Raw genomic sequence first — 57,671 nt, forward strand, 5'->3', positions numbered from 1 at the left:
CTGAATATCTTCTATACTCTGCATATATAAATCAATTTCCTCATCTTCACCATCTTCATTCGTAATAACGACGTTTGCCTGGTCCTGCTCTTTTTCTTCAGATGAGGAATTCTCCTTCTCATTTTCGCTGCTCGGCTCTTCCTGTTCTTCTTCCTCAGGAAGCTCTTCGTCGCTTTCTTCTTGCTCGTCCTGATTTTCTTCGTTTTCTTCGTCCTCCGACCCCTGGTCTTCTCCGCTGTCTTCACTTTCCACTTCTTCCATGATTTCGTTAATCATATCCTCTTTTTTGGTGGAAGATAATTCGAGGCCGCTTTCTTCAGCAAGAGCTTTGATATCTTTTACGCTCATCATGTAAAGATCTACTTCTTCATCTTCTCCGTTTTCGTTCGTAATAACCACATTTGCCTGTTCTTCTGATGATTGTCCGTTTTTAGCCAATGCAATCCCTCTTTTCATTTCTCTCGCCCGAGAATATATTATTGGATTTTGTTTACACAAAATGGATGATAATCTGCCGGATTTCTTTTTGAAATTCTTCAGGAATGCGCTTTTCATATCTTGTCGAAATTACGCAGTGATCATGCCGCTGAATTTCTGTAATCGGATATTGAAACATCAACTGATCGTCTTCATCTTTTACATAAAAAATCATACGCGCCCGTTTTTTTACGCCGTTAGCATAACGTACTTTACCCTGTCGTTGCGGAAATTGAAACCCAAAGGTGTATTTGCCGTCTTTTTTCTCTCCCGAAGCCTTATCATCTAATGGAATACGCATATTTACTATTCGTCCAGGAAGAACTAACACGATTAACATCTCCTTATAGATGAGTTTTGTTTCACCGTGACGGATTTTCCCTTTTTAGATTTTGGCTTTAATTATATCATTACCTTTCCGATAGATTTTTAATCTTCTACTAAGGAACTAATTTTACGCTTCAGCATTTCACAGGCGCTCGGCTGGTGCTGTTTATACAATAAAGCCCCCTTCAGGTGTCAGGTGGCTTCGAACTGTCAGACGGTATTTTTATTGTTTTCGATCATCTTCTGAATCCTGTGGGCATACTGTCGTTCATTATAGGTGAACAGCACATAATTTTTTGCAGTTGTTTCAATAAAAAGCTGACGCATAGTCCCTCCCGGAATACCAATTCTCACAGCATCAACTTCTGCCCCACTATACGTGTTGTCAAAATAGAGGTTCGTAATAGTATTTTTAGGTATTTTTATTTTAGAAAACATCCACTTGATTACAACATGCTCTTTATCTTCTTTAATTCTAATTCCCCACATTACATTCCCTCCTTTTACAAAAACCTTATCATTAACAATATTAGAAATAAATGTATTTAATATTCAAAACTTATATAATAAAAACGCCCGTGTTTCTTTATTTCAAAGAAGCCGGAGCGTTTATAAAAATTCCTGCGGTCTGTTACTTCATGACTGTTTTACAAGTTTCTTTTTAAAGCATCTACATACTCTCTGACGGCCCGCTGGCTGACTTCTGCCTGCGGCGCAATGCCTTCAAAGCCATGGAAGCATCCTGGATACAGGTGAAATTCTGCCTGTACGCCGGACTGGCTTAATCGTGAAATATATTCTATTGTTTCATCCCGAAACGGATCCGCACTTCCCACCATAGTATACGTAGGTGGAAGGCCGGAAAAATCCTCTGCCTGGGCTGGAGAAGCGTATGCAGGCACATCTTCTTTAAGATCGCCGAGATAGGCTTGCCAAGCTGCCTGGTTGGAGTAATAATTCCATACTCTCGTATCCGTGATTTCCTGGCTGGAAACAGTAATATTTCTATAATCCAGCATCGGACAAAGCGGCATCTGAAAAGCTATCTCCGGGCCGCCCCTGTCTCTTGCCATTAAGGACACAGCTGCTGTCAGCCCCCCGCCGGCGCTGTGCCCCGCCACTCCGATGCGCTCTGCGTCTATGCCGAGCTCACCGGCGTGCTCTGCAACCCACTTAAGCCCTGTATAGCAGTCCTCCACACCGGCCGGAAAAGGGTGCTCCGGGGCAAGCCGGTAGGCGACAGAGATGACTACACATCCTGCTTCGAGCACAAACCTTTCGCACAACTCATCATTCATCTCCGGAGTGCCGCTCAAATACCCACCTCCGTGAATCCAATATAAGCCTGGAGAAATTGTTTTCACCGGCATGACCGGCTCATATATACGAACCCGTATGTTCTGACCTTCCTCATGGCCAGGGATGTGTTTGTCTGTAACTCTTACTTTACTGCGGCTGATGGGAGCTTCCCCTTCAAACGCCTGTTTTGTCAATACACGGCTGTTTCTAATTTCTTCACGCGTTGAAAACTTCATTTCCGGCAGCCCATCCAGTACTGTGTGCAATTCATTCTGAATTTTTTCTTTCATTTCCGGCTCTCCTGCTTTCTGTTGGTGACATAATCTGTATTATAATAAACATTAATTGTATACGCTTTCAAAAATTGCCAAAGGTACTGGCTGTGCTGATATTCTAATTATAATGGCTGCTGTATTCATCTACAATCAATAAATGAAAAACAGAAAAGATCTTTCAAAGCATGCTTTTCGCTCAGGTCATGTCATTGTTAATCAGAAGGGAGATTCAGTTGCCAGGAGACATTGAATTTATCCTGGATCCAGGCGAAGCGTTTACTAAAACCGTAATCCTTTAAAGCCATCAGCTTTTTACCACCCTCAGAAAGATGATTGTACAAGTACTCAATCTCCTGGTCGGATTCGCAGTTAACAAAAAGCGAAAAAGAGGGCGTGAATGTAAAATCGTGCTTCACGTTACTGTCCATGCATATGAATTCCTGCCCCTGAAGAGAAAGTATGGCCTGCATAACGTTTCCTTCTTCCCCGGATTCGTGCGGGCCATAACGGCTCAAGCTCACAATTTTCGCTTCATCAAGCAGGCTAGCATAATAATTGAGTGCTTCTTCTGCGTTCCCCTGAAACATAAGGAAAGGTTTAATTGCTGCCATCGGTACTCGCTCCTTTTATTTTAATTCTTTCTATTTGTGTTCCCTTGATAAGAATTTTTGAAGCAGGACTCCAGACTTAGTTTTTCTTTATTAACCAACAGGTGTTGTTATCTTTGTAAAAAATTATATATATGGTCCTATCCTCCTTTAGTGCATGCTGCCTTACAATAAAAGAAAATTCAGTGGAATGGATGGTGGCGGTGAATACGAAGATGACGATGCCATGGATTATAATGACAGCAGCAGTGGAGTTTCCGGCGCTTCTTCTGTCTGCCGGCTGCTTCTTTGCTCTTGCGGGAGTTCTGCATATTCCAGCATATATTTCCTTAATCAGTGTTTTTGTGATTCATTACTTTTACTACGAAAAAATATTCTATAAAAAATGGCGGCAGGCACTGTTCGTCGTCGTAAACACCAGTGGTATTACTGTACTTCTTTTTTTCCTCGGATCAATTTAATAATAATTTTTTAAGCAGTGCTCATGCCGGCGCTGCTTTTTTCTTAGACCTTATTTTCAAATGTAAATGGGTAAATAATATTCATGTTTTAGTTTATTCAGCTGTTTTTTGAGGAAGGAGAGGATTATTGATATTTTTCATATGGATATATTGTGATTTATTGCTTGTAGTTTCCTGCGTTTCTTAATTTTCACAGCCATTATGAAAAGACAAAATAAAAAGGGGGATATCAATGAGTGAACAGAAGGACAATCAGCAGTCAAAATTAAAGCTGATTGATTACAGTATTTTTGTACCGGCTCTTTTAATCATCATTGCCATCTGTATACCGCTTGCGTTATACGAAACACGCAGCATGGAAGTTTTAAATGGAATTTTTGATTCCATTGTAGAAGTATTTACTTGGGGGTATCTCTGGTACGGTATAATTCTTCTTGCTGCCGGACTTTATTTTTCTTTTTCCAAATATGGAAAAGTGGTGCTCGGAGACCCATTATCAAAACCCCGTTTTTCCCTGTTTGAATACGCCTCGATTCTAATTGCTATGGGGCTCGGCTCCACTATTATGCGTACCGGTATGGTGCAGTGGACCTCCGTAGCAAGCGACCCTCCAAACGGTGTGGAAGTTGGTTCCACCGAGGCCCTCATGTGGGGGAACTCCTACAGCATGTTCCTTTGGAGCTTTCAGACATTCGCTATTTTCGTTATGGCGGCGCCAGCAATGGCGTACATTCTTCATGTGCGCAAACGTCCTTTGATGCGGATTTCTGAAGCTTGCCGCGTGCTTTTTGGTGATCGGTTCACTGACGGCCTTGGCGGTAAATTTTTGGATGTTATTTTTCTGATCAGTATTCTGGCAGGTGCTGCAGTAACGCTTGGACTCGGATCTCCAATCATTACCAACAACCTTGCAGAGCTGCTTGGAATCGAAATAAGCTTTGGCCTTACGCTGATTGTTACACTTGTTTGGGTGTTCATGTTTTCCGTAAGCGCCTATCTCGGCATCGAAAAGGGAATCAAACGCCTGAGTACGTTTAATATGTACTTAGCAGGGATATTCGCTCTATTTATTATGATAGCCGGGCCGGGAATATTTATCTTAAATTATTTCACAGGCAGCCTCGGCTTTCTTATGAGCAACTATATTAACATTTCCTTTTACACTGAAGCCCTTTCTTCCGGAGAGGCCAGTTATATAAAGGGTAACACCGTATTCTGGTTCGCTTATAACGCTACTTGGGCTATGCTGCACAGCGTATTTGCCGCGAAAATCTCCCAGGGCCGCACGGTGAAAGAAATGATTTTGACGTATCTGGCGGCTCCAACGATTATCTCCTGGGCGGCTACAGGAGTTCTCGGTGGACTTGGTGTAGACAGATTTTTAAATGGAAATCTCGACGTGCTGAGCATTGTGGAGAATCAGGGTAGTATGGCAGCAATACCGCAAATTTTGACTACACTGCCATTCGCTGGATTTGCATTAGTCATCTTTATGGTTGTCGCATTGATCTTCTTAACAACGACACTTGACTCTACCACTTATACTATCTCAGCTTATGCAAGCACCGAAGATATGAGTAAAAACGAGCCTTCTAGATTCCTTCGTATTGTTGTGGCTGTCATTATCACTACGCTGGCCTTGATCTTAATGAGAATTGGAGGTCTTCCTCCGCTCGAAGTTCTTTCTGGCCTGATGGGGCTGCCGATAATCGTCATCCAGTTCCTGACGATTGCAGCAGCGAAGAAAATGATGGATCAGGACAAAGCATGGATTCACAACGTAAGAGAATAAGAAAGCTTTTGCCGGGCCTCCTTATGGAGCCCGGTTTTTTATTAAGAAGAATACCGTCAACTGGGCTAACCCCCTCTTCCGTGTTAAAGTTAGAATATTCTAACAAGGGAGTGGATAGATATGGAGGCAAAGCAAACCGTATACGTTAATACCTTTACAGATGGCATGCTTGACCCGGCTCTTGAAATGGAATATAAAGTTAAAGACGGCGGCCGGATTGTAGCCAATACCACCCCGGGATGCTGGGGGCCGATGATCACCCCTGCCCTGCGGGGCGGACATGAAGTGACAAAGCCGGTGTATGTCGAAGGCGCAGAAGTCGGCGACGCTGTTGTAATCAGGATCAAGTCTATTGAAATCACTTCTCAGGCAACAGCCTCCGGCAATGACAAAGCAGTAGACGGCCGATTTGTCGGCGATCCGTTCGTTGCCGTCCAGTGCCCGGGCTGCGGGCAGATGCATCCAAAAACAGTGATTAAAGGCATTGGTCAGGAAGCGGTCCGGTGCGCTAACTGTGACCAGGATGTCACCCCATTTGTATTTACAAACGCCTATACTATGGCTTTTAACGATAATAAATCTATTGGACTTACCCTTTCCCGGGAAGCAGCTGAAAAAATTGCCACAGACGGGAAAAATTACATGAACACTCCTGAAAATTCGATTCAAAATCCCGTAGTGACCTTTGCTCCCCATGATATTATTGGTGCAGTAGCCAGAACGAGACCTTTTTTAGGCCAGCTTGGCACTACTCCGTCACGCGCTCTGCCTGATTCTCATAACGCTGGAGACTTCGGGCAGGCATTGATCGATGCTCCCCATGAGTACGCTATTACTAAAAAACAATTGGAAGAACGAACAGACGGACACCTTGATATCAGCCGTGTCCGGGCCGGTGCTGTATTAGTCTGCCCGGTTAAAGTCCCTGGAGGCGGTGTCTATCTTGGTGACATGCATGCTATGCAGGGCGATGGAGAAATTGCCGGCCACACTACCGATGTTTCGGGGATTGTACACCTTCAGGCCGATGTTTTAAAAGAAGTAAAGTTAGACGGCCCGGTACTGCTCCCTCTTATTGAAGACCTTCCCTACACGGCAAAGCCTTTTAGCAGCCAGGAAAAGAAAGAAGCCCTTGAACTAGCTCAGCAATGGGGGGTTACTGAACTCGAAGAAGCTTACCCGGTTTCTTTTATTGGCAGTGGAGCGAGCCTGAATGCAGCGACAGAAAACGGAATGGCACGGGCGGCCAAAGCGCTGAGTGTCACCGTGCCGGAGATTATGAACAGAGCAACCATTACAGGCTCTATTGAGATTGGAAGACATCCCGGTGTAGTTACTGTTACTTTTTTAGCACCGGAGTCTCTTCTTGAAACGGCCGGGCTTCTTCCTACGGTAAAACACATCTACCAGTAACAGCATACTCTTCTGCTGACCAAAAGCGATCATTAAAAAACCCGGCTGCCGTCCAGCCGGGTTTCCTGTGCTTTAAGCCAGCTCCACTGGCAAATTAAATTCGAACAAAATTTAGATGTGTTCATTTCTGACAACGAGTACGTCGCACTCCGCTCTGCGGACGATGCTTTCCCCGACGCTTCCGAGAAGAAGCCGCTCGGCACTGCTGACTCCGGAGGCGCCGGAGACAATTAAGTCTGCCTCATATTTTTCTGCAGCATCCTTTGGAATCACCATTTTAGGTGAACCGTACTCCAAAGCAAAGGAAACGTTGGGAACGTTGCTTTTTAACGCAAGCTCCCGGTATATCTCAAGCAGATTCCTGCCATTTTTTTTGAATATTTCAATGACGTTGCCCCTGGTCTTCTCTACTGACGAAACAAGCGGTGTATGAATAACGTGGGTAACCACGGCCTTTGCTTCTTCCTCTTCTGCCATCGCCAGGCCGGCGCGAAAGGCATTGGCTGACATTTCTGAGTCATCTACTGCGATCAGAATGCTATTATATTTTTCAATATCTCGTTTATTCCTAACTACCCAGGCGTCACATTCTGCATTCCGTACGATGCCTGCGGAAACGCTTCCAACAATAAATCTTTCAAATGTGCCTATTCCTGAAGCACCGCAAAGAATCAGGTCCGCTTTAAATTTTTTCGCGATGTCCTTGGGAATAGTAGTTTTAGGAGAGCCATTTTCCAAAAATACGGTTATATCCGTAAGCCCTGACTTTTCGGCTTCCTCTCTGCAGGAAGCAATAATTTCCTCCCCTTTTTCCTTTGAGGCCTGTAATAAATCCGTAGTATGAAGCCGGGCCTGGCTGTAATGGTTGTAGTCGATAATGTAGCAGATCCCCAATGAACAATCATACGCTTTGGCAAGCGCAATACCTTTTTTCAATGCAAAACCAGCTTCCAAAGAACCATCTGTTGCCACTAGAATACGATTATACCTTTTTTCCATTTTGCCTGCCCCCTATCCATCATCGTCAAAACTGGGAACTTCCAGAAATAATTTTTGCTTCCGTAAGCCCCGCTATCTTCGTTCTCTCTCCATTATAGCACTATCTTCAGTTTTTCTATTGTACTTTTTTTGCCAAATTATACAGTGGAGTTCTTCGCCTATATGTTTCATAATAGACATAGATAGAGAGATATTACGCTTTTGTTTTAGGTCCTTTCGTGCTCGACAAATCTACTTCTTTAAAGAAAGCGGGGCGTTATCATGAGCAAACATTACCAGAATATTCTCACAGCTGTAGACAGTTCGGATGAATCCATGCAGGCATTCCGTCGCAGTCTCTCACTGGCCAGGAAACATCAAAGCCGGCTGACGGTCGCCCATGTCGTGGAGTACAGAACATTGAACCGCCTGATTCAGTATATACCAACCATTATGGAAACTGCGGGAGAACAGGGAAAAGTACTGTTAAACCTATACAAAGCAGAGGCTGAAGGGGCTGGTGTTGATATTCAGACAGTCATGGAGACCGGCGTACCAAAAACCATCATCACTAAAGATCTCGCACCAGAATATGACACAGACTTGATTATTACCGGCGCCTCCGGGGCTGGGACAGTTGGCCGATTCATAATGGGAAGTGTTTCTACAGGTATTGTACGTAACGCCAAATGCGATGTTCTCGTCGTCCGCAAAAAAGATTCAAGCAGCGACTACAAAAGAATTATCATTGCCATCGACGGCTCTAAAGAAGCAGAGCACGCCTTTAATAAAGGAATTGCCCTGGCGATGGAAGAAAAAGCAGCTGTGCTGATTACGCATGTGATTGATTCAGTTGTACTCACCTCCATGGAGCAGCATGACACCGGGCTGTTTATCGAAATGGAAAGCTATTCGGAAAAAATGCTTGAAGAATACCGGGAAAAAGCTGTGAAGGCAGGGCTCGAGCATGTAGAAGCAGAGCTTCATCATGGTGCTCCCAAGGTCGTTATTGCGGAAGATTTGGCTAAAAAGTATAAAGCCGATTTAATCATCGTCGGCGCTTCCGGTTTAAATACTACAGAGCGATTTTTCCTTGGAAGCGTCTCTGAAGGAATCGTGCACCGGGCCGATTGTGACGTTTTACTGGCCCGCCTCCCGGAAGAAGAACAATAAAATATAACCAGCAGGCCTTTTCCGGAAAAATTTCCTCTAGAAGCGGCCTGCTAGTTATTTGTTCTCTATACCCTTACCATGGGCCCGCCGGCAGTTATGCCCGGGCCCATTTGTTATTTTTTTGGATGAAAAACGACCTTTACATAATTTCCTTTTCCTTTGATTAAATCGTCAAAGGTTTCCGGTCCATCCGAAAGACCTGGTGTATGTGAGATCATCGGCTTTACATCGATCTGGATAGGGATCTTCTTCGGTAAAGTACAGCATACTGTTTACATAGTTGCACGTGATACTCCCATCTCCCGTTCACTTAGCGGCATCTCCTTCCCCCCTTTGGTTAATTTTTATTCTATCAGCCGCTGCAATTGAAATGTATACGTTTTCATCGCAGTCTTTTGAACATTTGCTGTACAATATTGTGATTTACAATCCACAAACCAACTTCGTACATTGATACATTAGGCTTAATGGTATATGTATGTACATGAATGACTTAATAAATTCGGCACTCTTCTAATGCTTCTTTTAGCAATAAATGTATATTTTTGTCGACAAAAAGAACAGCCGCCATCGGCAGCTGTTCTTCTCACTACTATATTCATGCTGTTTCTTTAGAATCATCAGTTTCTTTTTTTTGCTTCTCCCTGGAGATATCTTCTTTATCCTTGTTAACTTTAGCCCGTTTTTTTATAAAATCCATTTCCACAGGAATATAGCCGCCTTCGTTCACCATGCGGTCTATTTCGCGTTCATACTCTTCATCAATCAATCGGCGGTTCATTAGTACTCCCCCTTTTTACAGCTGAGTTTTATCACACGACTGAACCAGGGTTTTCTGCACCATTTACTTTATGATCTTCCGTTCACATAAGCGGCTATTCATCCGCATTCCCCCTCATGTTTTTTATGTGGATTTGAAGGCTATCATCTTTATACTTTCCTATTCCCGTTTTTCGGCATTTTGAACAAAAAAACTCCGCTGATAGGTTTTTTCAGCGGAGAGAAGTCCGTGATTTTTCAATCGAGATGAAATATTTCTTCAAGCGGTGTGGAAACCGGGCTGTTATCTTCGTTTGTTTCCATTAACGGAGCCATTGCTTCCCACCACTTTTTATTGATGGGGGTCCATGACATCTGCTGCCATCGTTCTTCATTTTCTATTTCAAGATAAGCAAACAGCCTGCTTGTTTCTTTTTCCAGAAAAATCGAATAGTTAGATGCTCCGTGCTGCTTTAACGCCTCTTTCATTTCCGGCCAGAGCTGATCGTGCTGTTTAATATATTCCTCTACTTTTTCCGGGTACACATACATAATGAACGCCAGACGCTTCATACTCATGGTCCTTTCTTCGATTGTTGTTTTCAGTCTGTTTATGTTGTTTTGTTTTTATTATTTTGATGGCTTACACAAATGGAAGTCAACAGGTTTCTATTGTCATTCTCCTTCTATCTTTTTTATTTTTATTAAAAGTAAAAATTGAACAGAAAATCTTTTTGCATATTTAAATCTTCCCCGGCTCTTTTATGTTATTTTTAATGTTGGATAGTTGTTTGAAACGTTTAATTTACAGCAGCCAGGAAATAAATTATGAAGAAAATGCCAGTGGAGGGTACTTATGATAGCAGTCATCATCTTATTTTTGTTAGCTTCCTTCTTTTTATCCGGAAGCGAAACAGCTTTAACAGCAGCAAACCGGGCACGAATGCAATCCCGTGCCGAAGAAAACGATAAACGGGCGAAAAATTTATTAAGGCTTACAAGAAAACCGGATGAGTTAATTACAGCCATCCTCATCGGAAACAATATCTCCAATATTATGCTTCCTACACTCGTTACTGTGCTCGCCCTGAATTACAATTTCAACGTAGGCATTGCTACTGCCATTTTAACGTTTGTACTTATTATTTTCGCGGAAGTCCTGCCTAAATCTATTGCTGCTACCTTTGCAGACAAGGTCGCTTACATAGTCGCACCGGTAATTGCGATACTCGTATTCATTTTTAAGCCGCTCACCTTTTTACTGAACTCTTTCACACGCGGGGTGATCAAACTGATTACCCGGGGTGAAGGGCCGTCGCAGACGTATTCGCGTGAAGAAATCAAAACAATGGTCGACGTGGCCTCTTCGGAGGGAACCTTTGAAAAACAGGAGCAGGACCGGATTAAGCGAGTAATTGATTTTTACCGCAAGGATATCCGTGATGTATTGAAGGTTCCGCGTATGGAGATTATCGGCATCCCGATAGAAAGTAGTTTTCAGGAAGTACGGGACATCACCATCAATCACAATCATACCCGGTACCCGGTGTATAACGACAATATGGATCATATTGTCGGTGTATTTCATGCCAAGCTGCTCCTTATCTGGGCTGAACAAAGCGACAAAACCCTTAATGATTTTATTGATAACAATCCTTTGTATGTAGTAGAGACCAATTCTGTTGACAACGTGTTTAAACGAATGCTGAATGAACAGAAGCACCTCGCCGTCGTGCTCGATGAATACGGCGGTACAATGGGTATGGTCACCCAGGAGGATATTATCGAAGCGATGATCGGCCAGGAGATTGAAGACGAGCACGATACCCGTTCCGAGCAGCTTATTGAGGAGTTGACCGACGAGGTTATTATCTGTGATGGAAAGCTATCCATCAGCCGCTTCAACGAAATCTTTAATACCAGAGTGGAAGAAGAGGAGGATATTATTGCCGGGCTGCTGTACCGGGAATTTGATCATATTCCTGAAGAGGGAGAAACCCTTCAGCATGAAAATCTTCATTTTGAAGTACTGACAATGGATAACAATCAGATTAAACGCGTACGCGTCGTAAAGGAAGAGGAAGAAGAGGAGGACTAATACACTTAAACCCGGAGAATTACTCTCCGGGTTTTTGTTTGTATATTACTAATGCAACAGTACTTTAAGCCAGTAAACTTTTAGTAGCTTTTTCCAGAAAACGTGATAATCTGAGGGTAGCTGTAAAAATCGAAAACTTTTTCTGCAAGGACAGAAAAAGAAGCAAAGAAAGTGGAAGGTAAATCAGAATATGAGTATGTGGGAACTGTTTGTGGCGCTGCTGCTGGGTATCGTCGAGGGGCTTACCGAGTTTGCTCCTGTGTCTTCGACTGGTCATATGATTATTGTCGACGACATTTGGCTCCGCTCTCACGAATTCCTAGGCACCGAGGTAGCCAATACATTTAAGGTGGTTATTCAGCTCGGGTCGATTCTGGCAGTTATTGTTGTATTCCGTAAACGTTTCCGGGATCTGCTTGGGTTTTCCAGAAAAACAGATGTCTCATACAGAAAACTCCGTTTAAGTCATATAATTGTCGGTCTGCTGCCTGCAGGCATTCTCGGTCTTTTGTTTGAAGACTTTATTGATGAACATCTTTTTTCTGCAAAAACCGTCCTGATAGGCCTGGTTATTGGCGCTTTGCTGATGATTGCTGCTGACCTGTTTCAGCCAAAACGAGCCATCCAAAGCGTAGATTTGATTACATACAAAAAGGCTCTGCTGATAGGCTGTATTCAATGTCTGTCGTTATGGCCGGGGTTCTCCCGTTCCGGCTCCACTATCTCCGGCGGCGTTCTCCTCGGGCTCAGCCACCGGGCAGCGGCCGACTTCACATTTATTATGGCTGTACCGATCATGCTCGGAGCAAGCGCCGTTTCTCTTGCGAGTAAATGGGAATACTTCACCGTTGCCATGATTCCTTTTTTTGCTGTTGGCTTTATAAGCGCCTTTTTGTTCGCCCTTGTATCGATCACCTTTTTCTTAAAGCTTATCAACAAGATTCGCCTGATTCCATTTGCTTTATATCGTATTGTCTTAGCCGGGGTTGTCTATGTTGTTTATTTTTAATCATACAAAAAAGATTCTTTTCCGCAATGGAAGAGGCTCCTTTTAGAATGCGTCCATAAACTGCAGGATAGCCGGTCCGAGAAGTACGATAAATAACGTGGGGAAAATAAACAGGACAAGAGGGAACATCATTTTGATCGGGGCCTTCATCGCTGCTTCCTCTGCGCGCTGACGCCGGCCTTCCCGAACGTCCTCCGCCTGAACCTTTAATACATTTACCATTCCAATACCAAGCTTTTCCGCCTGAATGATATTGTATATAAAAGCGTTCAGTTCATCGACTGTGAGCCTTTCCTTCATCCCGTTCAGGGCATCTTTTCTCGTTCGGCCAAGCCGGAGCTCTTCCAGGCAGACTTTAAATTCATCAATCAGGACCCCGCTTTTCCTGGCGGTTACATTATTCAGGGCCGCGTCAAACCCGAGCCCTGATTCCAAACAAATTGTGAGGAGGTCCAGTACATCGGGGAGTTCTTTCAAAGCTTGTTTGTTTCGCTTTGAGGCTTTCATTTTTAAGTAATAGTTGGGCATCAACCAGCCGAATCCAAGTGCGAATACCACCATCAGTAAAGCGGGAAGCAGCTCTGCCGATGCCGCCCATGATAAAACAACCGCAGCCAGAGGAAGAGTGACCATGAGAATTCCACGGAAGATATTAAAATCTACAGGATTACATCCAAAGGGACGTCCTGCCTGCAGCAGCCGTTGTTCAAGCTCTGTGACTTTACCGCGGTTCATCCTTCGCTGATAAAGCTTTTTTATCTTTTTCCACCCCGGCTGCACGACACGCTCGAAAAACGTTGGATTTTCTTCTGTCTCTTCTCCCTGATCAGGATAAAAGTATGTCTGGATCCGGCGCTCAATTACGTTTGCCTTGTCAAAGCGGTAGCTGAGCAGGGTGTAGACAGACAGGGTTATAAAGGAAAAAAAAGCAGCATATAAGATGACCATTTCTACACCTCAATCGTCGTAATTTTCCGGACTAGAAGAAAGCCTATGATACCGCCTATTGCCGCCGCAGCTAGCATCATTCTGCCAATGGGTTCGATAAATAACGTGGTTATATACTCAGGGTTTATTACATAAATTAACGCTCCTAGCCCTACCGGGAGAAGACTGATAATAATACCGGAAAGCCGCCCCTGGGCCGTGAGCGTTTTTACCTGATTGGCTATTTTTTCCCGTTCTCTCGTCGTTTCTACAATTTTATCCAGCAGGTAAGCAAGGTTCCCCCCGACCTGACGCTGAATCAAAAGGGCCTCGACGAGAAGCTCGAGATCTCCGCTCGGCATACGGCGCTTCCAATTATTCAATGCTTCTTCCATCGTACTTCCGTATTGAATTTCCTTCAGCACCAGATGAACTTCCTCTTTAATCGGCGGGTCCGATTCCTCAGAGACCATCTTGAGGGACTGCTGGAAGCTGTGACCTGCGCGAAGTGAGCCAATGATGGTCGTCAGCATATCAGGAAGCATCTGATTAAATTGCTGCAGACGCTTTGATTGTTTTTTCTTCAGCCAGACAGAGGGAATAACATAGCCAACGATCCCTCCGATAGCTAATGTACCAATAAGGTTTGTAAGCAGATAAAATAATCCTGCGCTGATAATTACTGCAAACCACCGGAGCACCCGGAATTCTTCTGCTCTCATCGGTACGCCTGCAGCGCTCAGCTGTTGCTCCAGCAGTTCCTTCTTCCGTGTTGGCTTTTTCTTACGAATTAAAAGCAGCTTGAGCTTTTCATTTGCTTCACGAAGGTAACCCTTTAAAGAAAACGGTTTTTTCGGAACTTCAGCCTCTCCCTCCGCTTCTCCCGAAGTACTGGAGGAAACGGCAAGACTTCCTGCAGCGACCAGAAGAAAGCAGGTGAGAAACATACAAATGAATAAAAGAGTTAAAAGCACGTTAATCCACCATCCGTTCTGAAAAAAGCGAAGGCGGAAGATAAATACCATCATGCTCCATCTGCTCGTAAAATTGCGGGCGGACACCGGTAGGCACGAGTTTGCCGATGATTTTTCCATTTTCATCAACACTCTCCTGCTGAAACGTAAAGATTTCCTGCAGTACGATAATATCGCCTTCCATCGCCTGCACTTCTGTAATGCTCGTAATCCGGCGTGTTCCGTCCCGCAGGCGGGATTGCTGGATGATAACATCGAGAGCCCCGGCGATCTGCTCACGAATCGCCCGTATCGGCAGATCCATCCCAGCCATCAGCACCATTGTTTCAAGCCGGGAGAGCATATCTCTCGGGCTGTTCGCGTGACCTGTGGCAAGAGAGCCGTCGTGCCCTGTGTTCATCGCCTGCAGCATATCAAGCGCCTCCCCGCTCCGGACCTCGCCTATCACAATGCGGTCCGGACGCATCCTTAATGAGTTCCGTACCAGGTCCCTGATGGAGATGGCACCTTTGCCTTCAATGTTCGGCGGCCGTGTTTCCAGTGAAACGACGTGCTCCTGCCCCAGCTGCAGCTCGGCGGCATCCTCAATCGTTACAATGCGATCTTCATTGGAGATAAAGGAGGACAGGACGTTCAGCGTAGTAGTTTTCCCGGATCCTGTGCCTCCACTGACAAATATGTTCAGCTTGGCCTGCACACAGGCATCAATAAAATCGGCCATTTCTTCGGTCAGCGTACCAAAGTTCACAAGATCATGGATCGTAAAAGGATCCTTGGCAAATTTCCTTATAGTTATTGTCGGGCCGCCCAGTGCAAGAGGAGGGATAATAGCATTCACCCGGGACCCGTCCTGCAGCCGTGCATCCACCATCGGGCTGCTTTCATCCACCCGGCGTCCGAGCGGGGCTACAATCTTTTCAAGCACCTGCATGACGTGCTCGTTATCCCGAAATACAACGTCTGTCAGGGTCAGTTTTCCGTTCCGTTCCACGTATACTTTGTCCGGACCATTCACCATGACCTCTGAAACATCTTCATCTAGCAGCAGCGGATTAATCGGTCCGTAGCCTGTTAAATCATTTTTAATATCTTCGATCAGCACGGCCCGTTCCCTGATAGGCGGCAGCTGCTCGTTTTCTTCAATCACTTCCGAGATAATGTCTTCAAGCTCCGGTACGACCTCCTCCACATCATCATTTTTCCGTTCCTTTAAAATGTGTTTAAATACCAGGCTTTTCACTTCTGCATGACCTGGAGAAAATGCCGGCTTAGCTGGCTTTTCCTTAACTTTTTCTTCTTGAGCAGGTTTCACTTCAGGCTTTTCCGGAGAAGCTTTTTGCTTTTCTTCCGGAGCAGGAGAAGCCTCGGGCTCCGGTTTATTTTTTGCTTCTAAACGATTCAGTAGCCCCATTATTTATCGTCCCCTGGTTTCGCCTTTGTTTTTCGCAGCAGTCGATGAAGAAAGGTTCGGGAAGAAGCAGAAGACCGTTCCTGCGCAGCAGGCAGAAGTGTTTTCCCTATAAGCTTTATCCTTTTGGAAATCTCTGCTTTTGGATGGTCGATCACAAACGGCCTCCCGGTGTCCATGGCCGTAACGACCCGGCTGCTGTCATCCGGCATATAAAACAGTTCGTTCACTGCAAAAAGGTCTGAAAAGTCCTGCCCGGCCAATTTTCCTTTAACGGTCGCCCGGTTGACCACCACGCTACATTTATCCTTTAGTCCAAGTGCCTGAAGGGCTTCAACCATCAGGCTCGTATTTTTTAATGGAGCCATTCCATTGGTGGTCACGATGAAAATATCATCCGCCTGTTCAATAAAGGCCAGACTGCGGTCATTCAGTCCGGCAGCTGCTTCGACGACTACCAGGTCGTTATCCTGTTTTAACGAAGCTCCTATAGTGGACAGCTGCCTTTCGTCTATAAGATCTGCCAACTCCGGCCGGGGCGGCGCTGCCAGTACATGGAACCCCTTTTCATGCTTAATACAAAAGTTCTGCAGACGGTCTTTTTGTACAGGCTTTGCTGCATCCAGAATGGTTGAATACGGCTCTATATCCAGCGCAAGCGCAAGATCCCCAAACTGCAGATCACCATCCACAACAGTCACTTTCTGGTTCTGGGAAGCAAGATAAACAGCAAGGTTCGCCGTCAGTATCGTTCGTCCCGTGCCGCCGGAAGCACTGCATACCACAGCCATCTTCCCCTGGTCTGCTCTCCGGTCAGTTGATTGTTCCACGCTTTACTCCCCGCTTTCTTCAAACTGGGTAATCCGGTTGCTGATCCACCCGGAGCTGTCTTCTCCGTATTCTACAAATACCCAAGTCCTGTTTTCTTCATCCTGTTCAAACTGGTCCGTGTACTCCAGCCGGGTGCTGCTGTTCACCACTTCCGTTACTGAGGCATCCAGGCTCGGCGACTCCCGGATATTGGCGCGGTACGTGTATGGCGATAGCTGTAAGGATTCCTGAATATCTCCAGCAGAAGATTCTTCTTCCGATTGTGCAGGGGCCTCATCTCCCGGCACCGTTTCCTCATCCGTTTCGTTACCTTCATCTTCGGAAGACCCTGTTTCATCTTCTTCAGGAAGGGGCTGTTCTTCGGCTTCCTGACTACTGTCGGCCGCATCATCTTCATTTGGTTCTGTATCCTCTTCAGTGTTTTCTTCTACAGAAGGGGCAATAACTTCCACTGAATTATCAGACGATTCCCCCGGCCCGCTCCCTTCGGTGGCCTGGCTGTATATGGACAGGTGCAGATCCCCGTCACCCTGGTTGGCGTTCGCTATCTGCGCCGCCCCTTCCTGCGTCAGCTCGAGAGTTACTGCCTGGTACTCTGTGGTTTCCTCTTCCGTACTTTCTCCATCTTCCTCCTCAGAAGAAGCACCGGTAGTTTCCTGAAAACGTTCACCTACCGCAAGCACCTTTGCCTGTTCGACCAGCACCTCTGTTTGCATCTCGCCGTCTTCATTTTCCCTAGTGGACAAAACATCAACATAGTCGTCCGGCTCCAGCAGGTACGACACGGATTCTTCATAATCCACGTTGACCGATACTCCCCGTCTTCCCTCTTCCACCTGCTGGGCCAGCGGGGCATCGCTGTCGTCAGCGCTTTGGAAGTGATTGTCCAAAATAACTTCCTCATCCGCCAGATCCGATTCCGCATAAGTACCGGTCACATCCCCGGGCTCACGGATGGCATTCGGGTGCATCTGCTCTTCCGGTATTTCGACCACTTCCACCATGTCTCCGGTAATTCTCGTTCCTTCTTCAATCGCTTCTGTTGCCGCGACCACTTCTGTAATTTGCGTGTCTGTCTCTTCTGCTTCCTCCGGTCCGTCTCTTGTAACAAATATGTAGAAAATAAACGTCGTTATCACGCCGGCTATTAAAGCGAACAGCAACAGTTTTTTTGGCTTCATGTTATCCCATCCCTACTGAGTCATTCTGGTTGTGTATGCCCCCCGGTTGGCACTTCCTTCTACTATAGTACCGCTGTCCACCCGCTTAATAAATCTTCCCCGGACCGAATCATCATTCTTACCCATGCGATCCTCCAGGTAAAAATAGGCGAATCCTCGTATTTCCACTTCTCTGTAATTGTCCTTGTTTCCAATGGGAGCATATACCGGGATGAGCATGATTCTGTCGCAGTCACGATCATATTCGTTTCCATCCGGGCAGTCGTCGATGCGGTGATTGACTCCCCGCTCCGTAGGACCCGAAATGTTACCTGTCTGTGTATTAACTTCGTCCCCGACACGCAGAGGCTCATCGTAGCCTTCTTTTAATGTTTCTTCGTACGTTTTAGCGCCCGGCCCTTCCAACGCCAGAATGCCGAAATTCCCACCTGAAGAATCGCCGGAATCCACCTTCAGATCATACGTTTCGTCAAAAACCAGATTCGTTTCTTCATTGATGCCAAATGGAGCAGCTCCTGCCGCTTCCCCGACAGCACCCACCTCCACTTTGGCTTCCGCATTAATATCCACCGTTTCCATCCCGAATAAAGAAGAAAAAAACACGTCGGTGGGGCGTTCCAGCTCCACCCGTACCGACTGTTCCTCCGAAACATCCATATCAAATAAGCTTTCCGATTCCCCGTGCGCGTCCAGCACTTCATCTACTACGTTTGAAACCTCTTCCTCGGAATTCATTAATTCCTGAGCGCCGGATAAAGCAGTCGCATTCACCGTTTTCTGCAGACTGCTCTGCGTTTTGTATAAATGACCGCCGTCAATGACCACCCCGCACATCGCTGTTGCTATTCCGAGACCTAGCGCCATAAGAATTAAAGCGTTCCCCTTTTCATTTTTTATCCATGCCTTCATAAAGGTCACTCCACCCTTATCGTTGAATTCGTTTCGATCGTATAGGGAATAGAATAATCTCCCAGCAAATTAAAAATGGACGACGGATAAGCCGTCTCCACCGTCATGTAGTCTCCGGAGTTTCGGTTTTCCGGTGTGATCGTAACAGAAAGCTCATCGGGGTTCCCGCTGTCAAAATTCTCTGTGACGTAACTGCTAATTGCTTCATCGTCCTCTCCGAAGCTGCCGATCCGGACTGCTTCTTGGGTAATGAGTTCGAGCTCCTGATGCGTATAGAGCACCCGCCCGAAATCCACCATCCCAATAAGCAGTGCAATAATGAGCGGAAGAACGAGCGCAAATTCAACCAGCGACTGTCCGTCTTCCTGCCTCCACATTTAAAACAGCATCCCTTCCGTAAATAAGTTCACAGCGGCACCGAGAGCTATAGCCACACCGTACGGGTACGTTTTCGAAAGTGATTGTCTGGACAATCCTCCCGGCGCCCTCGTTCCGCTTTTTATATGAGTAAGTTTGTAAAAGAATGATTTCAGAATATTTTTGTTGCGAAGCAGCACAATAAGTCCCATCAGTGCGCCGAGAAGCGCGATGAAAATAAAGGACTGCAGCACGAATGTGCCGCCTTTCAGTGCCCCCACTAATGCCAGCAGCTTTACATCTCCTGCTCCCATGCCACCCATGGCGTATGGAATAAACAAAAGGGCAAAGCCAATCAAAAATCCAAGGAAGGAATGAAACAGCCCTTCCCACCCTGACACTGCCCCGTGGAAAATAAACGCGAGCAGCATGGCCGGAAACAGAACTTTATTATAAATTTTTCGTTCCTTTATATCTGTAATCGCACAGATAAGCAGAACCGCGATTAGGATCCAATCGATAAGTCCCAAGCTTCATCCCTTCCTTTCAGTTTTGACTTAGTGAGGTATTTAATGGACCCTCCCAAGCATGGAAGGGTCCATTAAATTCTTAATTATTCGGGGGTTTCGGCATCTTCGGGATTTGTCAGACCATCTGTGACGTCCCCAAGTATGGTATTTATTTCGTCACCGAGAGTTACTATGGCTGCAATAACTGCAACCGCAATCAACCCTAGAATTAAACCGTACTCTGTCATGCCCTGTCCTTCTTCTTCCACTACCAAATTTTTAAAAATTTCGACCATTCTGAACACTCTCCTTCTAATTGTAAATAATTGCTTGTCTAAGAGAATCGAGTCAACTAATCCGCCGGCTGGAAGCTTCTTCAAGAGCAAGAACGTCGCCGGGTGCAAGGTCTGCTGCCTGAATGCTTCCCGCAGGAAGCTCGATGACCGACGCAGTACCTTTTACCTTTTTTCCGATTTTCCCTGGGTGCAGTTCTTCGTCCACTTCAAGCACTTCCATCTCCCGGCTGAGATAGAGCACATCTACAGGGAACTTCATCCAAAAGGTATGAATCGATGGACAAGGGGAAATATGAAGGCCGGAATTAGCCGGGAAATGCTTTTTGAACATTAATCCCCTGAATCGCTGATAAAAATTGTATGCCCCTGCCACATTTTCCGCTATCACCTGTCTGGAATGAAGAACTACCAACTTCAAATGCCTGGCACCTCCTGTTAAACATGCTCATTTCTTTAGAATCAAGCCTTTTGGCTTATGTATTAATTATACCCCGTGAATTTATTGTAAAATATCCCCTGCTGTTCCTGTTATACGGTATATTTAATAGGTTATAACTCCTACTTATGCTCCTATTTTTACTCATTTTAAAATCCTTCGTACTTTACCTGATACGCTTTCGAAATAGCCCGTGCCCGATCCGGCACATCCAGCTTTTTGAAAATTTTTGTAACGTGATTTTTCACCGTATGGTCGCTAATAAACAGTTTTTCAGCGATCTCGCGGTTATTATCTCCTTTTATAATCAGCTCCAGCACTTCCTGCTCCCGGGAGGAGAGAGGTGGTTTGTTTGGTACTGCCGGAACCACCGATTCTTCTTTCACCTCTGCCGAATCCTGAAAAAACAGCTCCTGGTCGTTGATAAACGTTTGCTCCAGGAAATTCAGAAAGCTATCCTTCCATTCTTCCGAGATGTTTGTCATCGCTTGTATTTCCCTCCGGCCTCCGCTTTCTGCATACACCATGGTCATAGCAAATACTTCAGCCTGCGCCCCTGTGCTTAAACGTGATCTGTTAACACCCCCCTTGAGGGAACGGCCTTCTTCCAACACTTCTCCGACCTGGCTGTCCGGCATTAATTCCTGGATGATCGCCGGGGAATAAGCAGACAGCCTGCATGCCCCTGTGATGGATGATACAAAGGAAGTTGAAAAGTTTCCATTAGCAGTATATTGCTCAGCAATTTCCGCTGCCCGGCTTGAGAGTGCAAAGGCTTCCGGATCAAATTGTTTTACCGCCAGATGCATGGCATCGAGCTGCTTATGCATGCTAAGTCCCGACTCCTCTCCGGAAAGCTTCATGGACACACCGCCGATCACAGAGAGAGCTTCCAGAAATTCCTCTACCTGCCGGGTTCTCACTTCCTGCGTACCTACGCAGAGTACTCCAAGTATTTCCCCCTGAAAAATTAAAGGGCACTCGAGTACCGGCTCCTTCCACGGCGTTTTCGCCTGTTTCACTTTTTCACGCTCTGTATCCAGTCCAGAAAAATATTCTGCCGCTGTGCTTTCTGCATAAAGCTCCAGCTCCTGCCTGGAATATCCTCTTGAAATCATCCGGTATTTTCCGCGCTCTTTCTTTTTCAACAGCAGCATGGCGAATGTGCCCTGACTCATGCTCAGACTGGCGTCTATAAGTATATAGCTGACTTTTTTTATATCCGGGCCAGCCGCCATCAGCCTGCCTATTTCGACCAAAGACCCCAGCTGTTGAATTTGACGATTATTTTCCTCTGCAAGCCAGTCTGTTTTCACTTTAGCTTCTATTACCGAAATCATGGTGAGTAAAAATTCTTTTCCTTTTGCGGATAAAAACTTGCGAGAAAAGCTCCCTCCAAAGATGACGGCGGAGGCTCCATTAGTTTGCTGGATCGGCAGCGCAAAAAACAGAAGAGGCGAAAGCCCGTAACGCTGCCAAAAATAACTTTGGGGGCGTTCCTTTAAATTTTCCAAAAACAAAGTCTCCTCTGACAGCAGCACTTTGCCGAGCGGCCCTTCCCCGGGGTGGAATGAAAGAGCCTCTAACGCCTCCCTATGCTTTCCGGTCACGCATGTCGTTTCGTATACACCTTCCTCCCCCTCTTCCGCTATCCCTAGTACCTCTGCTTCTTCAAGACCATCAATGAGCAGCTTCAGTAATTCTTCCGTAGATTGCCGCTGAAGGGCCCGGTGCATTAACATGGTATGATTTTCGGATGAAGACTGCCCGTCAAAGCAAAGCGCCAGGACATTTGCCGCCTTTTGGAAACGGCCAAGCCATTTTTCTCTTTCCTCGATATAAAACGACGGTGTCTGTTTAATGATTTCCTTCCAGCCGCCCGTTTTTCCATACGTTGATTCAAGACTTGCTTCCACTGTTTTTTGTGCCCCTTCTTCAACCAGCAGTCCAGCCAGCAAAAAATAATTTGGGCTTTCATTTTTTTGCAGCGGAACCACTGCTATATGAATCCCAGGAAAAAGATCGTAGAAAAAAGGCTCTCGTGCGTTTAACTTTCCTTTAAACATATGATTTATTTTATCTCTGAGCCCTGACTCCGGGGCAGTATCGAGCGCTGCGAACAGTTCATTTTCCCCGTCGGTAAAAGCAGCTTCGTTCCCCAGGCTGTCAACGACTAGCAAAGTAACATTATATAAGGAAGTATACATCGCCTGTATTTCCTCCATTATCTCTGTACGCTGATCCCTCATAAATACGGCCCCCTATGCTTCGTTCTTGGCCCTGTGGCTGTATATTAGCTTTAAAAAATAAGCTTTCAATAGGAAACAGGGACCTTTTGCCTTGTCCTGTAGTCCTAATTTCAATGTATACGCATTTTATACCTTTATCAGGGGAAATTAAAAGCTTTTTTCAGGATCTCCGGGCAATTCAAGAAGAATTTACCTTTCTCTGTGAATGCATATGCGACCAAACTCACTGGTCCTTTTACTTTGATTGCTCCTATTGATTTCGGTATGATGGATGCATTCATTCCATAGGAGGCATGGCAATGCGAAAAACTGTTTACATTCATGTGGGTTATCACAAAACAGCTACTACATTTCTGCAGAAAAGCATTTATCCTAAATTGAAACAGCAAATTACATATCTTTCCCGAAAGCGAATTCAGCAGTATCTCTATCAGGTACGGCATAAAAAATTATCAGAAGCACAGATTCTTGAACTGCGCAGCGGGATAGAGGAAATGGCAGAACCTGAAAAACCGCTGCTCATTTCCTACGAGGGGCTTTCCGGCAATCCAATGTCCATGAGAGAAAAAATTAAAGACAATCACACTATTTTAAAGGACCTCCGCCGCGTGTTCCCAGAAGAAACCTACGATGTGCATATTATTGTCGGCGTCCGCCATCAGCTTGATCTTCTTACCTCGCTTTATGTGCAGTACATTCACCAGGGCGGCTACAAGCAAGCTGACACCGTGTTTGAAGAATGGGAACGTCTCGGTGTCCTTGACGGCTACTACTACTTTAATTACCTGGAACAAGTAAAGCATTTATTTGGCAGCAGCAACTACTATCTCATGCAGTACGAACGGTTCAGAGAAAATGAAATGAAGGAGCTCACAAAACTTCTTCAGTATATGGGAATTACAGAGGTGCCCGAATACAGTCCTGCAAAGGTTAATCGAAGCTATGGCACAATGCAGGTGAAAGCTGCAAGAAAGATGAACTATTTCCTAAAAACCCCCTTCAACCCAAACGCTCCTGTGCCAACGAAAAGAAGAACGCCTGTCTCCAGGGTTATACTGCAGAATAAAGCAAGCTTTACGCTTCATTATAAAAGATATTCCCTGCCGGAATCTCTGCAGCAGGTGCTTCAGGCAAAATACGAAAGCGACAATCAATTGTTTTTTCACCATTACGGAATCGATTACACGAAGAAGGAAATTTAGTGGACCTAATTTTCAATAGCTGTTCCCATCTTGCTTCAGGTTAGGATTGAACGTTGCTTTCCCCGGGTAAAGTTATTCAAATCATTTGAAGGAGGCTGAGATATGTATGAACAGGAACAAAGGGACGCAGCTGATAAGCCAAACCGTTTGTTTTTAAAAATCACTAAAAAACCTCTTCTTTCTTCTTCTATTGTTTATAGTGTCATGCTGACCGCCATAGCGATTATTGGTATAGCTGGAAAAGACAAAAATTCAAATTAATTAGAGAATCAAAAATAGTTAAAGGAGACCCGTTTGTGCCGGGTCTCCTTCTTTAATGTCCCGCCTGCCATGGGCGGGGCGTCCGCTGCATGGTCGTTTGTTTTGCGGGCAGATCTTTTCGCTGCACTGTTTTAGGCTGCATTCCGCTTTCAATCCGGGACTTTACTTTCGCATCCATTCTTGGCACGTGCACCGGCCGAAATATTCTCCGTGCCGTTTCCGCGCATGAAGGACACGGGGCTTCATTAACCCGGGCGCCTTTTGACATAATCCAGCTTTCGAACGTACCGCACGTCCGGCATTCAAAGGTGAACTGGGCCATGCTAATCAAGCTCCGGCAAAATATTTTTATAAAATATATCTTTAGGCAGGGCGAGCGTGCAGCAAGCATTCGGTATATCCACGACACCTGCTACAGTGCCCTGTACCGGCGCAGTACCCAAGAGCATATAGGCCTGCTCCCCTGTGTAGCCGAGTGTTTTCAGAAAATCAATCGCATTCAGGCACGCATTCCTGTAGGCGACATTGGCATCAAGATATGTCTGCGCTCCCGAGAACTCGTTCACCGACACGCCTTCAAAAACGAGAAATTCATTGTAATGCGGCATGACCGGTCCTGGCTTAAAGACAGGGTTACGCTTAATACGGTGTTTTTCCATGCCGTTCTTTATCACGTGTACTTTCAGGTCTATCCAGCCAGGCATTTCAATGCCGCCGCAGAACGTAATTTCTCCGTCTCCCTGCGAGAAATGAAGATCTCCTACAGAAAGCTTCGCTCCATCTACAAACACCGGAAAGTACACTCTTGACCCTTTCGAAAGGTTCTTAATGTCGCAGTTGCCCCCGTTTTCCCTCGGTGGCACCGTTCTTGCTCCTTCGGCGGCTACCCGTTCGAACTCTTCCCCTTTGAGTTCACCGAGCACGACCGAATCCTTCGTTGGAAGATTTGCAAGCGGAGGCACCCGGTCAGGGTTTGTATCCACCAGTTCCTTCTCCCTGCGGTTCCATTCATTCAGCATGTCCTGTGAAGGAGCCACGCCGATCAGCCCCGGATGAATAATGCCTGCAAACTTAACATTCGGCACATGCCTCGAAGTAGCATAAATACCTTCAAAATCCCAAATGGATTTGGCTGCTTCCGGATAATGGTCCACTAAAAAGCTACCGCCGTTTTCTTTGGCGAAAATACCGTTAAATCCCCATTCATGCGAGTGAAACGTGCCGATATCCAAAATATCAACAACGAGCAGGTCCCCCTCCTCCACGCCGTTCACATGCACCGGCCCGCTTAGTACATGCACACGGTCAAGGTTCACATGTTTAATATCCGAAGGGTCATCATTGTTGCTGATCTGGCCGTCGGTCCAGTCCAGGCATTCCATCCGGAACGTTTCTCCCGGTTCTACAGAAAAAGCGGCAGGAATGTCCGGGTGCCAGCGATTGTGACCCGGGGTCGTCTGCTGGTCCATTGTTTTATTGAGGTCTACTTCAAACAGTTTTTTCGGCATATAAAACCCTCCTGTTTATAAAGATAGTCAGAGACACGGCAGACGATATTTAAATTTTCTGAATATATAAGCTAAAAAAGGAGGGAGTCCCCCCTTTTTCTGTTCTTATGCCAAAGTAATCGACTCATCCGCATAAACGCTTTGAACAGAGCGGATAATCTCTATGCCATCATCCATCGGACGCTGGAACGCCTTACGCCCCATAATCAGTCCCATGCCGCCGGCACGCTTGTTAATTACCGCTGTTTTTACAGCATCTTCCAAATCCGACTCTGCAGAACCGCCGCCGGAGTTGATTAAGCCGGCCCGCCCCATAAACGAGTTCATCACCTGATAACGGGTCAGGTCAATTGGGTGGTCGCTTGTCAGCTCTGAATAAACCTTGTCGTGCGTTTTGCCGTAGCCGACAGCTGTATAGCCGCCGTTGTTGGTCGGCATCTTCTGTTTCACAATATCAGCCTGCAGGCTGGCTGATAAATGGATCGCCTGACTCGTCAGATCGGAAGCAGTGTGATAATCGGTGCCGTCTTTTTTAAAGCCGGGGTTACGCAGATAGGCCCAGAGAATAGTGCCAAGACCGAGCTGATGAGCCCGTTCAAAGGCCTGCGACACTTCCTGGATCTGGCGGTCGCTCTGCTCTGAACCGAAGTATATCGTTGCTCCGACCGCAACTGCTCCCATCTCATAGGCCCGCTCAACAGAGCCGAACATAATCTGGTCGTGCGTTTCCGGGTAAGTTAACAGTTCATTGTGGTTAATTTTGGCAATGAAAGGAATTTTGTGCGCATAATCTCTTGCGATCGAGCCAAGTGCCCCGACCGTTGAAGCTACAGCATTACAGTTACTTTCCATCGCAAGCTTCACAATATTTTCCGGATCGAAATACATCGGGTTCGGAGCAAATGAAGCACCTGCCGAATGCTCGATTCCTTGGTCTACCGGCAGAATGGACAGATAACCCGTTCCGCCTAGCTGTCCGTGGTCAAACAAGCTCTGCAGGTTGCGCAGAACTACCGGAGAACGATCTGTCGATTTGTATACCCGGTCGACGAAGTCAGGGCCCGGCACATAAAGGTTTTCCTTCGGTACCGTTTTGCTTTCATGATTTAATAAGTAATCCGCGTCCTGTCCTAATATTTCCTTCGTTGAAGCCATCATAATACCTCCTCACCAGTTTAGGAAATTCTTCTTACCTAATTCCCTTTTTAGGGAAGAACATAAACAAATTTTCGAAAGATTTTATGAAGGGCACTGCCTCTGGAAAAATGTTTATATGAATGATTTTCGCTTTAATTATAAGATTCTTTAGGATTGTGACGATATATATAACAAGTGCTGCTCCTTAATTAAAACTTTTATAATGCAATCAACTTTTCCGCTGGAAAGGGCGTTTCTTATGAAAATAAATTATCTGTTTGTGATGTTTTTTTTGTATATGTTCCTTAGTATTTTCATAGGAATCGGTTTTGCTGTCCTTATGCCGGTCGTCATTCCCATACCTGGTTCTTTTTTACAAATGTTTTATATTGCTTCGATTGCAGCTGGCGTCGCACTCGGGCTTTTGAATTACTTTCTTTTCTTCGGCTTTGTACGCAGGTGTATCTTTCATTTTCAGACTGTATTGACCTCTGTGCGAAACGGGGACCTGAGCGCCCGCGCCTCCTTTCAAAGTACCGGAATGATTGGTCGTTTAAATGCCGATTTGAACCGTACCATTGCCCACCTTGAAATAACCAAAGAAATGGCTGGACGCGACGATTTAACAAAGCTGCCCAACCGGGCTGCCCTGCAGCAGTTTTTTCAGGAAATCTCCGAAGCGCGCCTTCCTTATCTTCTCTATTTTATCGACGTTGACCAATTCAAAACCATTAATGATACTTACGGCCATGTTACCGGCGACCGCGTGCTTCAATTTACTGCCGGCAGAATTGCCAGCGCCTGCTTTTCGGAACAGCGTCTTTATCGTTTAGGTGGAGATGAGTTTGTCATCATGGAAATAACTGGAACAAAAAATGGAAAAAGCACGCAGCTGACTCAAAGCCGGATAGATCAGCAGCTCCGGGTCCCCTACACAGATGGGGAAAACACTTTTACGATCACCGTGAGCGTTGGAACTTACGAATCCCTGAATCAGCAGGAGGATTTCGCCGCCGTGCTTCATAAAGCCGATCAGGCAATGTATAAAAACAAACGTCAAAAGCATAAAAATATACTTCCTTTAAGCGAATAAATACGGGAAGCCTTTAGTCCACCGAAAAATCCCTTCACAATTTCTTCATTTTTACAGTAACAATGACCTATACTTTTGAGCCTAATTTATATCGATAAATGTCTGTAGAGTTAATTCTTTTTATCTGTTTATTATTTCCATTCCATCATTCTCACAAAAAGCAGAAATAAAAGAACAACAGCTATATTTTTCGCAGGGGAAAGTATTACTACATTAATTTAAAGGGGTGTATGGAATGAAGGGATGGTTTAACTTCAAAAGTCTTCGCGCGAAAATCCTAACTGGTTTTTTGTCACTTGTGGTGCTGGTAACAGCACTCGGAATCTATAATTTTTACGCTAACAGCAAGGCGAATGCCGAAACCGAAGGCATCGTTGAGGAGCAGCTGCCGCTGTTAATCGCTGACGAAAAGCTCGCTTTTAATATGGCCCAGCGTGTTGCTTTATCCCGTGGATACCTTTTATTCGGCGACGAGGAATTCAAAAGCAGCTTCATGGAATATACCGAGGAGAGTGCTGCCCTGGAAGAGGAAACAATCGCCGATTTCGGTTCCGATGAACTAGGAGCCTTAATAGAACAAAGCATCGAATGGGAGCAGATTATTACCTCAGAAGTATTTCCAGCCTATGAAGCAGGAAATGAAGAAGAAGCTAAACAAATTTTAAACACAGAAGCTAAACCGCTAGCCCGCGAGATTATGACCGGATTTGAAGAAACCGCAGCAGAAAGAGAAGGAGAAATTACTGCAGCGGGAGAAAATATGCTTGAAAGCGGCAGAAACATGATGACCACCGGCACTATTATTTCGCTCCTGGTGATCATTGCCGGTGTGGCAATTGCCTTTTTCATGGCGCGCACGATTTCTGCACCGATCAAGGCAGTTATGCAGCGGATGCAGTCCATTGCCGATGGCGATTTGAGCCAGGAGCCGATGCAGACTACTACACGCGACGAAACCGGCAAGCTCGTCCTCGCTGCCAACCAGATGAATGACAACATGGCCCAGCTGCTTACACAAATTAAAACGATGTCCGCGAATGTATCGGGTCAGAGTCAGAATTTAACCCATTCTGCCAACGAGGTGAAAGCAGGATCCCAGCAGGTGGCTGTTACGATGGAGGAGCTTGCTTCCGGGGCAGAATCCCAGGCCACAAGTGCCAGCAGCATTGCCTCTTTAATGAGTGATTTCACAGAAAATGTTTCTGAGGCCCATACAAAGGGGGAAGACGTCCGCAATGCCTCGACTCATATTTTGTCTATTACAAATGAAGGTCGCGAGCTGATGGATAATTCGGTTCATCAAATGGAAAAAATCGATGCTATTGTGAAAAATGCCGCTGTGAAGGTTGAAGGACTTGATAAACAGTCCCAGGAGATTTCAAAATTAGTGTCTGTCATTAATGATATTGCTAACCAGACCAATCTGCTTGCTTTAAATGCAGCCATTGAGGCTGCCCGGGCTGGCGAACAGGGGCGCGGCTTTGCCGTGGTCGCTGATGAAGTGCGGAAGCTGGCCGAGCAGGTCTCTGCTTCCATCACAGATATTACCGGCATCGTTGAAGGAATTCAGAACGAATCTTCTTCCGTCACTGCATCTCTGCAGTCAGGCTATAAAGAAGTGGAAATCGGCACCACCCAGATCCAGACCACAGGTGAAACCTTTAATACAATTAATACTGCTATTCAGGAAATGGCAGAAAATCTTCAATCTGTTACTCAAAATCTGGCAGCTATCTCTTCAAGCAGCCAAGAAATTAATGCTTCTATTGAAGAAATAGCTTCAGTATCCGAGGAATCTGCTGCCGGAGTTGAACAGACTGCGGCTTCCGTCCAGCAGACGAGCAGCTCCATGGAGGAAGTTTCCGCTAATTCGGAAAACCTTAACGATCTTGCCCGCCAGCTGAACGCTGAAGTAGATAAATTCAAGCTGTAATATGAGCAGGACGGCCCGGAGATTTTTTCTCCGGGCCTTCTTTGTTATTCAAGATCTGTTTTACGCTTCAGCGCCGTTACTGCCGGCCCTTCAATAACTTCTCCGTCATAGGAAAATCTTGAACCATGGCACGGACAGTCCCAGCTCCGTTCTGCATTGTTCCAGGAGAGATCGCAGCCCATATGTGTACAGGTGGTGTCTACAACATACAGTTGGCCCTTTTCGTCCCTGTAAGCGCCTGCCTTTCCGTCTTCCGTATTGATTAAAGCTCCTTCATCATTCTCCAGGTTCTTTTCTTTATCCCCTCTGTTGGCCTTTCCTTTAATCATTTCTTTTCCTACGTCCATGTTTTCGGAGGCAAAGGATTGAATGTTTTTCTTTTTCAGCTCGGAGCGTGTCGGATCAAAAGCTTCCTTATACACATTCTCCTTGCCGAGTACATAATCAGCGAGCATTTTCCCTGCTGCTTCACTGTTGCTCATGCCCCACTTCATAAATCCGGTGGCAGTAAAAATCTGTTCTTCCCCGGATGTCATTGGGCCCACATAGGGCATTTTGTCCAGAGTGATCATATCCTGCGCCGACCAGCGGTAAGGCACCGTCTGCAGGCCGAAGTACTCTTCCCCGAAGCTGCGCAGTGCTTCGTACCGTTCGAACGTATTCGTTTCATTTTTTCCGGACGTGTGTCCTTCTCCGCCAATTAAAAGCAGATTCTCCCCATTTTCATCCTTTGCTGTACGAATTGACCGCGAAGGGGAATCTACACTGATGTACATATGCTTTGGCATCGTCTGAACTTTCGCCCCGATGATGTATGAACGCTCCACATGCAGACGACTATAGTATTTCCCCATACCGTCGTTAAAAGGGAAATGACTTGTTACCAAAAGGTAGTCGCTGGTAATCGTGCTGTCGTTGTTTGTGTTCACCACTACTTTCCCCTTGGCTTTATTCACATCAGCTGCACGTGTATTCTCGTATACACGCCCGCCAAGACGAACAACTTCTTCAAGAAGAGCCCGGTAATAATGCACTGGCTGAAACTGAGCCTGATCGCGGATTACGAGAGCCCGCTCGACAGCGTACGGAAGATCATGTTCGTCAGAAGCATCGCCGCCGTTTACATTTAATAACCGGTACGCCTCCGCTTCCTTCTCCATCACTTTTTTCTGCTGCTCGCTTTTCGTATAAATAAAAGCGTCCCGCTCCTCCCATTCACAGTCAATATTAAGCTCAGTAACCCGCTTGCGCATATCGCTGATCGCCTGTTCGTTAGCTTCAAAATACTGGCTGGTTTTTTCCCGGCCGTGATTCTGAATGAGTTCATCATACACCATCCCGTGCTGGGAGGATATTTTTGCCGTGGTGTTCCCGGTTGTACCTTCGAGCACCCTGCCCGCTTCTAGCAGCACCACCCTCGTTCCGGCCTTTGCTAGATAGTAAGCTGCTGTGATGCCGGCTGCCCCGGCTCCTGTGATAGTCACTTCAGACGTGTCTTCTCCACTGTGTGCAGGCATGTGTGTAGTTTCGCTTTCCTTAAGCCATAAAGAATTGGGATATAAAGGGACATGTTTATCGTTAGTCATTGCAGTTCCTCCTTATAATTATTCAGGCTGCCGGTGTTTCATCCTGTCTGGGACGGGCCGCTTTATACCAGTGCCAGCAGAGAATTACCATAATGGCAATATCCACCGCGTCCCCCCCGTAATACATCAGCATCGAACCCGCCTGCGCAGCTTCCTGCCCGACTCCGTGCGGCGGCGCGGCATATAAATACTTGGATAAAATACCGTGTCCTGCAAGGGCTGTTACAAGCACCCCGGACCGAAACAAAAAAGAATACCGGTGCGGCGCCGGATCGATATAAATAATAGAAGCTGTAAACACATATCCCGCTAAGAAAATATGAATATGAATGGCAGTATAAACAAGAGCAGACTCATGCATCAATACGTACAATCCAGTCGTATACAAAAGCCATAGGCCTCCGATGTTTAGCACTGTGGCCGTCACCGGATGAGATACTATTGCCACAAAGCGGCTCCGCAGTAATTTAGCCAGTTTTTTCGCTGAAGGCACCGGGAGAGTGCGGAGAGCAAGCGTCACGGGGGCCGCAAGCACCATACAAAGCGGGGCCAGCATACCAAGCAGCAAATGGCCGGTCATATGAATGACAAATGAATCATGAGCCATCCGGGGGAGCGGCCCAAGCACCGAAATGACTGCCGCCGCTGTCCCGACAGCAAACAGCCCAATGCGATATACCGGCCATCCAGTGTCACGAAAAGCGGCAGCAAGATACAAGAGACAGACAACGACAAAAGGGGCTGCGAGCACACCTTCTGCAAAATAATGTAAAGTAGTCATCGGTTTACACAGCTGCTCTCTGCTTTTTTATCCGCGAAGTTTGTCTCCATATGATTATTCCGGCTACAAGAAGTATGAACGCACTGATGTTCCATACTAAATCATATGGCAGAATGTCCACACCGTACCTTATTTGATGGATCCCCATCCACTTATGCTGAACGATCCCGTCATACAGCTGAAAGAAGCCTACTCCGGTTAACACTCCTCCGATCCACCGGCGCAGCCAGAAGCTCTGCCGGCGCCGAAGATCAGCAAACATAAACAGGGCAGCTACTGTCGCAAACCAGCTGAATGCATGAAAAAAACCATCCGAAACGATCCCGACAGCCGTGGTCGATAAATCGTAAAAATGATGCCAGTTCAGCAGCTGGTGAAAAACCACTTCATCTATAAAAGCGATGAGCCCGAGACCGAAAAGAAGGCCGGATATCAAGTTTCTTCCGGCATAATTCGCCTGGTTTCTCCGAAGCATCGCTTCGTTTTTTTCTGACATGACTAAGCCTCCTACGTTACATATCCGTTTTCACACGATTGCTCGAAAAAAGCACGTGCGTGCCCAGATAAAAATGAAACATATATTCTGCTGTTCCCATCAGCACAGCGGCTGTTATTGCTGCAAGCAGCACCGGGCCCGAAAAGGAAATTACAGCACCTGCAATTAAAATAATCGCAAATACCAGACCGGCATCTATAGCCGCTGCGATCAAGCTTTTTACACGGGGGAGCAGCACGAGATCACCGAGCGGATAGCTGATTGCGCCGATAATAATAGTAAGCACCAACACACTCCAAACAGAGACCCCGTTTGCGATACCGAGCACCAAAAATAACAGAGCCGCTGTCATTACCCCTTTTCCAGTTAATGCTTTAACGTGCTTCATGTTCTCCTCCTTTCTGAAGCTGGTTTATAAAACGCAAAAAGCCAGGGAAAGACGTATCTCTTTTCCTGGCTTACCGCAAGGCTGTTGTCCCGCGATTGCTGCCCTCATTTATTCTGATAATGTCTGGCTATACTTCTATTTCCTTCAAAAGTATATCCATAAACGCTCTTTTAGTTTCAAGGATACTCTCTCTGCAAAAATTTTACATTCTCAAACCGCTTTGATCTCTTACTGCTCACGGAATTTTAAGCGGTAGACCCTTCTCGGTCTACCCCGGTGCCCTGACTGTTCTTCTCCTGTTTGCACTGCTATCTGATTTTCTTCGAGCTTCAATAATATTCGGCGCGCATTTCGCAGAGAACTGTTTAACCAACGGGCGATATCCTGAGCAGTCACAATATCCTGGGAATAATACCGGGATAACGAATGGAGTTTAGATAGAAAAGCAGGACTCAAGCTGCTTTCCTTGTCTTTTTCATCGCTGTTGCTCATATTTCTCTGATCATAAGTAAAAGAACCAATTGCAGCTTCGTATTCTGTAATTCGAAGATCTTCATCTACGATAATAATAGAATTAGTCTTCGTTTCCCTCGCTTCCTGCAGGGCTCGTCGCGCGTTTTCTTCGGACTCAAGAGTCGTTTTTCCGTAACCGATGACTGTCCGCACTTCAAGGGCTGTATTCACCCGGGCGTCTTCCACGAATTGAAACCACAATTGTTCACTTTCGAGTTCGATTTCCCCCCGGGTGGTGTAAATAAAATACAGACCATCTCCCATTTGTACATAGGAACCACGAGCTTTCTCTGCATAGTAAAGCAGCCATCGATGAAGGTCCAATTCTCTGTGCTTGCGCTTAAATGAATAAGATTCTTCCTGCAGGGCCTTTTGATCCTTAGCCACCTCAATAGCTACTATAGCTATCTGAGATTTTCGATAAAGCATCGATTGCGCGCGTTCTTTAACGTATTTAAGCGTCAGCTGTATGGATAGCTTTGTAGGACGCACCCTGTAACAGGGGATATCTTTTTCTTGCATAGCTAAGTAAACTTCCCGGATGCTTGTAAATACAGCATCAATTTTCCCTTCATTATATAAAGCTTCATGAAAAGAAACTATTTTATCCGGAGAAATATACCCTTTATAAGAAAGGTTGAATATTTCAATGTCTTTTCCTAAAAATTCCCCACGTATTTCTTCAATCTCATTTTCCTGAATAGTATCTAAGCTAATGTGCAATAATAATTGATTTTCTTTGTACTGAGCCTCAAGAAGTCTCCCTAATAAACTTGCACCGTAGAGGGGCGGGAAACTTGCATCCTTTTCACTCACCAGTTGATTGGAAATCGCTATGTCATAGGGGGACTGCCCAGAAAAAAACCAGAAATCAACTTTATGCTGATTTGCTGGCACGATTTCTTTAATTTCGCTCGTCTGTTCGTAGGTGAGCGGTACAGCCTGAAAATCTTCATAAAGCTCCAACTCTTTTAACATAGATTGAACAGAATCCCCTGGGCCGACCACGCCTATACGTATATTCACGCTTTCAACTCTCCTGTCTGTATCATTACATAATTAGCTAGAACCTGCACGCCTTTATAAAGATCTTCGAGACTTGCATATTCTTCAGGCACATGGCTTTTACCCTCCCTGCACGGAATAAAAACTAAACCTGCCTGCCATTTTTCAGCTATGTTCATGATATCATGCCCTGCTCCGCTGTCCATACTGTGATATTGGCAGCCGGCTTTAACAGAAGCTTCCTGTAATTCAACGGATACTTCCGGAGAGAGAAGAACTGAAGCGTTATTAACCAATGTTTCGATTTCCAAATGGATATTTTGATTTTTTGCTAACTCTATTGCACTCGTACGGAGAATGTCTCCAGCTTCCTGTTTTCGTTTATCATTCACACTCCGGATATCGACACCGATAGTCACTTTTCCCGGTATAACATTCATTTCGTTCGGCTCACATTCAATAGTACTTGCCGTAGCTACAATCTCTTCTCCACTTGCTGACTCAATTTTCTTGGCGGTTTCCGCTACCGTCTGAATAAAGGGAGCAGAAGCAGCCAAAGCATCTTTTCTTTTGTTCATAGGTGTTGTTCCGGTGTGACCAGCCTCTCCCGTAAAGACAAAAGACAAACGAAGCGGACATGCGATACCACGTACAATACCAATATCCTTACGTGCATTTTCAATTTTAGTCCCCTGCTCAATATGAAGTTCCACCACCCGGTGGAAAGCCTCCAGAGGCTGTTCAGCAAGATTCATATTGTTCCAATCAAGCCCCTGGCTGCGTACTGCCTCTTCCAGTGTCGTGCCATCAGAATCTTTCAAATGTATCAAATCATTTTGCAGGACAGGATTCAGCAGACCAGCCATGGCTTTACTTCCAATTGTAGATACTCCAAAACGGGAAGATTCTTCTGATGCTGCGCAGATTACCGTTACGGGACGAGAAGGTATCCAACTTTTTTCCTTTAAGTATTGAATAACCCCAAGACCGCACAATACTCCGGCAACACCGTCATACCCGCCCCCATTGGTAACTGTATCCAAATGCGAAATAAAAGCAATACTTGATTTTTCACTATTTCCAGGATTCCACACAGCCAAAATATTTCCTGCTTTATCTCTTTGAACTTGCATATCCAGGCTGTCTGCCAAATGAATAAATTCCTGCACAGCCTCCATTTCCTTATCCGAATAGCCAGGCCGGTTGAACCCTTCCAGCCGGTTCATAGTAGAAGTTACGTTTAACCGCAATAAATTTTTTTCCAGCCACTCTTTCATTATTTTTCCTCCCTCCATACGTTATTAACAAGAGGATAGATAAACGCGGCGAGCGCCGGGCCGAATACTGCTTCCTCATAATCGAAGGAAGGGTGGTGATGCCCCGCAGCAAGCTCTGTACCAAAAAGCATATAGGTGGCTTTTCCTCCTTTTCTTTGAACATGGTTAATCATTACCGTGGCGTCTTCGGAAGCTCCCACTTCTTTTGATGGCTCTACGTGTTCTACTAAACTGCTTTTTTCTAAAGCGGATGCTATCCAATGCTGCCATTCAGAATCACAATCAGCAGCCATGCCTTCGCCCGTATACTCTATCCAGCTCTCTACCCCGTACATCAACGCGCTCGCTTTAATCATCCGTTCTACTTCGTTCATCATATATTGATTCACCTCGGTAGAACCCCCCCGCGTTTCCCCAATAATCTTCGCAAAATCGGCCACAACATTGCGCCCAGAACCTGCGTTCAGTTTCCCAATATTAATCCTCGTATCTCCTTTAGAATGTCTGGAAATACCATAAGAATGAACAGCTGCCGCTGCTGCTGCCAATAAAGCATTTCCACCTTCTTCCGGCTTCGCTCCCGCATGGGAAGATATGCCTGTAAAAATAACGTCAAATTTAGTAGTAGCCAAAAATTTAGCAGCAGTCGCAGCTATAGTACCTGCCTTCATATCTGTAATACCGATATGGCCGCTCATAAAATAATCGACATTGTCCAACCACCCGTTTGCAACGATTGCTTTTGCTCCTCTGCTTCCTTCTTCCGCCGGTTGAAATATGATAGTAACCGTACCATTCCATTCTTCAGGGTGCTCTGAAAGAAATGTGGCCAGACCCAGACCAAGAGTAATGTGACCATCATGGGCACAGGCATGCATTTCTCCTCGAAAAGCTGAAGCAAAATTTTCTTTATTAGGAAAATGAGAATCTGCTGAAGTTTCTGTAATAGGCAGAGCATCAATATCCACTCTGTAACAGACGTGCGGACCTTCTTCCTTGCCTTCAAGCTGAATCAATGCCCCCGTATACCCGCCTTTTGTTTGTTGAATAAACTCTGCAGGGACCTGGAGCTCTTCTGCCTTTATTTCAGCTTTTTCAAGCACGTTTTCATCCGGTACGCCCTGCCTCGCATTAGATTGGATCAGCTCTTCACCGTAAACAACTGTACCATCAAGTTTCTTCAGCTCTTGCGTAATGACATACGTGGTATAGATTTCTGTCCATCCTACCTCTGGATATTGATGAAAGTGCCTTCTCCATTCCCGCAGCTTTGGGAGAAGCTTTTGAATACATTCATCGATCTTGTTTACAGACACGTCTACCTACCCCTTACCCTTTAAAAGTTTTAAGCCTTCAACCGCTTCATGGTACATAAATTCGATACCATAACCAAGAGCCCGCTCATCAATGTCAAAGGATGGATCATGCAAAGGCTTCTGTACTTTTCGCTCGGGAATGGCAGTGCCAAGCCAGTGGTAATTTCCAGGGTATTTTTCCAGAAAACGGGCAAAGTCTTCCCCACCAAGGCTTGGTTCTACCTGGGGCAATGATTCTTCACCATACAAATGGCGGGCTATTTCTCTGGCGTGCTCTGCCCATAAAGGTGTGTTTATTGTGGCCGGGTAGCCGTCAAAATATTTTAAATGACAAGTCACTTCAAACGATGCTTCTATCCCTGCCAGTAACTGACCAAGCTTTGTTTTAACTCTTTTTTTCAATTCATCTTTAAAAGTCCGCACCGTGCCTTCGAGAATGGTTTCATTTGCGATTACGTTATAACGCTCACCGCCCCGGATCGTGCCTACAGTTACAACTGCCGCATCCAATGGATTGATATTCCGGCTGATTATGGATTGGATTTGACCAATCAGCTGACCTGCCGCTACTATCGAATCTTTTGTCTGGTGCGGCATGCTTGCGTGTCCTCCTGCACCTTTTATGGTGATTTCAAATCGGTCAGAGTTTCCCATAATAGGACCACTCATTACGCCGAACTGCCCTACAGGCAGATCCGGCCATACATGCTGAGCTAAAACAGCATCCGGCTGATAAATTTCAAATAAACCGTCTTCCAGCATTTTAGCTGCCCCTCCCACAGGTGCCTGTTCCTCTGCGGGCTGGAACACACATAATACCGTACCCTCCAGTTCCTCTTTATTTTTTTGCAATAGAGCCGCAGTGCTCATCAGCATGGCTGTATGAGCATCATGACCGCATGCATGCATAACTCGCTCTTTTTTTGAGCGATATGAAGGAGAAGGCTCTTCTTCAATAGGGAGAGCATCAATATCCGCGCGCAGGGCTATCGTTTTTCCTGGGCGGTCGCCTTTAATGATGGCGAGGATCCCAGTTTCGGCAAAACCGGTTGTGTATTCAATTTGTTTTTCACGCAGGAAATTTTGTATTGTTTCCGAGGTGTGATACTCTTCCCCGCTTAATTCAGGATACTGGTGAAAGTAATGCCTGTATTTTAGAACTGTATCTATTGCTTCATTTATTTCTTCTTCTGTTAATCTTCTGATGTTCATTGCGTTCTCTCCCTTTATACAATTACAAATCCATATAAACCCCTGGCCCAATAGGAAGGCCTAATAAGTTCCAAACGATGAACATAATAATCCAAAGGGTTAAAAATACTACAGTGTACGGCAGCATAATAGAGAATAATGTGCCAAACCCGGAACGGCTATCATATTGTTTCATAAAAGCTAAAATCATTGGCACATAAGGATTCAGCGGTGTAATAACGTTTGTTGTAGAGTCTGCAAGACGATAAGCCAATTGAATATAGGCAGGATTGTAATCCAAATACATAAACAGCGGAATAAATATGGGAGCCATTAAGGCCCATTGAGCAGAGCCACTGAAAATAAACATATTCAGCACACCCGCAAGCAGAATGAAACCAACTACCACCGGCAGACCGCTGAAATCAGCCGCTGTTAAAAAGTTAGCGCCGTTCACAGCCATATAAGAAGATAAGTTTGTCCATTCAAAGTAGGCAATAAACTGTGCAGCGGCGAAAATTAACGTAATGTACCCTGCCATATCCTTCATGGATTGGGCCATAAATTCCGGCACGTCTGCCGTAGAATTAATCACCTTCGTGGTTACACCGTACGCAATCGCTACAATGATAAAGAAGAAAAGGATTAATGGAACAATGTTTGAAATAAACGGTGACTCTACTATTGCTCCGTTTTCTCCACGCAGCAAACCGTTTGAGGGAACTACCATAATAGCAATCAAAACTAAATATACTGCTCCGGCGATGCCGGCATTTCTCATTCCTCTGAATCTTTCAGGAGTAATCTCCTCTATTTGATTGCCTAGAACAGTGCCGTCACTATAACTGCTGTCATATGTCCCTAGTCTCGGTTCTATCACTTTTTCAGTGAGCCACGCCCCTACGATCATTAACATGGGGACCGAGGCAATCATATAATACCAATTATCGACCGGGGTGACATTGGCACTTTCATTTACAGTTTGTGCTGCCTCCGTTGAAATACCTGAAAGCAGAGCATCAGTCCCGGTGATAATGATGTTGGCGGTAAAGCCCGCCCCTACACCGGCAAAACCGGCAGCAATACCTGCCAGCGGATGGCGGCCGAGTGCATAAAATACCATCGCTGCCAACGGAGGAATAATAACAAAAGCGGCGTCAGAAGCCAGATTCCCTATAATACCTGTTCCTATAACTGCGTATGTAACTAATCTTTTTGGTGCTTTCAATATTATAGAAGTCATAAACGTTTCCATCAGCCCAACTTTTTGGGCCAAACCGATGCCAAGCATCATCACAAGCACAAGTCCTAAAGGAGCAAATCCAGTAAAGTTATCCAGCATTGAAGATAATATATACTCCAAACCTTCTCCAGAAATCAATGGCTGCACAGCTATTGTCTCACCGTCCTGGGGATCCTCAAAGGAAGCCCCGGCCCATCCAACTACGGAAGATATAACAATGACAGCGGCTGCTAAATAGACAAACAGCATAAATGGATGTGGGAGCTTATTTCCCGCTCTTTCCACTCCGTCAAGAAACTTCATGAATACAGATTTTTTTCCGTTTTCCAAACTCATTTCATTATACACTCCTTTTAGGACATTGTCTTTAAATGTTCCTTAATTAGTACAGTAGCATATAATTTCTTTTAGTCCAATAAAAATTCAAACTATTTTTTATTTTCTATGTAAAAAAACTTTTCAAACTAGTAAGCGCTATCATTATTGAATATTTTACATCAAATAAAAATTCCCCCCTCCATAAGTCAAAGGGGGGAAGGAATTTTTAACTAATAATTAATCTACACTAATTTAAATCGCTTATTTTATCTCCATTCCATTCTCTCTTTCAGAGACGTAATATGAGCCAAATGATGCCTGCTGTGCCAGGCGTAAAGACTCACAGCCTCTTCAAGTGTGGAACGGCCTGATTCAGGATGACGGAAAGTGCGGATCCAGTCGTTTTCCTGTAATTCATTTAATAAAAGCACCCAGCGTTGATGAAGACTTTCGAGCAGTTTAAGAGAAACTTCTATTTCTCCACTGCTGTCCATAAGTTCAGCCCACGCCATCTGATCGTATGGTTTAATTTCAGGGCTTTCCTCCGTTAATGCCTGTTTAAAGCGTATATAACCGTGCAAATGACTGTCGGGCACGTGGTGGACGACCTGACGGATGCTCCATCCGCCTTCCCGGTAAGGAGTATCCAGCTGATGTTTCTTTAAATGCTCCACCTCTTCCCTGTAAAGTGACGGTGCTTTCGACAATGCTCTAATGCATTCCTTTCGTTTTTCAGCACTTATCGTTTCAGGCCATTCGAATCTTCCGATAGGAAAACGGTGTTTATCCATATTTCCACCCCCATTTTTAGCTTTTAATTTGTTATTCATGTAATAAACAGTCCGCAGCGTATTTATGTCCGGAAAAGATACTGCATTTTTTCAAGCGACTTTTCGGCATATTCATTAACACAATCTATTCTGGACTTTTTTTCTTCGGAAAGAAATACATTTAATTCTGGTGCCAGGCATTCTACTGTAATCGTTGCGTCGTACCCTGTTTCTTTAATAGCCCCGACGATCGCCTCCCAGGGAAGTATTCCGTACCCGAGGCCCTGCCGATTATTATCTGCCACATGTATATGGCTGAGGGCTGGGCCAAGATGATGAAAAGGGGCCTCCATGCTGCTTTCTTCAATGTTCATATGAAATGTATCGAGCATCGTCGTCACAAATGGATGCCCAATTTCTTCTACGAGCACAAGCGCCTGCCCTCCGGTATTAATAATACAGCTTTCGTAACGATTTAACGGCTCAATTACCAGAGCAACGTTTCTTTCTTCTGCATAGGGAGCTATTTCCTGAAGTGATAAAACTGCTGCTTTCCATTCTTCTTTGCCGTTTCCTTCCGGCTCTGATTTGCCCGGGGCACATGGGGATAGCACCATATATTCTGCTCCGGCCCGGTATGCACGGCTAATTTGTTCTTTAAAATAATTTACAGCTTTTTTTCGCATCAAAGGGTCAATCTGCGATAAATCTGTTTCTCTCCGCGGCCAGGCTGCATCCGCGCACAGCCCCCGGATGCGGAGTCCAAGGGTTTCCGCCAGTCGGGTTAATTCCTCCCAGTTATAATCTTTTGCATGAATCTCAATTTCATCGTATCCGATGGAAGCTGCTTCGCGCATCGTCTGCTCAATCGGCTGGTCTCCAAAAATCCAGCTGCATATCGAAAATTTCATCTCATTCTCCCCTTCACTATTATGCTGACTTTCTAATACATTTCTTGCCCAGCTACCCAGTAAGCATGATTTTGATCAAATATAAAACAAAAAACCAGCGGTTCGTCACCGCTGGTCCTTCTTAAACGTCCTCTGAGAAAACATGTCCGCCGATTTCATAATCAACTGTTTTTGTTTCCCAGAGCCAGTTGTCTTTCGGCACTTCTTCACTCCAGAAAAACAAGGAATCCCCTACCGGTTCCGATCCATCCAAAGCCTCTTCCGTTGCTTCTTCTGCGCGTTCAGAAGGGGGTTCTTCTATACTTCCGTTAGACACTACCTGGAACTGGTTTTCTTCGTATATGACACTTTCGACATCGTCTGGAAAGGTTTCAGATTCAATGCGGTTCAAAATAACACTTGCTACGGCCACCATGCCTTCAAAAGATTCATCTTTGGCTTCTGCATGAACAGCCCGTTCAAGCAATTCTTCATTTTCCACCTCAGGCACTTCACTCGAGGCGACTCTTTCTTTTTCCGGTTCCTGTCCTGTCTCTTCTTCTGCAGCACGTTGCTTTTCTTCTGCTTCCTGCTCGGCTGTCTGGCTTCGTTCATGCACATTGTAGACTAAGAAGCCTAACACAGCAGCAAAAACAGCTAGCGCTCCCATTACGGTGTAAATAGAATACTGCCTGGACATCGTAATCACCCTTTATCAGTGAGGCAAGATTATTGTTCCTATGCTAGCGGTAAATGACAGGTATGTCATCATTTTACCACTTTGCTTCAGGGAATAATAATTTCCACTGACGGCGTATTCGGCTGTTTTTTGCTGTAATACGTGAAGAAAAGTTATAGGCACCGAAACAGGCATTGTAATTCCACCATAAAGGCACAAACGCCATCCTGCATCCTCTTTAGGAGGAAGATTCCTCCCGTTTTTCCGATTTCGCACGTTCATTGCGAATACGCTGACGGTAGCCGTAGGTCGCTTTGAGCACCGTTTCTTCACTTTCAAGCCCTGCCCCAAGAGCTCCTCCAAGCGTAGCTACCGTGCAGGCAAGCCAGGATATTTTCAGGTAAGTCGCAAATGTCACGGCCCCCTGTAAATTCAATGCCAGCTGTGAGCCTGGGATAAACAGCAGAGAAACAACTAAAAACATAACAAATAGAATAATATAATAATGAATAATGGCAATTCCGATGGTAAAAGCTGTAGCTTTATTGTAGGAACGGACTAAAAATTTAGATTCTGCTTTTGCCTCTTTTTCCCACAACCCATGGGCAGCAATAAACCATACAGTCATAGCCACCATTGCCGTAAACATAACAGCAAGAAAGCGCCAGAAGCCATAGGTGTCACTCAGCATCCAGAAACTAGGAAAGATTAGTCCATAAGCTCCGGTAGCAAAGGCTAAGGCAATTACTCGCTTAAATGCTGGAAAAATCGTCCACGGCCGGTTTGCCAGCACCATGCCGGAAAGCAGCCTCGTGCGTCCTCTCATATTCAGGTTAGCATAGAAGCGGACATGCTGACTTTCTTCTTTATTAGAATATACCGTCCGTTTAATCGGGGAAAAGCGCTCATACAACCGGCTCCCCATCAATTCCCTCGAGCCTCTGCCCCGGACCTGATGTGAATATTCGTCTTCATGATCTTCAAGCTGCTCCTGGTTTTCTGCAATACGTTCATTCTGCCGTTCCCGGTCTTCTTCCAGACTACCATGGTGCATTTCATTTACAAGCTGCATCATTGCCTCCCGCACACGCTTTCTCATTGGCATTGCTCCAAGGGACGGCAAGGAAATGAGGCCGATTTCCCGGTCTGAACTGGCATCAGCTATCACCAGTTTTTTGCCATCTACAATTGGAAGGTCCGTAAAGCAGAGAGCATAATCCCATTCATGCTTTTGCTTATGCTTTTGTGCTTCCTCAATCACCGGCTCTGATTTTTCTACTACCCCGGCAAAAGGGTCGAGAATCACTTCCACTTCCCAGCTTCTCCGGTCATCTACATAGTTTTTGAGCAAATCGGGCAGCTCTTCTGCCATCTCATCGCAAATTTCCTTTGGCAGCTCTGGAGCAGCTATCAGTCCGAGTGTATAGCTCTCCAGCGAATGTTTGTTTTTCTTCGAAGCCATCGATACTCCTCCTTTCTCTGCACTGTCTTAAAAATAAGGCCAGGGATACAGTACCATACTTCTGCCCTTCTCCATATGCACATACTTTTCTATTATGCACATGTTATAGATAAAAGAAAATGAGGAATAATTCTTTTAGGTTCATTATTAATACAAGGAGGTGAACCGAAGCCAAGTGCTTCGGCTGCTATGAAGCTGACAGAAACCATGCACGTACTCGAGCTTTCCGTGCCCAAGGGAAAAGATACCATGGTATTACACTTAACCCTCATGAATAACGATGGCCGTCTTATTCTCTTTGACACAGGTACGCCTGGGTACGAGGAAGAAATATACGAATTGATACGAAAAGAAAATTTGAATCCCGACCACCTTGATACTATCGTCTTAACCCATCAGGACATTGATCACATCGGGAGTCTCCCGGAAATTCTTCACGACCATCCCAAATCGCGTATCCTCATGCACTCTGAAGACAAACTTTACGTGGATGGAGAAGAACCATTAATTAAACTTAGTAGTAATGCCAAAGCAAACCTGATCGACACCCTTCCGGAAGAAAAGCGGGACAGGGTTGGCTATATGTTCGATAAAACTGAGCCCTCGCTTATCAATGAAACCGTGGAAGAGGGAAATAAACTTCTGACAGAGTTGACCGTGGTGCATACGCCCGGTCATACTCCCGGCCATATCAGCCTCTATCATGAAAACAGCCATACGCTTATTGCCGGCGATGCTTTGACTGCTGAAGATGGCGAACTTTTCGGCCCCCGCGCAGAAGTCACACCCGACATGGAACAAGCTCACCGTTCCCTCGAAAAGCTGCTCGACTTTGATATAACTACCGCAGTTTGTTATCACGGAGGCATAGTACACGGTGACATTAACCAAAAAATCCGGGAGATTTTATCCTGAACGAAAAAAAGCACCTCCGCAGCTGGCGGAGGTGCTTTCCTTTGTGCTTTGATTAAGAGTTTTCGATATCCTCGCGAATCCGCTGCCGGCGCTCTTCTTCCTCCCGAAGTCTCGTTTCCTTGTAATCCTTTCGTACAGATTTCAGTAAGGAAATGGCAGAGATGAACAGGACGATAGAGAATGGCAGGGCCCCGATAAGAGAAACTGTCTGCAGTCCGTCAAGACCGGCACTGATAATCAGTACAGTAGCTAAACTGGCGATCAGAGCGCCCCAGATCACTTTTAAAAGCATTGACGGGTTTGTGTCTCCGTTGGAGGTCATCATGCCAAGTACAAATGTTGCAGAGTCGGCTGATGTTATCAGGAATGTAAATAACAGACAAATTGAAAGCACTGACAGCAAGGTCCCAAACGGTATATTATCCAACATGGCGAACATGGCCCGTGTCGTATCATCCGCAACAATTCCTGCTATATCTGTGCCATGGAATAAATCCAGGTTAATTGCAGTACCACCGAAAATACCAATCCAGATCATACCGATAAACGGCGGAGCCACCATAACGCCAAGGACGAATTCCCGAAGCGTACGCCCTTTGGAAATACGGGCTACGAACATGCCTACAAATGGGGACCAGGCAATTGTCCAGGCCCAGTAATAAATCGGCCAATCCTGCACCCAGGTGCCATCTGTATAGTTTTCCATACGCAGACTTGCCTGGAAAAAGTTTTGCACGTAATCGCCAAGACCCATCGTTATCGTTTCAAGGATAAAACCGGTAGGTCCGATAAACACTACCGCTATCATTAAAAACAATGCCAGACCGAGGTTTACGTTACTCAAATATTTAATCCCGCGGTCCAGACCCGAGATCGTTGAAGCCATAAAAGCTACGAACATGACAGCTACAATTGTAAACTGAGTGGTCGAGCTCGCAGGAACATTAAACACGCTGTTGAGGCCCCCACTAATCTGCAGGACACTCAGGCCAAGCGTGGTAGCAACCCCCATCACTGTAGCGATAACAGCGATGATATCCACGCCGTTGCGGAAGCCTTTGCGAAGCGGACGAGTGCCGTCCCCGATAACACCATTCATCGTGTCACTGATAAGGCTCCGCTCTTCCTGGCGGTATAGGAAGTAGGAAATCGCAAGTCCTACGAATGTAAATGATGCCCACTGGTGAATACCGTTGTTGAAAAACGTGTTCCACATTGCTTCTCTTGCCGCTTCCGGTGTTCCCGGCTCTACATCCGTCCAGGGCGGCGGGGTCTGGAAGTGGGTCATTGGTTCTGCCACGCCCCAGAAAACGATACTTACACCAAATCCACAGCTGAACAGCATTGCGATCCAGGTGAAAAAAGGGTATTTCGGGCGGGCATCGTCGCCTCCGAGCCTGACACGCCCGTACTTGCTGAACGCCATATAAAAATTAAATAAGATCAAGAACAGTACAAACAATAAATAGAACCAGCCAAATGTATCAGCGATAAAGCCGTATGTAAATTCGGCCTGAGTCTGCAATGCCTGTGGTGCTATTGCACCCCACAATGCAAACACAAAAATGATGATAAACGAAATGAAAAAGATACTGTTGAGAAATTTAAATTTTTTCTCTTTTTCACTCATAATGCCTTCCCCCTCTCAGTAATTGCGGAAACGAATTAACGAAACTTTAACATATAAGGCCTTCCAACAACAGTTAGTTCCAAAAAACTCTTAGAAATAGTATTAGGATCAAAGAACTAATGTTTAGCAGCCTTTGGTTTGATTTACCCGAATTGTCTTGCAAATAATACACAAATTCAATGATTTAAGGAATTTCCCAAGTAATTTTCTTTATTTTCATGACTATTTCACTAATTATTCATTTATTAGCGTCGTAAATGTCAAAAATATCATGTACAATGAATATAGAATAAAGTTCATCAAAGAACTGCTTAAAACGATTTGCATTTGTCCTATTCCTCTTTCCAGCTTTAGGTTTCAGGCAGGGTACCCCTGTTAATTCACTATATTAGGAGGATGTTCTATGCACACAATGAACGTTGTATTAGTTGCTGTTGACGGATCCGAACAGGCTGAATATGCTTTTGAGACTGCTCTCCCTATTGCTAAAGCACAGGAGGCCCAGCTTATAATTGCCAGGGTAATTAATAAAAATGCCTATCAGCCAATGAGCAGTTATGCGCCTTCTATCATTGAAAAAGTACAGGAAGATGCCAATGAACTGCTGGCAAAATATAAAAAGCAGGCAGAAGAAGCGGGAATTACAGATGTAAACGTAGAACTGTTATACGGTTCTCCCAAAACGAAAATCATCCGTGATATCGTCCCAAAATATCATGTAGACTTGATAATAACCGGTGCGACCGGATTAAACGCCGTCGAAAAAATATTTATGGGCAGCGTATCTGAACACATTGCAAAAACGGCACCGTGCAGTGTGATGGTAGTCCGTTCTTAAAAGTTAAAAGCTCTAAAAAGCAGCCGGCAAAAATTGCCGCTGCTTTTTTTAAAATTTATGTTTATTCCTTATATGAGCGGGAACAGTTTAAGTGTTCCCACTTATTTGAGGGACAAAAAAATATATGCATGGTGGAAATGTTTGGACAATAGCGCCTAAAACATAAGCCAGAAAAGACCTGTCTCTTTTCTGGCTTTTTTGCGTTCAAAAGCCGATTTACTCCTCTCCCGGGCTTATTGTTCTTTTGTTTTCGCTATGCATTATTTTTATCTTTTGTTCTACATGCAACCAGGCATGCAGCCGGTGCACAAAAAGAACCATTATTTTTTCCACACCCACGTTAAAGCGGGATTCTACAGCCCGCAATCATTCTTTATTTTAAAAAATTTTTAGGAGGACTCGAAAATGGCAATCGATAAGTACCCATCCAGACAGGGCGATCATAAGGAAATCATGGACCGGAAGGACCCTGTTGTTCACGGCGGTTCGGATTTTGACGGCCCGCTGCAGAAGGAAGAACTGGACTTTTACGACGAGAACGGCTACCTCATGCTCCAGAAGCTGTTTACCGATGAGGAAGTCGAGATGATGAAGCGCGAGCTCCGGGAAACGATGAAGCGCAACGAGGAGCGTGACGCGCCCGATGTGATCAAGGAGCCGAACAGCAACGAAGTCCGCTCCGTGTTTGAAATCCACAAGGACAGCGGGTTCTTTGAAATGCTCGCCAAAAACGAGCGCATTGTCAAAGCCGCCCAGCAGATCCTCGGCAGCCAGGTGTATATGATGCAGTCCCGGATAAACTTTAAGCCAGGCTTTAAAGGTAAGGAGTTCTACTGGCATTCGGATTTTGAAACCTGGCACATGGAGGACGGCATGCCGGACATGCGTGCGCTCAGCTGCTCGATCATCCTGACGGACAACTACGAGTTCAACGGCCCGCTCATGCTGATCCCGGGCTCGCAGAAATGGTACGTCTCCTGCCCGGGCACGACGCCGGAGGACAACTTCAAGCAGTCGCTCAAAAAGCAGGAGACCGGCGTGCCCGACAACGAAAGCATGGAATGGCTCACGGAGCAGGCCGGCGGCCAGATTGACCGCGCGACCGGCCCGGCGGGCTCGGTGCTCTTCTTTGACTGCAACACGATGCACGGCTCGGCCGGCAACATTTCGCCGTACCCGCGCAGCAACGTCTTCTTCGTGTTCAACTCGGTGGAAAACAAGCTCGTCGATCCGTTCAGCGGCCAGGAGCCGCGTCCGGAATTTCTGGCCAACCGCCAGGACACTTCCGCAATTGAACCAACTTCGGCATCCCTTACAGAAAGCACAAAATCTTTTAAGTAATCCTCAAACCCTTCCCGGGCCGCAAATGCGGCCCGTTTTTTTTGTTTCTTTGCCGTCTTTACAGTACAAAAAAACCGATCCAGTCATTTTCGCTGATGGATCGGCTTCGCTTTATTCCTTTTCTTGTTTTCTGCGATCTACCAGTTTCTTTTCCAGTAAATCTTTTTCTACAAAATCATCAATCATTTCATAAAATTTACCTTTATCATTCACCGAGCCTGAAAGCTGCTCCAAATGGTTCATAAACGTGATTTGGTCATAATCCTGCGGAAGTTTCCCGGAATAATTGCGGGCAATGCTTTTACCGTAATGCCAGCAGCAATTTTTGTCCTTTGTTTCCAGGGCTTTTGATAAAATGACCAACGCTTCAAGGAGCGTCAAAGTTACGCCGGGCTTTTCTTCTGCATAAGAAGCAATGTAGGTAAAAGCGGAATATACGTAATAAGAAAACTGTTCGTCTTTCATAATCAACCGTAGCGTATCGTTATCATCGGTTAAATATGAAGTAAAACGGGTCACCTTTGAAATGGAAAATATAAGATCCGTTAACTGATAGATAGCATCCTGTGCTGTCATTGGTTCGTCGTTTCCAAGCGCTTTAATCGCAATTTCGGTCAATTTCCGGATCCCAAATTCGATGTCCTGTACTTCTGTTTTACTTTTTCCGAGATACATCAGGTTACGGTACTTTTTTTCATTTACAGGCAGATCCGGCTCTTCACTTGTCTTCCAATAAGAAAAAATGGGAATGCCTTCAAGCACAAAATCCCCAATCCGGCGATCCAGTCGTACTACAATGCCGTCTTTGGCTGCTTCTTTCACGATTTTGCCAAAATCTATAACCTGGATAAAGCCGGTCGTTTCACTTGCGACAACATTGGGCTCTCCTTTTGTTTCCGGCTCGCGTACCTCACTTTTATTTTTAGCGCGGTGTGCTTCGAGATCATAAAGCAGCGTATTGAGAATCCGCTGCTGCGATTCCTCTTTCATGTTCGTCGTAATGCTTGGCACCTGCATCCATTTCGTTGCATGGTTGATAAACATAATGAAGTTTATTACCGAAACGGCTGTAGCTAATACACCGAGTACGGGGAACACTGTATACTGCTCCATCGAGGAATTCAAAAAGAAAAATCCAATCAGCAGGAAAAAGAAACATAAATTAAAGATACCGATAGAATGCTGGGTTCTTCGGTCCGAGATAAAATTAAACAAAACCCGTGGTGTAAACTGGCCGGAAAAGCTCGTCAAAACGACGAGAATGGAGTTAAACGTAAAAGCGTTTAACGTGAGTACGCCCGAGAGCAGCGTACTGTACATTGTCTGGGTTAATGAATACCCTGTTGATAAGATTGGCGCCATGGCGAATGCAGGCTCAAGCCCGAATTCCACGTAATAGGCCCCAATGGCTAAAAGTACGGCCAGAATGATATAAATGGCCGGGAGCACCCAAAGACTCGACCGTAGTTCGTACCATCGCTGTCTTGAGGACATACTTTTAATCTGCCGTAATTTTTTAGGCATTAGCTGCTGTAAATAATATTTCAATTCGTTCACCTTTTCTATTGCTTTAATCTGCTGGCAGCGTCATCCATGGTGGGAAATTCCCATACATGGAGCCTTCCCCCGCACAAGCGGGAGGAAGGCTCTGAAGCAGTTATGCTGCTTTAGTTATTAGCGTTTATTTTTTTACTGCTTCTTTGGTCGATATGACCTTCACGTCACACTTTGCTTTTTTCTGAATGGCTTTAGCTGTGTTACCGAGAAAAAGCCGGTCTACTTTGGACGATCCAGTCTCGCCGATAACGATCATGTCGATATTATATTTTTCACAAAGATTTTCCATTTCCTTTTTTGGAATTCCTACCTCAAGAACGGTTTCCACGTCTTTGACCCCGTTCTCCTCTGCCATTTCTTTATACGCCTTCAAGCGTGATTGCGCCTGATTTTTCAATCTGCCAAAACCATGTGGGTCCATACGTTCCAGGGAGGCGTAGCCGTTTTTATCCATTACAAACGCGATGATCAGCGTAGCGTTATTTTCCTCTGCCAATTCCTTTGCTTTATAAAATGCGTCATTGGACGCGCCTTCGAGAGCTTCTACTCCTACGAGTATACGATTAATTTGTGCCAATTTCATCTTTCCTTTCTTGTTTTAAATTTTTAAATTGCCTATTTCAGCTTTCTGTTTAAACTTTCGTAAAAATCGCCTATATCTGCTCTGTTTTTCGTCGTTTGAATCTAATGTTCGCCTAAAAAAATATAAAAAGCCAGAAAAAGAACGATTATCCTTTTTCTGGCTTATGTTCTGGCTTTTATATCCATCCATTTCCGCCGCATATGAAATTGTCGCCCTGCCACACCCGGACGTTTTTGTTTTTATGGCGTTACTGGGAAAATACCCGTACAATATACTTGTTAAACGTTCACAGATTCGTGTGTTTGAAATTCCTTCAAAGGACAGATGCTCTATCCATTACTTATTTTTCGACAAATACTGCCCGCCCTGTCGTGCAGCCGTGCGTATTTTTCAATTTTTTGATCTGTACCGCCGCTGCCAGTGGGTTCCCATTCAGGAAGCCCGGCTTCTTCCCGGGGACTACCCTTATCTATCCTCAAGAAATGCGGCCCACGAGCTGCATATGTGCACAGATCAGGGAGTGGTGCTTCATGGTTTTTATGCCTTACGCCGGCTGCTCCTTGCTATTCCGCTCAGCTTTCTCCCGGCTGTTCTTCTCTACCTCCCGTACGCTGAGCGTATCGGAGTGCCACTGTACAGCCTGATTTCCAAAAGCCGTCTAAAGCATATTTCTTTTAAGAATAGTTAGCAGCCTGCACATACAGAAAAAGCCCATCCCTCCGGATACAACCTGGAGGGATGGGCCTGCTTTTATTACCGGTTCACCGTCTTCATTCCTTCTTCTGGATACCGCATGCCTGCGGCAGCGCCTTTAGGAGCAATGTCATCAATTGCTTTCATATCGGAATCCGTAAGCGTAACCTGCAGACTGTTAATATTTTCTTCCAGGTACGTGCGCCGTTTTGTCCCCGGAATTGGCACTACCCCCTGTTCCCTCAACCAGGCAAGGGCCAGCTGGGAGGCTGTGCATTCTTTTTCCTCAGCTAATTCCTTCATTTTATCCACGAGTTCAAGATTTTTATTGAAATTTTCTCCCTGAAACCTTGGAGAAAAGCGGCGGAAATCATCCTCTTCCAGATCCTCAAACTGCTTGATCTGTCCGGTTAAAAACCCGCGCCCCAGCGGGCTGTAAGCCACAAAGGAAACTCCCAGGTCCTTGCAAAGCGGCAGAATTTCATCCTCCACGTCCCGGCTCCACAACGAATATTCTGTCTGCAGAGCTGTAATCGGATGCGTATCATGGGCTTTGCGAATCGTTTCCGGTGCTGCTTCTGACAACCCGAGGTACCGGACTTTTCCGGCGTCTACGAGTTCCTTCATTGCACCTACGGTTTCTTCAATAGGTACATCAGGGTCCACCCTGTGTTGATAATACAAATCAATAGTATCAATACCGAGACGCTTCAGGCTGGCATCGCATGCCTGCTTAACGTATTCCGGGCGACCGTTTACTTCACCTGTCAGCTCGCCTTTATCACTGTAGACATTCCCGAATTTTGTGGCAAGCACTACCTCTTCCCGCCGGTTTTGAATCGCTTCTCCAACCAGGCGTTCATTTGTTATGGGGCCGTACATATCAGCTGTATCGAGAAAGTTAATGCCGTGGTCAAGCGCCGTGTGTATCGTTTTCTTCGACTCTTCATCGTTTAATTTGCCATAAAAAGCGGACATTCCCATACATCCTAGACCGATAGGAGACACATGCAGGTCACTGTTGCCAAGCTGTCTTTTTTCCATTACAGGTATTCATCCCTTCTGGATTGTTGACTCTGCTATTTCAAACAGGTGTCTTTCTGTTCACGCTTCTGTTCCATTTTAAACATTTTCAGCAAACTATTATTTCTTTAAGTCGATCCGTTCCATAAGATTATCTACCCGGCGCTCCACATTTTCATCCGGAAGCAGTGGCGGTGCATGGTGTGGCTTGATGCGGGCATCGATGATCAGACTGTCGCATCCCCAGTGCTTGTTTTCATAAAAGCTGTTCACGCCATGAATATCATGAGAAGGATTGCTGCGCGTAAAAACAGCCCACAGGAAATTTCGCATCGTATCACTGACAAAGCTACTGTCATCGCAGATGATAATCATCGGAGTTTCTTTAACATCCCATTTCTGGTCGAGGCTCGAAGCGAAAACAGCTATTTCTTCAGCTGCCTTTTTGTAATTGTCAAATTCCGGTGCCTCCACCGCAATTATGCCCGGCATGACAATCTTAGGCGAATGCATCGGACTGTCAGCCGGGAAGCCGTCCGGCACTCGTTGGCAAAGATCCCGCTTCACATCCCCATAAGCCGCGATAACTACCTTGCTTCCCTCATTCAGCCCTTCTCCGCTGTAATCAAGCGTATCGATCGTCGTTTTAGTCTGAAAATGAAGGTCGCGGTGCAGATTAATCCGCTCAAGCATGTATGTGAAAAAATCCTCCTCCTGATGCGTATCAAGCTCTCTTTCCTGTTCCGCTGTAATAAATAAATATTTGGCTAGGCTCAACTGACCTGTGCCAAGAATACGATTGGCAATTGTCAGCAGTTCCGCCGGCTGTTTGACGCTTTGAAACGGTGTATACCGTTCACTGCCAATTGCCAGCAGCAGCGGATGCACCCCTGCAGCGTCTACTGCGTGAACTTCTTTAACCCCGGTAATTTCCTGTTTGATCGCTTCCCCTGTCATTTCATGGATCACTGCACCAAACGACGTGTCCTCCTGCGGCGGGCGGCCGACGACCGTAAACGGCAGGATAGCTTTATCTTTGGCATATACCTTATGCACTTTCATGACCGGGAAGTCATGCGTCAGGCTGTAATAGCCCAGATGGTCACCAAACGGCCCTTCCGGCTTCGTGTCTTCCGGATAAATATCGCCGGTAATAACAAAATCGGCGTCATGGTTAATGCAGTAGCCGTCTTCATAGCTGTACTGAAAACGACGCCCGGACAGCATGCCGGCAAACATCATTTCACTCAGCCCTTCCGGAAGAGGCATCACTGCTGAAATAGTGTGAGCGGGAGGGCCGCCGAGAAAAATACTGACCTTCAAAGGCTCTCCCCTGGCTACGGCCTTCGCCTGATGCACACCAATACCACGCTGAATCTGATAATGCAGTCCTACCTCTTCATCGGGGATAAAGTCATTTCCGCTAAGCTGTACCCGGTACATGCCGAGGTTGGCATTCATCGGTCCCAATTTTTCCGGGTCTTCTGTATATACCTGTGGCAGGGTAAGAAACGCGCCGCCATCCCGCGGCCAGTGCTGAATCATCGGCAGGTCGCTGATGCTCACTTCCCGAAAGTCTTCCGCAACGCCTTTCTTCTTCTTCGGAAGCGCTTTTACTGCCGTCAGGCCGCTCGTCATGTTACGGAGCGGATGCTTCAGCGCCTGCACAGGATCATTTCTCATCGTAATAACATTTTGCACCTGCTTCCAGTTTTTTCTAAAAATGAATTTGCTGCGTTCAACCGTGCCAAATAAATTAGAAACAGCCTGGAACTGGCTTCCTTTTACATTTTCAAATAAAACGGCCGGCCCTTCCTGCTCATAGAACCTTAAATGAATGGAAGCCATCTCCAGGTAGGGATCGACTTCTTCTTTGATTCTTACTAAATGGCCGTGCTTTTCAAGATCTTCTACGCATTCGTTGAGGTTTTGATACATATGCAGCCCTTCATCCTTCCGAATTGTATTTCACTTTCTATACTTATTTTAGTACATTTTCACTTGAGGCTGTGTTTATTTACCTTATGGCTTCCGTTTTCTTCACGCCGGCGCAGGCTTTGCCCGCTCCTTTTGCGGCAGGGACAAATAAACGACCATGCCAAGTATCAGACACGCGCCCACGCTCTGATAGAAACCAAACGGCACGTGCAGCCACCATACCGAAGCCAGAATAGCGGCTAGAGGCTCCAGGCATCCTAAAATACTTGTTTCCTGCGGCTTTAAATATTTCAGGCTTTCCAGGTAAAACCAAAAAGCAATCATAGTGCCGAAAATAACGACAAAAATCACGCTCCCGGCCATGCTCCATGTCCAGCTCTCCCATGCGGTGTCCCACGGGGCATGCATAAAACTTACAGCTGCTCCCCCGACAGTCATCGCCCACCCGATTACATTCATAGAGCCCCACGCTGCCAATAGAGGACCTGCGTACAGGGTATAAAAAGCAAGCGCCACGCCGGAAAGAATACCCCAGACTACTGCTTCCGGCGGCACAGATAATTCGGCCAGCTGTCCATCTGTCAGCAGCAGGAACGTGCCGGCAAGTCCCATCAGCACAGCGCCCGAGTCCCGTGTATTCCAATATGTATGCCGGACGGTAAGCAGGTAAGCAAGAATGAACACCGGAGCCAAATATTGCAGCAGCGTGGCCACAGCTGCGTTTCCGCTTTCAATGGAAGCCATGTATGTATACTGAACGGCGAGCATCCCGAATAAACCAAATATAAGCACTGCCCCTGCGCTCTTCTTCTGCTTCCAGACCCCGGTTACTTTTTCTTTATTTCCAAGCATTAAAGAAATAGTTAACAGGAGGATGCCCGAGAGAAGCAGCCTGACAGCCACCAGCCACTCCACAGGCAGGCGGTAGGTTTCAAAAATATACTGCGATACTGTTCCTCCAATACCCCAGAGGGAGGCTCCGCTTATTACCAGCAAAAAGCCTGCCGTGCGTCGTTTTTGTACAGTCTGCATCATCGGTGTCCTTTCTATTGCCAGTTTCAGCTGCATCTACTTCTATTATACGCAAAAAGCGCTGCCTGGTTAAACTGTTGCCTTAAGGTTTTCTGCCTGTCTGGATACCAAAGCGCCGCCCCTTTTCAGGAGCGGCGCTGCATGAACTTTTTATTTCGTGATCATTCCTTTAGCAACGGATACTAGGTTTTGCGGGCGTTCTGCCAGCCTTCTCATGAAATATCCGTACCATTCTTTGCCAAAGGGCACATACACCCTGACATTGTAGCCTTCCTGCACAAGCTGCAGCTGCAGCTCTGTTCTAAAGCCATACAGCATTTGAAATTCAAACGTGTCGTAAGCTATGCCCTGGTCTTGCACAAACAGCTTAACCGCGTTAATAATACGGTGGTCATGCGTGCCGATAGCCGTAAAGCCTTCCTGCAGCAAATGTTTTTGAATCATCAGAAAATAATTGGCGTCAACTTCATGCTTGTCTTTGAATGCAACCTCTTCCTTTTCCTGATAAGCCCCTTTGACAATCCGAAGAGGCACCTCAGCAAGACTGTCGAGATCCTCAAGCCCCCGCCGTAAATAACCCTGTAGGACCGTGCCTACATTATCATATTCCTCTCTGAGCGCTTTCAGTACATTCAGCGTCTTTTCATAACGGGAATAGTCTTCCATGTCGATGTTTACGAAATTTTGTTTTTCTTTGGCCGCCTGCAGAATTTCCTTCATATTCTCTGTACAATAGTCCATATCTATATCAAGACCAAGCTTCGTCAGCTTTACTGTCAGCTCTGACTGTACGTTTTTCGCATAAACGCTCTCAATAATCTCGATGGTTTTCTGCTTAGCCTCTTCCACCTCTGATTTTTCCGTTATAAATTCCCCAAGATGGTCAATAGTCGCCCTGAGGCCCTGTTCGTTCATCGATTGAATGGTTGTTAATGCTTCATCAATATCCTCCCCAGCCACTACTTTTGAAGCCCCGAGGTGAATGCCCCACTTTTTGGCGCCCTTTGTCAGCGTCTTATTTTGGGAAAGAAATATAAAAAACGACCGTGAAATTGTCATAGGTGCACCCTCCTGATCTTTTCAGTACTGCCCTACACTGTTGCAAAATACGTGCCAACATGGCTGCACCGGCATCCGCAGGGGTTTCCGTAAAAAGAAAGAGCCTGTTCGTCAAAACCGCAAGAAATTTTGCGCTTTATGCAAAAAATTATAAATGAAATTTACTCATCCGGTACTGCAGACTCTGCCGGCTGATGCCAAGCTCTTTGGCTGCCTGCATTACGTTGCCGCCGCTTTGGTTCAGCGCCTCTTTAATTAAAGTAAATTCCATTTCAAGCAGACGTTCCTTTAAACTGCCTTCGCGGCTGCTTATCCCGGCCGGCCCGCTTTTCTCCACCTCACCTGCTTCCAGAAGGTCGGTTCGTTTGCGGAAATGATCCGGCAGGTGGCTTTCTTCAATCATTTCTTCATCAAGCATTAAATTCATCGCTCCTTCGATGACGTGTTCAAGCTCACGGATGTTCCCCGGCCAGTGATAGGACTCCAGCCTCGCTTTTACAGCAGGGGAGACACGATTCACGTCCATTTGAAAAACCCGGTTGTACTTTTCCAGAAAGGTTTCCACGAGCGGCTCGATATCTGTTTTTCTTTCCCGCAGCGAAGGGACATACAGCGTAACCACACCAATACGGTAAAAAAGGTCCTCACGAAGCTCGTTGTTTTGAATAGCCTCTGCCGGCTCTTTGTTCATCGTGGCGATAATGCGGACATTGATGGACTGCTCTTTGTGCGACCCTAAACGGGTCACCTTTTTTTCCTGCAGGACACGCAGAAGTTTTGCCTGCAGCGCCACCGGAAGCGAATTAATTTCATCGAGCAGAAGCGTCCCGCCCTCTGCTTTTTCAAACAGCCCGGCCCGTTCGGACGCCCCTGTAAAAGCTCCTTTTACCGTCCCAAATAAAATGCCCTCAATCAGCGTTTCCGGAAGCGCAGCGCAGTTCTGTGATACAAACGGCTGTCCGGCCCGCTCGCTTTCACTGTGAATGCTCTGGGCAAACAATTCCTTCCCTGTGCCCGTTTCTCCTACAATTAACACCGATGATGACGTTCTCATTGCCCGCTTCGCGTTCTGCACCACCCCTGTGATTTCAGCCGAATGCCCGATAATCTGGTCAAATGTGAAAAGCCCGCTGTCGGTTTTTTTCTGGTTTTCCCGGACCAGCTTTTCCATGCGGGTAACGTCTTTTGCGATCTCGGCTGCTGCGACAATTCGCCCGCCCGAATAAATCGGGAAAATCTCGTTGATGGTCGTAATATTTTTCCCGCG

The 57,671-nt window shown here is 45.8% G+C and carries 57 protein-coding genes (2 of these 57 cut by a window edge); 14 read left to right on the top strand and 43 right to left on the bottom strand.

What is annotated here, in order from left to right; genetic code table 11:
* The 5 genes from Q9M42_RS09440 to Q9M42_RS09460 all read right to left on the bottom strand — a co-directional run.
* On the bottom strand, positions 1–438 hold the 5' portion of the coding sequence (locus Q9M42_RS09440; RefSeq protein WP_322526238.1) for a hypothetical protein. Its footprint begins 624 nt before the window's first position; only the first 438 of its 1,062 coding nucleotides appear in the window; the start codon lies at positions 436–438; the stop codon falls past the left edge of the window.
* Positions 439–490: 52 nt separating this feature from the next.
* A complete protein-coding gene (locus Q9M42_RS09445) occupies positions 491–808 on the bottom strand; it encodes a hypothetical protein (protein WP_322526239.1) in 318 nt (105 codons plus the stop codon).
* A gap of 206 nt (positions 809–1,014) precedes the next feature.
* Positions 1,015–1,293 carry a SunI/YnzG family protein gene (locus tag Q9M42_RS09450; RefSeq protein WP_322526240.1) on the bottom strand — a complete coding sequence of 93 codons (279 nt, stop codon included), beginning with the start codon at positions 1,291–1,293 and terminating at the stop codon, positions 1,015–1,017.
* A 158-nt stretch (positions 1,294–1,451) separates the two neighbouring features.
* A complete protein-coding gene (locus tag Q9M42_RS09455) occupies positions 1,452–2,393 on the bottom strand; it encodes an alpha/beta hydrolase (protein ID WP_322526241.1) in 942 nt (313 codons plus the stop codon).
* Between the two features lie 197 nt (positions 2,394–2,590).
* Positions 2,591–2,989 carry a VOC family protein gene (locus Q9M42_RS09460; RefSeq protein ID WP_322526242.1) on the bottom strand — a complete coding sequence of 133 codons (399 nt, stop codon included), beginning with the start codon at positions 2,987–2,989 and terminating at the stop codon, positions 2,591–2,593.
* A 182-nt stretch (positions 2,990–3,171) separates the two neighbouring features.
* On the opposite strand from Q9M42_RS09460, the gene Q9M42_RS09465 reads away from it, so the two are divergent.
* From Q9M42_RS09465 to Q9M42_RS09475, 3 genes are all read left to right on the top strand, one after another.
* Positions 3,172–3,447, top strand: a complete 276-nt coding sequence (locus tag Q9M42_RS09465; protein WP_322526243.1) for a hypothetical protein — start codon at positions 3,172–3,174, stop codon at positions 3,445–3,447.
* A gap of 232 nt (positions 3,448–3,679) precedes the next feature.
* On the top strand, positions 3,680–5,239 hold the full coding sequence (locus Q9M42_RS09470) for a BCCT family transporter (RefSeq protein ID WP_322526244.1): 1,560 nt from the start codon (positions 3,680–3,682) through the stop codon (positions 5,237–5,239).
* Between the two features lie 120 nt (positions 5,240–5,359).
* Complete coding sequence (locus Q9M42_RS09475) at positions 5,360–6,652, top strand: acetamidase/formamidase family protein (protein WP_322526245.1); 1,293 nt, start codon at positions 5,360–5,362, stop codon at positions 6,650–6,652.
* 111 nt (positions 6,653–6,763) lie between these two features.
* Here the strand turns inward: Q9M42_RS09475 and Q9M42_RS09480 are convergent, their stop codons facing one another.
* Positions 6,764–7,651, bottom strand: coding sequence for a universal stress protein (locus Q9M42_RS09480; protein ID WP_322526246.1), 888 nt, complete (start codon positions 7,649–7,651; stop codon positions 6,764–6,766).
* 261 nt (positions 7,652–7,912) lie between these two features.
* Here Q9M42_RS09480 and Q9M42_RS09485 point away from each other — a divergent pair, with 261 nt between their 5' ends.
* Entirely contained in the window at positions 7,913–8,803 is an 891-nt protein-coding gene (locus tag Q9M42_RS09485) for a universal stress protein (protein WP_322526247.1), read from the top strand.
* A gap of 598 nt (positions 8,804–9,401) precedes the next feature.
* On the opposite strand, the gene Q9M42_RS09490 is transcribed toward Q9M42_RS09485, so the two are convergent.
* Positions 9,402–9,584 (bottom strand): hypothetical protein, encoded by a 183-nt coding sequence (locus tag Q9M42_RS09490; RefSeq protein ID WP_322526248.1) that lies wholly within the window; start codon positions 9,582–9,584, stop codon positions 9,402–9,404.
* Between the two features lie 236 nt (positions 9,585–9,820).
* Positions 9,821–10,135, bottom strand: a complete 315-nt coding sequence (gene rhaM / locus Q9M42_RS09495; RefSeq protein ID WP_322526389.1) for an L-rhamnose mutarotase — start codon at positions 10,133–10,135, stop codon at positions 9,821–9,823.
* A gap of 283 nt (positions 10,136–10,418) precedes the next feature.
* Between rhaM and Q9M42_RS09500 the strand changes: the two genes are divergently transcribed.
* Positions 10,419–11,660: a hemolysin family protein gene (locus Q9M42_RS09500; protein WP_322526249.1), complete on the top strand. Its 1,242-nt coding sequence runs from the start codon at positions 10,419–10,421 to the stop codon at positions 11,658–11,660.
* A 190-nt stretch (positions 11,661–11,850) separates the two neighbouring features.
* Positions 11,851–12,669 carry an undecaprenyl-diphosphate phosphatase gene (locus tag Q9M42_RS09505; protein ID WP_322526250.1) on the top strand — a complete coding sequence of 273 codons (819 nt, stop codon included), beginning with the start codon at positions 11,851–11,853 and terminating at the stop codon, positions 12,667–12,669.
* A 42-nt stretch (positions 12,670–12,711) separates the two neighbouring features.
* On the opposite strand, the gene Q9M42_RS09510 is transcribed toward Q9M42_RS09505, so the two are convergent.
* The 11 genes from Q9M42_RS09510 to Q9M42_RS09560 form a co-directional block, all read right to left on the bottom strand.
* Complete coding sequence (locus Q9M42_RS09510; protein WP_322526251.1) at positions 12,712–13,617, bottom strand: type II secretion system F family protein; 906 nt, start codon at positions 13,615–13,617, stop codon at positions 12,712–12,714.
* A gap of 2 nt (positions 13,618–13,619) precedes the next feature.
* Positions 13,620–14,624 (bottom strand): type II secretion system F family protein, encoded by a 1,005-nt coding sequence (locus Q9M42_RS09515; RefSeq protein WP_322526252.1) that lies wholly within the window; start codon positions 14,622–14,624, stop codon positions 13,620–13,622.
* Entirely contained in the window at positions 14,572–15,981 is a 1,410-nt protein-coding gene (locus tag Q9M42_RS09520) for a CpaF family protein (RefSeq protein ID WP_322526253.1), read from the bottom strand. Before Q9M42_RS09520 ends, Q9M42_RS09515 begins: the two co-directional genes overlap by 53 nt.
* Positions 15,981–16,808 carry an AAA family ATPase gene (locus Q9M42_RS09525; RefSeq protein WP_322526254.1) on the bottom strand — a complete coding sequence of 276 codons (828 nt, stop codon included), beginning with the start codon at positions 16,806–16,808 and terminating at the stop codon, positions 15,981–15,983. Before Q9M42_RS09525 ends, Q9M42_RS09520 begins: the two co-directional genes overlap by 1 nt.
* Positions 16,809–16,811: 3 nt before the next feature.
* Positions 16,812–17,990 (bottom strand): Flp pilus assembly protein CpaB, encoded by a 1,179-nt coding sequence (cpaB, locus tag Q9M42_RS09530; RefSeq protein ID WP_322526255.1) that lies wholly within the window; start codon positions 17,988–17,990, stop codon positions 16,812–16,814.
* Positions 17,991–18,002: 12 nt separating this feature from the next.
* On the bottom strand, positions 18,003–18,899 hold the full coding sequence (locus Q9M42_RS09535) for a pilus assembly protein TadG-related protein (RefSeq protein ID WP_322526256.1): 897 nt from the start codon (positions 18,897–18,899) through the stop codon (positions 18,003–18,005).
* Between the two features lie 5 nt (positions 18,900–18,904).
* Positions 18,905–19,276, bottom strand: coding sequence for a TadE/TadG family type IV pilus assembly protein (locus Q9M42_RS09540; protein ID WP_322526257.1), 372 nt, complete (start codon positions 19,274–19,276; stop codon positions 18,905–18,907).
* Positions 19,277–19,786, bottom strand: coding sequence for an A24 family peptidase (locus Q9M42_RS09545; RefSeq protein ID WP_322526258.1), 510 nt, complete (start codon positions 19,784–19,786; stop codon positions 19,277–19,279). It abuts the gene before it with no gap.
* A gap of 83 nt (positions 19,787–19,869) precedes the next feature.
* Positions 19,870–20,061 (bottom strand): Flp family type IVb pilin, encoded by a 192-nt coding sequence (locus Q9M42_RS09550; protein WP_322526259.1) that lies wholly within the window; start codon positions 20,059–20,061, stop codon positions 19,870–19,872.
* Positions 20,062–20,113: 52 nt separating this feature from the next.
* Positions 20,114–20,479, bottom strand: a complete 366-nt coding sequence (locus Q9M42_RS09555; protein WP_322526260.1) for a DUF192 domain-containing protein — start codon at positions 20,477–20,479, stop codon at positions 20,114–20,116.
* Positions 20,480–20,646: 167 nt separating this feature from the next.
* Complete coding sequence (locus Q9M42_RS09560) at positions 20,647–22,746, bottom strand: helix-turn-helix transcriptional regulator (RefSeq protein ID WP_322526261.1); 2,100 nt, start codon at positions 22,744–22,746, stop codon at positions 20,647–20,649.
* Between the two features lie 299 nt (positions 22,747–23,045).
* On the opposite strand from Q9M42_RS09560, the gene Q9M42_RS09565 reads away from it, so the two are divergent.
* Together Q9M42_RS09565 and Q9M42_RS09570 are read left to right on the top strand one after the other, a co-directional pair.
* Complete coding sequence (locus tag Q9M42_RS09565; protein ID WP_322526262.1) at positions 23,046–23,948, top strand: sulfotransferase domain-containing protein; 903 nt, start codon at positions 23,046–23,048, stop codon at positions 23,946–23,948.
* 102 nt (positions 23,949–24,050) lie between these two features.
* On the top strand, positions 24,051–24,209 hold the full coding sequence (locus tag Q9M42_RS09570; protein WP_322526263.1) for a hypothetical protein: 159 nt from the start codon (positions 24,051–24,053) through the stop codon (positions 24,207–24,209).
* Positions 24,210–24,261: 52 nt separating this feature from the next.
* Here the strand turns inward: Q9M42_RS09570 and Q9M42_RS09575 are convergent, their stop codons facing one another.
* The 3 genes from Q9M42_RS09575 to Q9M42_RS09585 all read right to left on the bottom strand — a co-directional run bounded on the left by Q9M42_RS09575 (position 24,262) and on the right by Q9M42_RS09585 (position 26,872).
* A complete protein-coding gene (locus Q9M42_RS09575; protein WP_322526264.1) occupies positions 24,262–24,531 on the bottom strand; it encodes a zinc ribbon domain-containing protein in 270 nt (89 codons plus the stop codon).
* A 1-nt stretch (position 24,532) separates the two neighbouring features.
* Positions 24,533–25,717, bottom strand: a complete 1,185-nt coding sequence (gene fmdA / locus Q9M42_RS09580; protein ID WP_322526265.1) for a formamidase — start codon at positions 25,715–25,717, stop codon at positions 24,533–24,535.
* A 105-nt stretch (positions 25,718–25,822) separates the two neighbouring features.
* Positions 25,823–26,872, bottom strand: a complete 1,050-nt coding sequence (locus Q9M42_RS09585; RefSeq protein WP_322526266.1) for a class I fructose-bisphosphate aldolase — start codon at positions 26,870–26,872, stop codon at positions 25,823–25,825.
* Between the two features lie 241 nt (positions 26,873–27,113).
* Between Q9M42_RS09585 and Q9M42_RS09590 the strand changes: the two genes are divergently transcribed.
* Positions 27,114–27,947: a GGDEF domain-containing protein gene (locus tag Q9M42_RS09590; protein ID WP_322526267.1), complete on the top strand. Its 834-nt coding sequence runs from the start codon at positions 27,114–27,116 to the stop codon at positions 27,945–27,947.
* 235 nt (positions 27,948–28,182) lie between these two features.
* The gene (locus tag Q9M42_RS09595) at positions 28,183–29,880 is read left to right on the top strand and encodes a methyl-accepting chemotaxis protein (RefSeq protein ID WP_322526268.1); all 1,698 of its coding nucleotides are present in this window, start codon (positions 28,183–28,185) and stop codon (positions 29,878–29,880) included.
* A gap of 44 nt (positions 29,881–29,924) precedes the next feature.
* On the opposite strand, the gene Q9M42_RS09600 is transcribed toward Q9M42_RS09595, so the two are convergent.
* The 13 genes from Q9M42_RS09600 to Q9M42_RS09660 all read right to left on the bottom strand — a co-directional run bounded on the left by Q9M42_RS09600 (position 29,925) and on the right by Q9M42_RS09660 (position 43,795).
* Positions 29,925–31,466: an FAD-dependent oxidoreductase gene (locus tag Q9M42_RS09600; protein ID WP_322526269.1), complete on the bottom strand. Its 1,542-nt coding sequence runs from the start codon at positions 31,464–31,466 to the stop codon at positions 29,925–29,927.
* A 22-nt stretch (positions 31,467–31,488) separates the two neighbouring features.
* Positions 31,489–32,247, bottom strand: coding sequence for a cytochrome c oxidase assembly protein (locus tag Q9M42_RS09605; RefSeq protein ID WP_322526270.1), 759 nt, complete (start codon positions 32,245–32,247; stop codon positions 31,489–31,491).
* Positions 32,248–32,251: 4 nt separating this feature from the next.
* The gene (locus Q9M42_RS09610; protein ID WP_322526271.1) at positions 32,252–32,743 is read right to left on the bottom strand and encodes a DUF2243 domain-containing protein; all 492 of its coding nucleotides are present in this window, start codon (positions 32,741–32,743) and stop codon (positions 32,252–32,254) included.
* 16 nt (positions 32,744–32,759) lie between these two features.
* Positions 32,760–33,131 carry a DUF2512 family protein gene (locus tag Q9M42_RS09615; protein WP_322526272.1) on the bottom strand — a complete coding sequence of 124 codons (372 nt, stop codon included), beginning with the start codon at positions 33,129–33,131 and terminating at the stop codon, positions 32,760–32,762.
* Between the two features lie 228 nt (positions 33,132–33,359).
* Positions 33,360–34,670 carry a hypothetical protein gene (locus Q9M42_RS09620; RefSeq protein ID WP_322526273.1) on the bottom strand — a complete coding sequence of 437 codons (1,311 nt, stop codon included), beginning with the start codon at positions 34,668–34,670 and terminating at the stop codon, positions 33,360–33,362.
* Entirely contained in the window at positions 34,667–35,944 is a 1,278-nt protein-coding gene (locus Q9M42_RS09625; protein WP_322526274.1) for a M20 family metallo-hydrolase, read from the bottom strand. Before Q9M42_RS09625 ends, Q9M42_RS09620 begins: the two co-directional genes overlap by 4 nt.
* A complete protein-coding gene (locus tag Q9M42_RS09630; RefSeq protein ID WP_322526275.1) occupies positions 35,926–37,242 on the bottom strand; it encodes an amidohydrolase in 1,317 nt (438 codons plus the stop codon). Before Q9M42_RS09630 ends, Q9M42_RS09625 begins: the two co-directional genes overlap by 19 nt.
* A 6-nt stretch (positions 37,243–37,248) precedes the next feature.
* Positions 37,249–38,505 (bottom strand): M20 metallopeptidase family protein, encoded by a 1,257-nt coding sequence (locus Q9M42_RS09635; protein WP_322526276.1) that lies wholly within the window; start codon positions 38,503–38,505, stop codon positions 37,249–37,251.
* Positions 38,477–40,012, bottom strand: coding sequence for an AbgT family transporter (locus Q9M42_RS09640; protein ID WP_322526277.1), 1,536 nt, complete (start codon positions 40,010–40,012; stop codon positions 38,477–38,479). Before Q9M42_RS09640 ends, Q9M42_RS09635 begins: the two co-directional genes overlap by 29 nt.
* A 248-nt stretch (positions 40,013–40,260) precedes the next feature.
* On the bottom strand, positions 40,261–40,785 hold the full coding sequence (locus tag Q9M42_RS09645; protein WP_322526278.1) for a YfiT family bacillithiol transferase: 525 nt from the start codon (positions 40,783–40,785) through the stop codon (positions 40,261–40,263).
* Positions 40,786–40,847: 62 nt separating this feature from the next.
* The gene (locus Q9M42_RS09650) at positions 40,848–41,675 is read right to left on the bottom strand and encodes a sugar phosphate isomerase/epimerase family protein (RefSeq protein ID WP_322526279.1); all 828 of its coding nucleotides are present in this window, start codon (positions 41,673–41,675) and stop codon (positions 40,848–40,850) included.
* Positions 41,676–41,796: 121 nt separating this feature from the next.
* On the bottom strand, positions 41,797–42,354 hold the full coding sequence (locus tag Q9M42_RS09655; protein WP_322526280.1) for a cell wall hydrolase: 558 nt from the start codon (positions 42,352–42,354) through the stop codon (positions 41,797–41,799).
* A gap of 217 nt (positions 42,355–42,571) precedes the next feature.
* Positions 42,572–43,795: a hypothetical protein gene (locus Q9M42_RS09660; RefSeq protein WP_322526281.1), complete on the bottom strand. Its 1,224-nt coding sequence runs from the start codon at positions 43,793–43,795 to the stop codon at positions 42,572–42,574.
* Between the two features lie 189 nt (positions 43,796–43,984).
* Between Q9M42_RS09660 and Q9M42_RS09665 the strand changes: the two genes are divergently transcribed.
* Complete coding sequence (locus Q9M42_RS09665; protein ID WP_322526282.1) at positions 43,985–44,710, top strand: MBL fold metallo-hydrolase; 726 nt, start codon at positions 43,985–43,987, stop codon at positions 44,708–44,710.
* A 52-nt stretch (positions 44,711–44,762) separates the two neighbouring features.
* On the opposite strand, the gene Q9M42_RS09670 is transcribed toward Q9M42_RS09665, so the two are convergent.
* The gene (locus Q9M42_RS09670; RefSeq protein ID WP_322526283.1) at positions 44,763–46,340 is read right to left on the bottom strand and encodes a BCCT family transporter; all 1,578 of its coding nucleotides are present in this window, start codon (positions 46,338–46,340) and stop codon (positions 44,763–44,765) included.
* Positions 46,341–46,743: 403 nt separating this feature from the next.
* On the opposite strand from Q9M42_RS09670, the gene Q9M42_RS09675 reads away from it, so the two are divergent.
* Complete coding sequence (locus Q9M42_RS09675; RefSeq protein ID WP_322526284.1) at positions 46,744–47,178, top strand: universal stress protein; 435 nt, start codon at positions 46,744–46,746, stop codon at positions 47,176–47,178.
* Positions 47,179–47,583: 405 nt separating this feature from the next.
* Positions 47,584–48,519: an ectoine hydroxylase gene (gene thpD, locus Q9M42_RS09680; RefSeq protein ID WP_322526285.1), complete on the top strand. Its 936-nt coding sequence runs from the start codon at positions 47,584–47,586 to the stop codon at positions 48,517–48,519.
* 111 nt (positions 48,520–48,630) lie between these two features.
* On the opposite strand, the gene Q9M42_RS09685 is transcribed toward thpD, so the two are convergent.
* Together Q9M42_RS09685 and Q9M42_RS09690 are read right to left on the bottom strand one after the other, a co-directional pair.
* On the bottom strand, positions 48,631–50,043 hold the full coding sequence (locus Q9M42_RS09685) for a DUF2254 domain-containing protein (protein ID WP_322526286.1): 1,413 nt from the start codon (positions 50,041–50,043) through the stop codon (positions 48,631–48,633).
* A 157-nt stretch (positions 50,044–50,200) separates the two neighbouring features.
* Positions 50,201–50,659 carry a universal stress protein gene (locus Q9M42_RS09690; protein WP_322526287.1) on the bottom strand — a complete coding sequence of 153 codons (459 nt, stop codon included), beginning with the start codon at positions 50,657–50,659 and terminating at the stop codon, positions 50,201–50,203.
* 163 nt (positions 50,660–50,822) lie between these two features.
* Between Q9M42_RS09690 and Q9M42_RS09695 the strand changes: the two genes are divergently transcribed.
* Positions 50,823–51,347, top strand: coding sequence for a DCC1-like thiol-disulfide oxidoreductase family protein (locus Q9M42_RS09695; protein ID WP_322526288.1), 525 nt, complete (start codon positions 50,823–50,825; stop codon positions 51,345–51,347).
* A gap of 65 nt (positions 51,348–51,412) precedes the next feature.
* Here the strand turns inward: Q9M42_RS09695 and Q9M42_RS09700 are convergent, their stop codons facing one another.
* From Q9M42_RS09700 to Q9M42_RS09720, 5 genes are all read right to left on the bottom strand, one after another.
* Positions 51,413–52,396, bottom strand: a complete 984-nt coding sequence (locus tag Q9M42_RS09700; protein WP_322526289.1) for an aldo/keto reductase — start codon at positions 52,394–52,396, stop codon at positions 51,413–51,415.
* 99 nt (positions 52,397–52,495) lie between these two features.
* Complete coding sequence (locus Q9M42_RS09705) at positions 52,496–54,313, bottom strand: UbiD family decarboxylase (protein ID WP_322526290.1); 1,818 nt, start codon at positions 54,311–54,313, stop codon at positions 52,496–52,498.
* 102 nt (positions 54,314–54,415) lie between these two features.
* Positions 54,416–55,381 (bottom strand): DMT family transporter, encoded by a 966-nt coding sequence (locus Q9M42_RS09710; protein WP_322526291.1) that lies wholly within the window; start codon positions 55,379–55,381, stop codon positions 54,416–54,418.
* A 114-nt stretch (positions 55,382–55,495) separates the two neighbouring features.
* On the bottom strand, positions 55,496–56,404 hold the full coding sequence (locus tag Q9M42_RS09715) for a proline dehydrogenase family protein (protein WP_322526292.1): 909 nt from the start codon (positions 56,402–56,404) through the stop codon (positions 55,496–55,498).
* A 148-nt stretch (positions 56,405–56,552) separates the two neighbouring features.
* Positions 56,553–57,671, bottom strand: partial view of a sigma-54 interaction domain-containing protein gene (locus tag Q9M42_RS09720; RefSeq protein WP_322526293.1) — the 3' portion only. 285 nt of this gene lie beyond the right edge of the window; the window shows 1,119 of its 1,404 coding nt (coding positions 286–1,404); the start codon falls outside the window, past its right edge; it ends in the stop codon at positions 56,553–56,555.

Source organism: Marinococcus luteus (assembly GCF_034497705.1).
GTDB lineage: Bacteria > Bacillota > Bacilli > Bacillales > Marinococcaceae > Marinococcus > Marinococcus luteus_A.

What these genes read in the sequence shown, in the direction of transcription:
- Q9M42_RS09540 (WP_322526257.1), bottom strand. Translation starts at nt 19,276, where the DNA reads ATGTGGAGGCAGGAAGACGGACAGTCGCTGGTTGAATTTGCGCTCGTT.
- Q9M42_RS09600 (WP_322526269.1), bottom strand. Translation starts at nt 31,466, where the DNA reads ATGACTAACGATAAACATGTCCCTTTATATCCCAATTCTTTATGGCTT.
- Q9M42_RS09585 (WP_322526266.1), bottom strand. Translation starts at nt 26,872, where the DNA reads ATGGCTTCAACGAAGGAAATATTAGGACAGGACGCGGATTACTTATTA.
- Q9M42_RS09470 (WP_322526244.1), top strand. Translation starts at nt 3,680, where the DNA reads ATGAGTGAACAGAAGGACAATCAGCAGTCAAAATTAAAGCTGATTGAT.
- Q9M42_RS09595 (WP_322526268.1), top strand. Translation starts at nt 28,183, where the DNA reads ATGAAGGGATGGTTTAACTTCAAAAGTCTTCGCGCGAAAATCCTAACT.
- Q9M42_RS09515 (WP_322526252.1), bottom strand. Translation starts at nt 14,624, where the DNA reads ATGATGGTATTTATCTTCCGCCTTCGCTTTTTTCAGAACGGATGGTGG.
- Q9M42_RS09575 (WP_322526264.1), bottom strand. Translation starts at nt 24,531, where the DNA reads ATGGCCCAGTTCACCTTTGAATGCCGGACGTGCGGTACGTTCGAAAGC.
- Q9M42_RS09715 (WP_322526292.1), bottom strand. Translation starts at nt 56,404, where the DNA reads ATGACAATTTCACGGTCGTTTTTTATATTTCTTTCCCAAAATAAGACG.
- Q9M42_RS09455 (WP_322526241.1), bottom strand. Translation starts at nt 2,393, where the DNA reads ATGAAAGAAAAAATTCAGAATGAATTGCACACAGTACTGGATGGGCTG.
- rhaM (WP_322526389.1), bottom strand. Translation starts at nt 10,135, where the DNA reads ATGAAGCGTCTGGCGTTCATTATGTATGTGTACCCGGAAAAAGTAGAG.
- Q9M42_RS09665 (WP_322526282.1), top strand. Translation starts at nt 43,985, where the DNA reads ATGAAGCTGACAGAAACCATGCACGTACTCGAGCTTTCCGTGCCCAAG.
- Q9M42_RS09520 (WP_322526253.1), bottom strand. Translation starts at nt 15,981, where the DNA reads ATGGGGCTACTGAATCGTTTAGAAGCAAAAAATAAACCGGAGCCCGAG.
- Q9M42_RS09550 (WP_322526259.1), bottom strand. Translation starts at nt 20,061, where the DNA reads ATGGTCGAAATTTTTAAAAATTTGGTAGTGGAAGAAGAAGGACAGGGC.
- Q9M42_RS09485 (WP_322526247.1), top strand. Translation starts at nt 7,913, where the DNA reads ATGAGCAAACATTACCAGAATATTCTCACAGCTGTAGACAGTTCGGAT.
- Q9M42_RS09480 (WP_322526246.1), bottom strand. Translation starts at nt 7,651, where the DNA reads ATGGAAAAAAGGTATAATCGTATTCTAGTGGCAACAGATGGTTCTTTG.
- Q9M42_RS09535 (WP_322526256.1), bottom strand. Translation starts at nt 18,899, where the DNA reads ATGAAGGCATGGATAAAAAATGAAAAGGGGAACGCTTTAATTCTTATG.
- Q9M42_RS09625 (WP_322526274.1), bottom strand. Translation starts at nt 35,944, where the DNA reads ATGGAGGGAGGAAAAATAATGAAAGAGTGGCTGGAAAAAAATTTATTG.
- Q9M42_RS09570 (WP_322526263.1), top strand. Translation starts at nt 24,051, where the DNA reads ATGTATGAACAGGAACAAAGGGACGCAGCTGATAAGCCAAACCGTTTG.
- Q9M42_RS09490 (WP_322526248.1), bottom strand. Translation starts at nt 9,584, where the DNA reads ATGAACCGCCGATTGATTGATGAAGAGTATGAACGCGAAATAGACCGC.
- Q9M42_RS09615 (WP_322526272.1), bottom strand. Translation starts at nt 33,131, where the DNA reads ATGAAGCACGTTAAAGCATTAACTGGAAAAGGGGTAATGACAGCGGCT.
- Q9M42_RS09450 (WP_322526240.1), bottom strand. Translation starts at nt 1,293, where the DNA reads ATGTGGGGAATTAGAATTAAAGAAGATAAAGAGCATGTTGTAATCAAG.
- Q9M42_RS09640 (WP_322526277.1), bottom strand. Translation starts at nt 40,012, where the DNA reads ATGAGTTTGGAAAACGGAAAAAAATCTGTATTCATGAAGTTTCTTGAC.
- Q9M42_RS09610 (WP_322526271.1), bottom strand. Translation starts at nt 32,743, where the DNA reads ATGTCAGAAAAAAACGAAGCGATGCTTCGGAGAAACCAGGCGAATTAT.
- fmdA (WP_322526265.1), bottom strand. Translation starts at nt 25,717, where the DNA reads ATGCCGAAAAAACTGTTTGAAGTAGACCTCAATAAAACAATGGACCAG.
- Q9M42_RS09670 (WP_322526283.1), bottom strand. Translation starts at nt 46,340, where the DNA reads ATGAGTGAAAAAGAGAAAAAATTTAAATTTCTCAACAGTATCTTTTTC.
- thpD (WP_322526285.1), top strand. Translation starts at nt 47,584, where the DNA reads ATGGCAATCGATAAGTACCCATCCAGACAGGGCGATCATAAGGAAATC.
- Q9M42_RS09590 (WP_322526267.1), top strand. Translation starts at nt 27,114, where the DNA reads ATGAAAATAAATTATCTGTTTGTGATGTTTTTTTTGTATATGTTCCTT.
- Q9M42_RS09500 (WP_322526249.1), top strand. Translation starts at nt 10,419, where the DNA reads ATGATAGCAGTCATCATCTTATTTTTGTTAGCTTCCTTCTTTTTATCC.
- Q9M42_RS09695 (WP_322526288.1), top strand. Translation starts at nt 50,823, where the DNA reads ATGTTCTGGCTTTTATATCCATCCATTTCCGCCGCATATGAAATTGTC.
- Q9M42_RS09690 (WP_322526287.1), bottom strand. Translation starts at nt 50,659, where the DNA reads ATGAAATTGGCACAAATTAATCGTATACTCGTAGGAGTAGAAGCTCTC.
- Q9M42_RS09460 (WP_322526242.1), bottom strand. Translation starts at nt 2,989, where the DNA reads ATGGCAGCAATTAAACCTTTCCTTATGTTTCAGGGGAACGCAGAAGAA.
- Q9M42_RS09675 (WP_322526284.1), top strand. Translation starts at nt 46,744, where the DNA reads ATGCACACAATGAACGTTGTATTAGTTGCTGTTGACGGATCCGAACAG.
- Q9M42_RS09650 (WP_322526279.1), bottom strand. Translation starts at nt 41,675, where the DNA reads ATGAAATTTTCGATATGCAGCTGGATTTTTGGAGACCAGCCGATTGAG.
- cpaB (WP_322526255.1), bottom strand. Translation starts at nt 17,990, where the DNA reads ATGAAGCCAAAAAAACTGTTGCTGTTCGCTTTAATAGCCGGCGTGATA.
- Q9M42_RS09660 (WP_322526281.1), bottom strand. Translation starts at nt 43,795, where the DNA reads ATGGCTTCGAAGAAAAACAAACATTCGCTGGAGAGCTATACACTCGGA.
- Q9M42_RS09475 (WP_322526245.1), top strand. Translation starts at nt 5,360, where the DNA reads ATGGAGGCAAAGCAAACCGTATACGTTAATACCTTTACAGATGGCATG.
- Q9M42_RS09560 (WP_322526261.1), bottom strand. Translation starts at nt 22,746, where the DNA reads ATGAGGGATCAGCGTACAGAGATAATGGAGGAAATACAGGCGATGTAT.
- Q9M42_RS09645 (WP_322526278.1), bottom strand. Translation starts at nt 40,785, where the DNA reads ATGGATAAACACCGTTTTCCTATCGGAAGATTCGAATGGCCTGAAACG.
- Q9M42_RS09705 (WP_322526290.1), bottom strand. Translation starts at nt 54,313, where the DNA reads ATGTATCAAAACCTCAACGAATGCGTAGAAGATCTTGAAAAGCACGGC.
- Q9M42_RS09655 (WP_322526280.1), bottom strand. Translation starts at nt 42,354, where the DNA reads ATGTCCAGGCAGTATTCTATTTACACCGTAATGGGAGCGCTAGCTGTT.
- Q9M42_RS09700 (WP_322526289.1), bottom strand. Translation starts at nt 52,396, where the DNA reads ATGGAAAAAAGACAGCTTGGCAACAGTGACCTGCATGTGTCTCCTATC.
- Q9M42_RS09505 (WP_322526250.1), top strand. Translation starts at nt 11,851, where the DNA reads ATGAGTATGTGGGAACTGTTTGTGGCGCTGCTGCTGGGTATCGTCGAG.
- Q9M42_RS09605 (WP_322526270.1), bottom strand. Translation starts at nt 32,247, where the DNA reads ATGACTACTTTACATTATTTTGCAGAAGGTGTGCTCGCAGCCCCTTTT.
- Q9M42_RS09565 (WP_322526262.1), top strand. Translation starts at nt 23,046, where the DNA reads ATGCGAAAAACTGTTTACATTCATGTGGGTTATCACAAAACAGCTACT.
- Q9M42_RS09685 (WP_322526286.1), bottom strand. Translation starts at nt 50,043, where the DNA reads ATGCCTAAAAAATTACGGCAGATTAAAAGTATGTCCTCAAGACAGCGA.
- Q9M42_RS09710 (WP_322526291.1), bottom strand. Translation starts at nt 55,381, where the DNA reads ATGCAGCTGAAACTGGCAATAGAAAGGACACCGATGATGCAGACTGTA.
- Q9M42_RS09510 (WP_322526251.1), bottom strand. Translation starts at nt 13,617, where the DNA reads ATGGTCATCTTATATGCTGCTTTTTTTTCCTTTATAACCCTGTCTGTC.